The organism is Rhodococcus sp. NCIMB 12038 (assembly GCF_002165735.1).
Classification (GTDB): domain Bacteria; phylum Actinomycetota; class Actinomycetes; order Mycobacteriales; family Mycobacteriaceae; genus Rhodococcus_F.
The window spans coordinates 57,672-115,342 of the sequence record NZ_NHML01000023.1 but is presented as its reverse complement, the minus strand read 5'-3'; the positions used below and the strand labels follow the sequence as shown (position 1 = coordinate 115,342).

Sequence of the window (57,671 nt, the reverse complement as noted above, 5' to 3'; positions counted from 1 at the left end):
GGGGGTCGAAGCGGAGCAGGACGAATCCGGGGCCGAATTCGTCGAGGATCGATCGTGACGCGTCCAACCAGACGTGCGGCGCCCGGGATCCCGGCCGGGCGGAGGGCGCATAGCTGGACACCTGCATCGCCGGGAGCGGTGTTCCGTCCGGGACGATCACCGGGGACCCGTCGTACACGTAGCCGAGATGGATGCCGATGCTGTGCCACTCGCGTTTCATCATCTCGGTGTAGTGGTCGCCGAAGGCCTTTCGCGCCGCCCGCGTCTCCGGGGTGTCGTCGGGCGCGAAGATCCTCTGGTCGGGTGTCGTCAGACGCGGTTCGAGCATCCTCTTCAGGTTGTCGCCGGCCTCCGTGATGTTGCGGACTGCGACCGGACGCTGTTCGAGTTCGTAGCTGTCGAGCAACTCCTCGCCGCCCCAGCCCTGCAGTCGAGCAGCGAGTTTCCATGACAGATTGACGGCGTCGAGGATCCCGGTGTTCATGCCGAACCCCCCGGTCGGGGATGTGAGGTGGGCGGCGTCGCCGGCGATGAACACGCGTCCCTTGCGGTAGTTGTCCGCGACCAGTTGCCGCCGGACCCACGGAAGCATCGACAGGATCTCGAAGTCGAACTCGCGGCCGACGGCACGGACGATCGCAGTGCGCATCTCCTCTTCGCTGATCTCGCGCTGCGTGCCGTCACCGATCAGGGAGAAGCGCCACTGATCGCGCCCGTCGATCGCGACGAGGGTGGCCCACGTGCCCTCCGGTCCGATGAAAATGTAGCGGTACGCCGGCGCCGTCGTGTGCAGGCTCGGAAGACCGGTGCACCTGATGATCGCATTGGACGTGTACGTCAGCGCGCCGTCGCCGCTCATCGCGATGTCGAGCGCAGTGCGTACGGTGCTGTCGCCACCGTCGGTACCCACGAGGTAGTCGGCGTCGATGTCGTAGACCTCGCCGGTCTCGCGCGCTTCGACCGTTGCGGTGACGTGGTCACCGTGATCGACGAACGAGAGCAACCGGGTGCGGTACCGGATGTCCGCATACCCGGTGCTGTTCGCGAAGCGGGTGAGGACCGGATCGAAGAAGTTTTGTGGACAGCGCTCCCGGTGCTGGGGGCTCTGAGCAGGGGAGCGTTCGTCCTGTGGCGCGGCAAACGCCTCGCGGCCGAACTCGAACCCGTTGAGGTTCGTCACCCACGCGCAGTCCTGCACCTGGGCGCGGTTGTACCCGGCGGACTCCACATCGTCCACGATGCCCCAGCGTCGGCAGAACTCCATGGTGCGAATACCGACCATGTCCATCTTGGGCTGGAAAACGGAACCGTCGCGGGCCTCGACCAGCACGGTGTCGATACCCCGCCAGCCGAGATCGCCTGCGAGGGACAACCCCACGGGGCCGCCTCCGATAATCAACACGGGAACTCGTTTCGCCATGTGTCAACCCTTTCTTGTTAAGTGCGCGTCGTGAATTCGCTTGCGTAGCGAAAGATCGGCGACTGAGTCCGAGTATGGTAGAACCATTTGGTCACGTCAAGAGAGCTGTTGTGAAACGACGTCGACCGAACTACCATCCAAAATGGTTCTACCAATACGGGCCGATGTCGCGAGGAGACACCATGACGCACTCCCACACTGCCGTCGCCGGCGACGCCGACGAACGTCGTCGCCTGCGCGCCACCCTGGCCGAAGCCGGACTCCGGATCCAGCAGCCCGACGACCCGCCGCTCTTCACCCCGGCGCCCCAGTCGTCGATGCAGCCGATGCACTGGCGGTGGGCGGATCTGCTCGGCTATCTCGAGGAACTCGGCCGCGTGCTCGACCTGCGACCGGGAGGTGACCGCCGGACTCTTCGGCTGGCCAATCCCGGCCTCGAATACGGAACGACACCCACCTTCTGGGCGTCGATCCAGTACATCCGCCCCGGTGAGGTCGCCACCGCACACCGTCACACACCGGACGCGTTCCGGTTCGTCATGCACGGGAGCGGGTGCAGCACCACCGTCGACGGTGAGAACTACGAGATGAACGCCGGAGACCTGGTGTTGACGCCCGGGTGGGCGTGGCACGACCACGTGCACGCCGGTGACGAACCGATGATCTGGCTCGACGTCCTCGATGTGTCCCTCATGCGGAACCTGCACAACATCTTCTTCCAGCCCTACCCGGAAGAGACGCAGCCCGTCAGCCGTCAGCCGCAGAAGTCGTGGCAGGAGTACGGCTCCGGCATCCTCCGGCCGGTCGGACCGGCACCGAGACCGGCTGTCAACCCTCTGCTCGTATACCCGAAAGACCAAACCGATATCGCGCTCGGCCGCGCCCGGGGCCTCGACCCCGATCCTGCCGACGACGTCATCCTCGAATACCAGAATCCCACCGACGGTGGAGCGGCCTTGCCGTCGATGTCGATGAAGATTCAGATACTGCGCCCGGGCTTCTCCGGCGTGACCCACCGGCACAGCGGGAGCAAGGTCTACTGGGTGGTGGAGGGCGCCGGGACCACCGTCGTCGACGGCAGGCAGTTCGACTGGAACGCAGGCGACTTCCTGGCGATCCCGCCGTGGGCGGCGGTCCGGCACCTGAACGCACACTCCACCGAGGCGCGACTCTTCCGCGTCGACGACAGCCCGGTCCTCCGATATCTCAATGCGTACCACGAAGAGACGGTGCCGGAAACACAGGAGACACGATGAAACTGGCGAGCTTCGACGACTACCGCATCGGAATCGTCGCGGGGGACGACCTCCGCGACATCACCTCCCTGATCCCCGCGGAGTTCGACACCTGGCCGGAGCAGCGGATGAACTGGGTGATCCGGAACTGGCCCACGATCGCCGATAGACTGGCGGACGCAGATGCGCTACCGACCGTGTCGATCGCGACCGTCACACTGCGGGGGGCCAACCCCGCTCCGCCGCAGGTGTTCGCGATCCCGGCCAACTATCACGCGCACATCGGAGAGATCGGGGAACGTGCGATCACCAAGGGCGGACGCACGGCCCGCGAGACCGGATTCTTTCTCAAGGCCGCCGGTTCGGTGAGCGGCGCCGGCGAGCCGATCGCGTTGCCGCCCGGCTCCACCAGGCGCTTCGACCACGAATGCGAACTGGGCGTCATCATCGGCCGGCACGGACGCAACGTGCCACGGGAGGAGGCCATGAAATACGTCTTCGGGTACGCGTGTCTGATCGACCTGACGATGCGAATCGAACCGGGCCAGTTCGAGGAGGACCGGTCTTTGCGGAAGTCGTTCCGCAGCTTCACCCCGCTCGGTCCCTATCTGGTCACCGCGGACGAAGTGCCACCCCTCGACACACTGGGTTCCAGGCTGTCCGTCAACGGGGAACTGCGGCAGCAGGCAAGGCTGAAGGACATGATCATGCCGGTCGCCGAATCGATCGAATTCATCTCGTCCGTCGTCGACCTGCAGCCCGGCGACGTCATCGCGAGCGGCACCCCCAAGGGCGTCGGCCCGGTCGCCGCCGGAGACGTCGTCACGATCGCGATCGATTCCGTCGGTGAAATGTCGATCGCCGTGGGGGAGTCCGAGCGCGCCCCCCGGCCGTTCTGAGCGAGGGGCCACCTGGATGTACACCGATTACCGCGCCGCCTTCATACGCGGCGGCACCAGCAAGGCACTGGTCTTCCACGAGCGCGACCTACCGGCGGATCGGGCACAGCGTGATGCCCTCTTCCTTCGCGCAATGGGGAGCCCCGACCCCCACGGACGCCAACTCGACGGAATGGGTGGCGGATTGTCGTCGCTGTCGAAGGTGTGCATCGTCGGGCCGCCGTCGGTCGCGGGGGCGGACGTCGACTACACGTTCGCGCAAGTTCAGATCGACCGGCGGGCGGTCGATTACGTCGGCAACTGCGGGAACATGGCATCGGCGATCGGCCCGTTCGCCGTGGACGAGGGACTCGTGGCCGCCGAGGACGGCAACGCCACCGTTCGGATACACAACGTCAACACCGGCAAGGTCATTGCCTCGTCGTTCGATGTGAAGGCGGGCCGGGCGATCGAGCAGGGCGACTACACGATCCACGGTGTGGCGGGGACCGGGGCGCCCATCCGATTGGACTTCCTCGACCCCGGCGGTGCGGGTACCGGTTCGCTCCTCCCGACCGGGCACTCGACCGACGACCTGGTCGTGGACGGCGCGCCGGCGGTGTCGGCGAGTCTGGTCGACGCGGGCAACCCGGTGGTGTTCGTCGACGCGGCCGCGGTGGGACTGAACGGCACGGAACTGCCCGAGACGATCGACGTCGATGATCTGCTCATGACCCGGTTGGAGGCGATCCGTCGCGCCGGATCGGTGCGCATGGGCTTGGCGGCCGACGAGCGGTCGGCCGCGCAGAACCGGATGACCCCGTTCATCGCCCTGGTCGCCGCGCCCCGGTCGTACACGACGCTCGCCGGCGACCGAGTTGACGAGAGCGACGTCGATCTGACCGTGCGCTTCCTGTCCAACGGGAAAGCTCATCGGGCGTTACCGCTGACAGGGGCGCTGTGTGCGGCGGTCGCGGCGCAACTGCCCGATTCGGTGGTTCACCGCCACGCGCGGACACCGCAGGACGGAGCGCCGATCCGGCTGGGCTCGCCTTCCGGACTCCTCGAGGTGAATGCCTCGGTTGCCGACAAGGGCCCGAACGCCCCGGTGTGGTGTGAGTTCGGGACGATCTATCGGACAACCCGGCGACTGTTCACGGGATGGGTGCGCGCCTAGCGGGCGCTCCGATCTCACCCGTGACCGACACGAAAAGGCCGCGGTGTCAGAGAATGTCGCTGCACACCGCGGCCTTTGGGGCTACACCGCCGGTTCGCGCAGACGGGCGGACGTGCGGAGGAAATCGAGCGTCTGCGGCCACGACATCGCCCATGCATCGGCGTTGACCTGTTCGTTGTGCCGCCGGGAATCGCTGAACCCGTGCTTGGCTCGCGGATACAGATGGATGATCGTCGGAGCGTCGGTGTCCCTGCCCTGCAACGCCGCCTGCAGGCCCAGGAAGTTCTCGCGGGGGACCAGCGAATCCTTGCCCGGGTAGTGCACCATCACCGGCCCTGGGATGTCCGCTGCCGCCGCGACGGCGTCGACGCTGTGATGAGGCTGAATCTCGCCCGGCAGGGTGGGATGGTAGGCGACCACGCTGTCGATTCGCGGATCGCGGGCGCCGAGAATCAGCGCGAATCGGCCACCGAGGCACCACCCGATCACTCCCACGGACGCGACGCCGTGTTCGGTCGTCAGGTAGTCGACGAGCCGCTGCTGTTCGTCGAGCACCGTCGCATCGTCGAGCTGTGCGTGCAGCTCGTGCAGTTCCTCGAAGGGAGTGTCGTCGGAACTCTTCCCGTGCCACGGATCCCACGTGAGAGCGATCGCCCCCGTTTCGCCGGCGATCAGTTCCGCGAATTCCCGGACCTGTTCGCCGATCCCGGTGATCATCGGCAGCAGGAGCACGGCCGGGGAATTTCCGGAGGTTGCGTCTGCCGGTGTCACGAAATGTGCCCGAAGTCCGTCGACCGTGACGAATCGACTGTCGAAGTGGTGTGCCACGAATGTCTCCTCTCGCCCGCTGGCTGGCGCAGGCTGCGTGCGGTGTGGGTCGTGCGGTGAGGCCGCCCGGAAACTGCTGGTTGACAGACCTCGCGGAGTCGCCTCTAATGGTTCTACCATATTTCGCGCCTCGCTGTTGCGCATTCTCACCCGCGACCGGCGGCGCTTCCTCAATGATCTGTAGGGGTATCGATGACCATTTCGTCAGACCGCGACCACAACCCGCTCGGCGGACGAAACGAACGATCCGAAGGCCGGCTTCCACTGTCCGGAGTACGAATTGTCGATCTGTCACAAATCGGGGCCGGCCCGTACGGCACTTCGCTTCTCGGTGATCTCGGCGCCGACGTCGTGAAGGTCGAGCCGCTCCAGGGAGACAGCTTCCGGTACGTCGACAGCGCCTTCGATCACGGCGAGAGCGCGTACTTCTTCGGCGTCAACCGCAGCAAGCGATCCATCGCCCTCGACCTGAAGAGCCGCGAGGGGCTCGAAGTACTCGAACGGTTGGTCCGCGACGCCGACGTGTTCGTCGTGGCCTTCCGCCCGGACGCGGTGAAGCGGATGGGAATCGACTACGACACGCTACGGAAGATCAACGATCGTCTGATCTACTGTTCCATCACCGCATTCGGCGAAAGCGGCCCACGCGCGGATCAGCCGGGCATGGACATTCTCGCCCAGGCTCTGAGCGGCATGATGGGTGTGACCGGTGAGGTGGGCGGCGGCCCGGTGAAGGTGGGCGTCCCCATCGCCGACTTCGTCGGATCGTTTTTCGTCGGATTCGGCGTGTGCGCGGCGTTGCGGCTGCGCGATCAGACCGGCGTGGGCGACAAGATCAGCATCAATCTCCTCGATGGCCAGGTGGCGGCGTTCGCGAACTACATCACCGCCTACGACAAGACGCGCGTGCCGTTCAGGCCGCAGGGTGGCGGGCACCCCCAGTTGGTGCCCTACCAGCCCTTCCTCGGTTCGGATGACAAGCACTTCATCCTGGCGGTGCTCAACGACAAGTTCTGGAACAAGCTGGTCCCGATGCTCGACGAGTACGACGATTTCCGAGACACCTCCTACACCACCAACACCCAGCGGATCGAGAACAGGGACGAGCTGTGCGGGCGGCTCCAGACGATCTTCAGCAAACATCCGGCCGAGTACTGGCTGCGAAAGCTCGAGGAGGCGGGGGTGCCCTGCGGCCCGATCCATCGGCTCGAGGACGCCCTCGAAGACCCGCAGGTGCTTGCCAACCAGGCGGTCACGGAGCTGACACACCCCGAGTACGGAACCTACAAGGTCCCGAACAATCCCATCCGGTTCGAGAATGCCGCCACCGGTCCGTGGGGATACGCACCGCGGCTCGGCGAGCACACCGACGAGATCCTCGGAGAAGTGGGCTACCACGAGAACGAGATTCAGGCACTGCGTGACAACGGAATTCTGACCTCGTAGACCGAGAAACGGAGAAGCACGTGAGCGTTGAGACGACACCGGCAACGACAGATGCCAAACGAATCCGAGCGCGTGCGACGCGTGCGGGAGCGGTCGGCAATTTCATCGAGTTCTACGACTTCACCCTCTACGGGTTCTTTGCGATCATCATCTCGCAGCAGTTCTTTCCCGACTACAGCAGCCAGGCGGCCCTCCTCGCGACATTCGGTGTATACGGTGGTGCCTTCGTCATGCGGCCGGTCGGCGCCATCGTCTTCGGCCATGTCGGGGATCGGTGGGGTCGCAAGCGGGCGCTGCTGATCGCCGTCGTGCTGATGAGTGCGTCGACCGCCATGATCGGCCTCCTCCCGTCGTACGCAATGATCGGCGTCGCTGCACCGGCCCTGCTGCTCGCCTGCCGACTGACGCAGGCCTTCTCGGCCGGCGGCGAGCAGAGCGGAGCGTACGTCCTCGTCATCGAGCACTCACCCGTCGCCGAACGGGGCCGGAACGGATCGTGGCTGGTCGTCTCGGTCATGGCCGGCGTCGCGAGCGGCGCGATCGTCGCCCTCGTCATGAACTTCGTGACGACGGCCGATCAAATGCAGTCGTGGGGGTGGCGGATCCCGTTCCTGATCGGCGCGCCACTCGGCGTCCTCGGCCTGGTCCTTCGGCTGAAGCTGCAGGAATCCGAGGCCTTCACCGCGGCGTCCGCGGAGGTCGCCAAGCAGGTCGGCCGACACGTTCCCCTCGTCCAGGCCTTTCGTACGGTCAAGAAGGAGATGCTGACGCTGTTCGCGTGGGTGGGACTGGTCTCGCTCGCCGGCTACATGCTGATCGGCTTCATGACCACCCTCATGGTCAAATTCGAGGGGTACTCGATGACCACCGCTCTGCTCGTCATGGTGCTCGGGTTCCTGATCGCCGCGCCCTTCGTGATGGTCCTGTGCCGGTGGTCGGACACCGTGACACGGAAGCGGTTCGCGATCAGCCTCGCCGCCGGACTCGCCGTCTGGACCGTTCCCGCCTTCGCCCTGATCGGCCACGGACCGGTATTCGCCACCATCGCAATAGCCGGGTACACGACGCTCCTGTACCCGATGAACCTCGCCGCGGGCTTCGCGGTCGTCGAACTGTTCCCCGTCGACGTCCGCGCATCGGCCAGCGCCCTGCCCTACCAAGTCGGTTTTGCCCTGTTCGGTGGTACCGCGTCCCTCATCGCCACCTGGCTGGTCACGAACTTCTCGGCCCTCGCACCCGCCTATTACGTGACGGCGGTCGCGGTCATCGAAATATTTGTGGCGTGGTTCTGGCTCCCCAACGCGCGGGAGATGACGGTGGTCACCGAGTCCGATGCAGGAGTGCGGTCACTGCCCACGACCTCCCCCGATCTCAGGAGTGACAATGCGTAGTACATCAGTGCCGATCGCACATCCCGACAGCTTGTTCGTCGACGGGAAATGGGTCCGCCCCGAAAGCGGCGGAGGCATCGACGTCATCGATCCGTCGACGGAGAAGGTCTACGTGCGCGTGGCGGATGCGACCGAGGCCGACATCGACCGTGCGGTCGCCGCGGCGCGGACCGCCTTCGACGACGGTCCGTGGCCACGACTGACCCACGCCGAGCGGGCGGAGTACCTGCGAGCGATGGGCGCCTCGCTACGCGCTCGGGTCGACGACATCGCGCAGATCTGGCCGAGCGAAATGGGCAGCACTCACGCGGTCGCCCACGCCTTCGCCGGCACCATCGGCGATGTCTACGACTACTACGCCGACCTCGCCGGCACCTTCTCCTTCGAGGAGCGGTTCGACGATCCGCCGGGAGGTGGTCGTCTCGCGCTGCTGGTCCGGGAGCCGGTGGGTGTCGTGGGTGCGATCGTCCCGTGGAACGCGGCGATCAACATCATGGCGTACAAGATCGCACCCGCCCTGTTGGCCGGCTGCACGGTGGTCCTGAAGTCGTCGCCGGAGGCACCCGGCGCGGGGTACGTCATGGCCGAGATCGCCGAACAGGTCGGATTGCCGCCGGGCGTCCTCAACGTCGTCACCGCCGACCGCGGGCCCTCGGAGCGGCTGGTGCGTCACCCGGGCGTCGACAAGATCACGTTCACGGGTTCGCTGGCGGCCGGACGGCGAATCGCCGGGATCGCCGCCGACCGGATCGCGCGAATCACCCTGGAACTCGGCGGAAAGTCGGCCGCTGTCGTGCTCGACGACTACGACGTCGCGACCGCAGCCGCCGATATCGCCGCGTACGCCTGCTTCCTGACCGGTCAGGTCTGCTCGGCGTTGTCGAGAATCATCGTGACCCGTGGCCGGCACGACGAACTCGTCGACGCACTGGCCGCGGAGTTCGCGGGAGTGACCGTCGGTGACCCGTTCGATGCGGCCACCGGAATGGGACCGATCGCCACTCGGCGTCAGCTCGAGAAGGTGGAACGGTACGTCCACACCGGCGTCGCAGAAGGAGCGCGACTGGCGTTCGGCGGCGGTCGGCCCGCCGGTCTCACGCGGGGCTGGTTCTTCGAACCCACGGTCCTGGCGGAGGTGGACAACGCCGCGACGGTCGCCCGCGAGGAAATCTTCGGGCCCGTTCTCAGCGTCATCGCGGCCGACAACGAGGACCACGCGCTCGAGCTTGCCAACGACACGGATTTCGGCCTCAACAACTCGGTCTTCACCCACGACCCGGATCGGGCCTATGCCGTTGCGCGACGCCTTCGATCGGGCACTGTCGGGCACAACGTGTTTCGCAGCGACATGCGGATCGGCTTCGGAGGTTTCAAACAGTCGGGAATCGGTCGCGAAGGCGGCGTCGACGGATTGCGGCCCTTCCTGGAGAACAAGACCGTCGTCCTCGACGCGGTTCCGACGCACATTGCGACACTCGCCCCAGCTGACGACGGGAGTACCAGATGACCACGGTAGTGAACGGTGTGACCCTCGCATCGGAGCCCCTCGCGCGAAACGATCGCGCGCGCAGCAATATCGACGTCGTCATCGAGTTCTTCTCGCTCTATCTCAGGGACAAGGAACGGTTCTACGCCCTGTGGGTCGACGATGAGCCCGAGGTACTGACGCCGTATGTGGCGAACGATGTGGCGACATGCCAGATCGGGTCGCACCGTGGATGGGCGGCGGTCAGGGCGTTCTGGGATCCGATTCACGACGATATGCAGGGACGCTTCGATTGGTACATCGACGGCGTCATCCCGGGTGAGGATCCGGACGTCGTCGTGGTGCGCTCGCACAGCGACGTCGATGTGCGGACTCGCGGAGTCTGGGGCGACAAGCACCTCAGCTACCAGGGGAGATACGTTCAGATCTTTCGCTTCGAGGACGGCAGGGTGAAGTCGTTCGAGGAGTACTACGACACCGCGCAACTGAACGCTGTCTACGGGGCGTAGGCGCCCGGAGCGCCTCGTCCGAAATGCCCGGCCGTGCATTGACAAGGAATGCCCGCCGCGGTAGTAATTGGTAGAACCATTTTAGAGCCCGTGCTCGGGTCACTGGACGTGACGCACTCGCATGGATGTGCGGCTCGCGTCGAATCCCCAAATCGGGCTTGCCAGGGCCCGGATCTTCGGAAGGAATCATCAATGAGTCTGGATACGGATCAGGCGACCAACGTCACGTGGAGCCGCGAGGTGGTCCGGGGCACGGTGCACGGCAGGCCGTCCCTGATGTACAAGGACAGGCCACGTCGTGTCCGCGACCTCCTCATCGAAGCGCGCCGCTGGGGTGACAGGGAACTACTTGTCCAGGGTGCACGGCGGCTGACCTTCCGAGACCACGAGCGCGCCGTCGCTGCGGTGGCGAACCGCCTGTCCGCATACGGAGTCGGCAAGGGCGATCGCGTGTTGCTGCTGGGCTTCAACAGTATCGAGTGGGTCGTGACGTTCTGGGCAATTCAGTCACTCGGAGCGGTTGCAGCCCTGGGTAATTCGTGGTGGAGCGACAACGAAGTGGATGCGCTCGTTCGCAAGAGCGAATCGAAGCTGGTCATTTCCGATCGCGAAATCCACTCCGCGCCGCGCATCGCCTTCACCGAGCTTCGCACCATCGTCGATGCCGGGGACCCGGCGGTACTCCCCGAGGTGCACGTCAGCGAGGAGGACCCGGCCGTCATCATGTTCAGCTCGGGAACGACCGGTGCCCCCAAGGGCATCCTCAAGTCCCAGCGCTCGATCATCGGAAACCTGCACAACCTGCTGGCCATGACGCGGCGACTCCCGAGCGAACTCACCGACGACCATCCCGGGACGACCAGTCTGCAGACGGTTCCCCTCTTCCATCTCGCGGGTGTCCAGGTGAGCTGCGGAACCCTCCTCCAGGGCGGAAAACTCGTACTGCTCGACGGTAAGTTCGACCCCGCCGATGTACTGCGCCTCATCGAGACCGAAAAGGTGAAGTCCTGGGGCAGCATCCCGACGATGGTGTCCCGGGTCCTCGACCATCCCGCCCTCGGCGATTACGACACCTCGACCCTCAGCTCGATCCCACTGGGAGGCTCGCCCGTCCCGGCCACGATGCGGTCGCGGATCGAAGAGGCGTTCCCCAACGTCAAGAAGCGGGTGGGGAGTCTCTACGGACTCACCGAGACGGGTGGGCTGCTCGCCGCGGGTGCCGGCGCGGAGATCGGCAGTCACGCCGGCCGGGTCGGAAAGGCCCTCCCGGTTGTCGAACTTCGTATCGCCGATCCCGACGAGAACGGCGTCGGCGAGATCCTCGGGCGCACACCCAACGTGCCCGAGGGATATCTCGGTGAGGGGCCGATCGAGGACACCGACGGGTGGATCCGCACGGGTGACCTGGGGCGGATAGACGACGAGGGCTACCTCTACGTCACCGGCCGTGTGAAAGAAGTGATCATCCGCGGCGGCGAGAACATCGCGTCCGCCAACATCGAGAACACCCTCCTGAAGCATCCGGCCGTGGCGGAGGCAGGCGTGCTCGGCCTACCGGACGACGACCTCGGCGAAATTGTCGGCGCAGTGGTCGTACCGCACGCCGACGCCGACCTGCCCACCATCGCGGCGCTCACGGACCACTGCAAGCAGCTACTTGCGCGTTACGAAATCCCGGAGCGGTGGTGGATCCGGCGCGAGCAGCTTCCGATGAGCGGAATCGGGAAGATGGCGAAACGCGATCTGGGACAGCAGTGGATCGATCTCGGCGCCGCCGACCTCGTCGACGAGCTCAGCGCAACCTGACTTCGGGCAACCCGTAATCACACCATGGCACCGCACACACCGGTGACGGAGGAAGAGAGGTCGAAGTGACCGGAACGCTGACGGGAGTGCGGGTCGTCGAAATGGGCGGCCAGGGCCCGGCACCGTTTTGCGCGATGCTGCTGGCGGACATGGGAGCGGACGTGATTCGCGTGGAACGCCCGACCTCCGATCCGGAGAAGACGCGGAAGCTGGACAGCTTCGGCCGCGGCAGGCGGTCGATCGTCGTGGATGTGAAAGAAGCCGCCGGTCGAGACCTCGTCCGGGAGCTCATCGACACCTCCGACGTGCTCATCGAGGGGAATCGCCCGGGGGTCATGGAACGACTCGGCCTCGGCCCCGACGACTGCCTGTCGACGAACCCCGGTCTCGTCTACGGCCGGATGACCGGGTGGGGGCAGAACGGTCCGCTGGCACAGGTGGCCGGGCACGACATCAACTACATCGCGGTCGCCGGCGCATTGGAGCCGATCGGGCGGTCCGGCGACGCGCCGGTCCCACCCCTGGCCCTCGTCGGAGATTTCGGTGGTGGCGGGATGCTGCTCGCAGTCGGTATCTGTGGCGCACTCGTCGAGCGCTCGGCGTCCGGCCGCGGGCAGGTCGTGGACGCCGCCTGCGTCGACGGCGCTTCGCTGCTGATGACCGTCGTGCACCACCTTCGGTCGGTGGGGCGGTGGGCGGATGACCGGGGCACGAACCTCTTCGACAGCGGCGCACCGTTCTACGAGGTCTACGAAACCCGCGACGGCGGATACGTATCCGTCGGCGCGGTGGAACCGAAGTTCTATGAGCAGTTGGTCGACGTTCTGCGGCTCGACCGGGACCAGATGTTCCCGCAATTCGATCGCAGCCAGTGGCATAGCCGCAAGAAGCTGCTCGCGGCGGCGTTCGCCGAACGCACCCGGGACGACTGGTGTGCGGTGATGGCAGAGGCAGAAGCATGCTTCGCGCCGGTGCTGTCGCCGGGCGAGGCCGCGACGCACCCCCATCACCGGGAACGCGATGCATTCGTCGACGTCGACGGATTCCTCGAACCCGCACCGGCACCGCGCTTCGGCCGGACGCCGTCACACGCTCATCCGCGCCCGAAACCCGGGCAGGACACCGACAGCATCTTGTCCGAGCTCGGCTGGGCCAAGGACAGAATTTCAACACTTCGAACAGCAGGGGTGATCGGATGACCATCGAAGCAGACGCACAGAGCACAACGGCCACTCTCTCGCCGGCGGAGTTCGAACGCGAGGTCCTCGCGTTCCTGGAACGCAACGCACGGAGACGCGGTGGTGCGCGCGAGAAACTGACCTGGGGCGTGGGCGAAGACACGGGTGTGGACCTGTGGGAAGAGCCGGATTCGGAGGAAGAGCGGGCTCGACTCGCCGAGGCCCGGGACTGGCGCCGCACGCGGTTCGATGCGGGGTTCGGTTGGCTGGACGGGCCGGTGGAGTTCGGGGGCCGTGGTCTCCCGTCGAAGTATTCACGGCTGTACCGCCGACTCGAACGCCAATTCGACGTACCCGCCGACAACTACTTCAAGCTCGACAACGTCGTCGGCCCCGTCATCTTGAAGTACGCGAACGACCCCACGAAGCGGGAGGTGCCCCGCGCTCTGCACCGCGGAGACCTGATGGCGTGCGAACTGTTCAGTGAACCCGAGGCCGGATCAGATCTGTTCTCCGCGCGCACCAAGGCGACCCGAGACGGCACCGGCTGGCGGATCAACGGGCAGAAGGTGTGGACCTCGGATGCACACCTCGCCGATGTCGGAGTGGTGTTCTGCCGTACCGGAACCGAGGCCGGAAAGTCCGGGTTCTCCGCTTTTCTCATCAATATGCACCAACCCGGGGTCAAGGTACTTCCCCTGAAGCAGATGACGGGCGGGGCAGCCTTCAACGAGGTCTATTTCGACGACGCTCATGTTCCGGCCTCGGGCCTGCTCGGCGAGATCGGCCAGGGATGGGACATCGTCCGCGAGATCCTCGCGCGCGAGCGCGCCGGAATCGGCGGCGGAATGGGGAAATCGGGCTCCGGCATCGCAAACGGTGAGCGGCTGGTCGAAATGATCCGCGGTGTGGGCGTTTCGGAAGACCCCCTCGTCCGACAGGACCTCGTCAAAGCCATGACCGGCTTCTGGGCGGCCCGGCAACTCGGTGCCCAGGGGACGGACATGGTCGCCGCTCCGTTCCTGCGCAGCGATCCCGCCCCACTGGTGAGCAAGCTCGCACTCAGCATCAATCTCCGCAGAGTCGCGGATTTCGTGAGCACGGTACTCGGTCCCAAGCTCGCCGCCGACACCGGCGAATGGGGCACCTTCTCGTGGAACTCCTTCGTCCTGGGAGAGCCCGGCGTGCACATCTTCGCCGGCACCGACGAGATCGTCCGGAATTCGATCGCGGAGAAGTCCCTGGGGATGCCCCGTGACTGATACCGCGCGGTGCCGGCCACTCCTGTACAACGCGACGCGGCCGAACGGCCACACGGTTCCCGCATCGGCACGCGTCGTCATCGTGCACGGATCGATGGACTCGTCGGCGAGCTTCGCACGCCTCGAGGATCGGCTACCGGACATGAATGTCACGCGATACGACCGGCGCGGGTACGGACGGTCGAGGCACCCGGGCGACGGCGCTCTCGATGTCGCCGGGCACGTCGACGACCTTCTCTCCGTGCTGGGCGACGACCCCGCTGTCGTGCTGGGGCACAGCTTCGGTGGCGTCATCGCGCTCGCTGCGGCCGCGACGGCACCGGATCTGGTGCGCGGTGTCGTGGCCTACGAAGCACCCATGCCGTGGGCGCGGTGGTGGCCGGAAGTCCCGCTGCCGGAGAGTCTCGATTGCGATCGTGGGGAACTCGACCGGGCTGCAGAGACATTCATGCGCAGGGCCATGGGCACGCAGCGATGGGACGAACTCCCGTCGGACAAGAAGGGGTCGTTTCTCGCCAGCGCACCGGCCTGGGCAACCGAACTGTGGTCAGCCGTTCACGGCACTCCCGCACCGTACGACCCAGCGCGGATACGTGTTCCGGTCGTATCGGCCTACGGCACCGCGACAGACCCACGGCACACGCGTGCCGCCCGCGTCCTGGCCGCGGAAGTCTCCGGCGCGAAACTAATGCAGATCGACGGCGCCGACCACGTGGTGCACCGACGCCGACCCGACGCACTGGCGGATCTCATCCGACAACTCGATGCCGAATGTGCAGCCTGAGCACATCCGAACCCGCGCGACAAGCTACAGCTGAGGAAAGAAGAAACGCGATGCAACTGCGAAACAAGCGCATCATCGTCACCGGAGCCGCACAAGGTGTCGGTGAGTCCACGGCGCGAGCCCTCGCTCGCGAAGGAGCCAGCGTCGTGGCGATGGACGTCGACGAGGATCGCGTCCGCGCGACGGCGCATTCGATTGCCGCAGAAACCAGTGGAGACACGACTTTTCAGGTCGTGGACGTCTCCGATCGCGGCCAGGTCTTCGACGCCGTCGCCGCGGCGGCGGATCACCTCGGTGGATTGGATGTGCTGGTGAATGTCGCCGGTGTGCAACGAGCCAAGCCCGCGGAAGAACTCGCGCCGGAAGACTTCGACTTTCTCCTGAACGTCAATGTGCGCGGCACCTTCTACACCAACCAGGCCGCTTTCACGGCAATGAAGGCCTCCGGTGGGGGACACATCATCAACTTCGGTTCCGATGCCGGCATGACTGCGATCCGCCAACTCGGCGGGTACGCGGCGACCAAGGGGGCGGTACATGCGTGGACCCGAACCATCGCCCTGGAGTTCGCACAGCACGGGGTCCGCGCGAACATCGTCGTTCCGGCGATGAAGACCGCGATGACCCGCGCAGGAGCGAAGGAGGGACGTGCGGGCGTCTACGCCAAGGTTCCGCTGGGTGGCGATCTCGGAGATCCCGATCGCGATCTGGCTCCCGTCATGGTGTTCCTCGCCGGCGACGGATCCCGCTTCATGACCGGTCAGACGATCTGTGTGAACGGAGGAATCGGCATGGCGAGATAGCGCTTCCCACAAGGACACACCATTGCTGATTTCGCACCACGAACAGGAGAAGAAGAATATGGGCATTCTCGATGGGAAGGTCGCCCTGGTTACGGGCGCCAGTCGAGGTATCGGAGCCGCCATCGCCGAGGAGTTCGCACGGGAAGGCGCCTCGGTGATCGTGACCGCGCGTTCGAGTTCCGAGCAACCGGGCAAGCTCCCCGGAACACTGGAGGAGACCGCCGAAGCCATCCACGCGGCGGGGGGTGACTCGTTGTCGATCGTCGCAGACTTGACGAATCCGGAAGACCGGGAGCGCATCATGCGCGACAGCGTGCGCCGATTCGGCAAGGTGGACATCCTGGTCAACAACGCCGCCGTCACGTTCTTCCAGCCCGGCGCCGACCTCGCGTTGCGCCGACTCCAGTTGATGTTCGACATCCAGGTTCAGGCCCCCATGCACCTGAGTCAACTCGCACTCCCCGGGATGCGCGAGAGAGGTGAGGGCTGGATGCTCAACATCACCTCGAGCGAGTCACGCCATCCCGAGGTTCCCCCGTCGCGATTCAACGCCAAGGGAACAACTACCGGCTACGGGATGGTCAAGGCCGCCCTCGAGAGGATGACGACGGGCTTCGCCGCCGAGAATCTCCAGCACGGCATCACCGTCAACGCCCTGCGGCCGTCCAGGTTGGTGGCGACGCCCGGACCGGTGTTCCACGGCGTCCTCGAGGCGGACGACCCCGAAGCCGAGAGCCCCGATGTGATGGCACGGGCCGCTGTCATCCTCTGTTCGGCGAGTCCGCACCGCATCACGGGCGAGATCGTCGAATCCGAGCACGTCCTGGAGCAGTGGCAGCCCGAACCTCTCGACTAGTCGAGGACCGGCTCCTCGAACAACCTCCCGCACACGGCAAGAGAAGGCAAACGATGGAACTCAAAGTCACGAAATACGAGATCGACGACCACGGGATCGCAACAGTGTGGTTCCACCGTCCCGGACGCGGCAACTCCTGGACGAACCTCATGAATACCGAGTACCGCTGGATCATGGACACGCTCGACAACGACCCCAAGGTGCGAGTCGTCGTGCTGACCGGCAGTGGCAACCAGTTCTGCGTCGGGGCAGACACCAAGGCCCTCAACTTCTACACCACGAGCACGGACGACTACGCGGATACCGTCGACGCGAGCGCGGCCGCGCAACCGGGGACCGGGGTGAACCCGGAGTTCGAGACCGACGTCATCTGGCAGTGGGGCCTGCGCGTACCGGTGATTGCCGCCATCAACGGTGCATGCGCGGGCATCGCAGCGGCCATCGCCAGTTTCTGCGACCTCAGGTTCGCGGCCGAAGGAATCAAATTCACGACGTCGACGCCTCGTCTCGGTCTTCCCGCGGAGTACGGACTGTCGTGGATCCTTCCGCGCATCGTCGGCCTCACACACGCCGCTGACATTCTGTACACCGGACGAATCGTCTACTCGGAAGAACTCGACAAGATGGGCTTCCTCAACGGGTTGTACCCGCGTGAAAACTTCATGGACGAGGTCTACAAGGTGGCGCGAATGGTTGCGACCCAGGTTTCTCCCGCCTCGGTCACCTCCGCGAAGCGGCAGATGTACGCGGATCTTCTGCACCTCACACCCCGACAGTCGATCGACGGCTCGAAGGATCTCATCGGCCACTTCATGCGTCAGGGCGATTTCAAAGAGGGCATCGCCGCGTACAACGAGGGGCGAGCGCCGCGGTTCGGCGACCCCGCAATCGGCGAAAAGGTCTAGGCCCTCCGGGCCCGTGCGCCTTTCTGGTTGTTCCCGCTACCAGAAAGGCGCACGAGTGGCGGAGCCGCGACCACAACATGCTACGAATTATTTGCGCATCGCAACCGTACTGTTGACCATTTCACTTTCCGGGCCTACTGTGACTCACGCAACCAGCGGAGTCCGGTTCGACAGTCCCGAAAGGATCAGCGCCGTGAAAAGTGATACCTCCCTAGGCACGACTGAACGATTGGCCGTAGCTTCACCGGCGATCTCGCGGTATCGGTGGGTCGTCCTCGGTCTGTGCTGGCTGGCCCTGGTCCTGACGTCCGTCGACCGTTCGACGTGGGGGCCGGCCTCGGTGTTCGTCGGCGAGGACCTCGGAGTGCCGCTGGCCAGCCTTGGATCTTTCGCAACGGCGTACTACATCGGGTACGTCCTGTCGAACGCCGGCAACGGCTTCCTGAGCGACCGGCTGGGTGGGCGCACGATCGTCACAACGTCTCTGGTCGGCGCCGGAATCTTCATGATGATCTTCGGGTCGACCACCTCGGCAACCGTCGGCATCGCGGTACAGGCGGTTGTCGGACTGTTCGCCGGCGCCGACTACGCGGCGGGCGTCAAACTCATCACCAGCTGGTTCCGCCCCGACGAGCTCGGGAAGGCAATGGGCATCTTCCTGTCCGCGACGTCGATCGGCGTCGTGGTAGCGAACTCGACCGTCCCCATGCTGATCGAACACTTCGCCTGGACAACCTCCTACCACCTCTTCGGCGCCCTCTCCGTCGTTGCCGGTGCGGTGTGCTGGTTCCTGCTCCGATCCGGCCCCGTGGCCGTACGGGCCGCCGCAACCGATTCCGGGTCCACCCGCGCGGTGATCATGACGATCCTGCGCAACCGCAATCTCATGCTCGTCGCAGTCGCCGGTTTCGGCGGATGCTGGGGAACCTACGGATTCATCACCTGGTCGAACACTCTGATGATCAAGGGCCACTCGGTGACTCCCTCGACCGCGGGTTTCATCGTGGCACTCTTCGCCGCGCTCGGTGTTTTCGGCAAACCGCTCATCGGGATCATCTCCGACCGCTTCAACGGTGCCCGGCGGGTTCCCGCCATGATCGTCCTCGGTTGCTTCGCCATCACACTGCTCGTCTTCGGAATGCTCAGCACACCAATCGGATTCCTGATCGCCGCTCCCTTCCTCGGGCTGTCCGCGTACTGCTACCTGCCCTTGCTCGTGGCACTGATCCCGCGACTCGTCTCCAGTCACGTCGTCGGCTCGTCAGCGGGCGTCACCAACGCATTCTGGAACATCGGCAGCGTCCTCGTTCCCATCACGGTCGGCGCCGTATTCGCAGCATCCGGAAAGTCATTTCTGGCGGCGTTCGCGACACTCGCGGCCGGGCCTGTCGTGGCACTGATCGCGTTGTACTTCGTCGACGAACGACCGAGCTCGGTGTCCGTCGTCGTCGATAACAAGAACTGACTGCACCCGTGCAGCAAGAAGGGGACGAGGCCACAATGCCCTACGTCGTGACCGTGAAGTGGACCGCCAAGCCCGGTGAGGCCTCTGCTGTCGCCGCGGCGATCGGCAAACTGATCCCGCCGACCCGGGCCGAAGAGGGGGTCATCCTGTATCAAGCGCACCGCGACCCTCACGACGACCACACGTTCTTCTTCTACGAGCAGTACGTCGACGAGGACGCGTTCCGCCGCCACGTCGAGTCCGAGCACGCGAAGACTTTCGGCGTGAACGACGCTCTTCCGCGCTTGGCGGACCGCGAGTTCACGACCTATCGAACGTGGGAGGACGGGTAGGTCGAGCCGCTATGTCGTGGTCCGGCAAGTCCGGGATGCGTGAGAAGGTGAGAGCATGACCGAAGCCGACGTCCAGTATTCGCAATCGAATGCGGCAGACCCCGCGGGTGCTGGCGCGTTCGGCATCGGATCGGCCAGTGCGAGGTCCGCTCTCCTCACCATTCTCGGTGAGTTCGTCCGCCCCCGTGGGCAGGCGGTGTGGACCTCGACGTTACTGCGGGCGCTTGCGGAAATCGGCGTGGAACAGAAGGCCGCGCGTCAGGCGATCTCCCGGATGGCGCAGGAGGGTCTGCTCGTGTCCGAGCGTTCGGGCCGGCGGGTGCGATGGTCCCTGACCGAGGCGGGCACCACGTTGCTTCGCGACGGCGCCGACAGAATCTACGGGTTTCTCCGTGCAGACCGCGAATGGGACGAGCGCTGGCTGGTCGTCACGGTAGCCGTTCCGGAGGCTCAGCGCAGTTTGCGGCATCGCCTTCGGACGCAGCTCACGTGGCTCGGAATGGGATCGCCGTCGCCGGGTCTCTGGGTAATTCCCGATGCGGGCAAGGAAGCCGCCGTCCTGGCGGTCCTCGACGAACTGGATTTGCGGGCCAAGGCGTTTGCCTGGGTCGGCACGTGGGTTCCGGTCGATGATGTCCGGACCCTCATATCTGCGGCGTGGGATCTCGACGAGCTGGCGGACAAGTACCGTCACTTCACCGCTTGGACCACGGGGATGGCACCGCTGACGTCGGCCGAGACCTTCGTCGCTCAGGTGGAGCTCGTGCACGAGTGGCGTCGCTTCCCGTTTCTGGACCCGGACCTGCCTGCGTCGCTCCTGCCCTCCGATTGGCCTGCGGTGCGCGCGGTGGACGCGTTCGACGCGAGCCACGAGCGCTGGCACGACACCGCGCAGGCCCAGTGGGACGTGTGGGCCGGGCAGGAGGGCGGCTGATTCGCGCGCTCCCCGAGAGTAAGGCTCGGTACTCAGGAAAAGTCTACAGAAGATTTGACTATCGCTAGAAATGTGTTGACTATGAGGGGTGCCCTGGAGAGCGCGTCGTGTGGCGGGTCGAACTTGTCGAGTCTCAGCACCTGAAAGGAGCCGGAAGTGGCACCGTTGTCCGTGAGTGCGCCTGATTTCGAAATCGGTCGACACCGCGCTCGCCACCCGGCCGAGGTACTCACCGGTTGCCGTGTGACGGCCCGCGGCGACGACTGGGCCACGGCCGCGATGATCCTTCCCCGCTTCGCTACGGGACCGGAGGTTCCGCTCGGCTGGTTGGGTGTGGCGGCCGACTCCGCGGCAGCCCAGTCGCTCGGCGGCCTGTTCGCGCAGGGGCTCGACGTGCGCACGGTCGACCTGCGCCTCGACGCCGTCGGCCCGGTGCCCTCGCCCGGAACCGTGGTGACGGCGCGAGGCGATCTGATCTCGTCGAATCACCGAACTGGGTTGAGCCGTATCCGGATTCACGGGCCCGACGTCGCCGACGTCGCCGTGGGAACCGCACGCTTCCTCGTCGTCCCCGGATCGCCACCCTCGCCACTCTCGCCGCCCTCGACCCCGACGTCGACGGTCTCGGAATCCGCTACGGGTGGTGTCCCGCTGCTCCCGTCGCTGGACGAGATCTTCGGCATCACGGACACGGCCCGGAACGGAAATTCCTCGGTGCTGACCGCCGAACTCGACCCGGCGCTGTGCAACAGGCACGGGGTCGTGCACGGCGGACTGCACGTCAGCCTGATCGACCACGCGATGCGCGCGCTGGTCGGTCATTCCGGAACGCACGAAGACCAGGGGGCTCCGGAGCTACTCGACCTCACGCTGGCATACCAGCGTCCCCTTGCGCCGGAAGTCGACGGCACGGTTCTGCTGTGTGCCACGGTCGAACGCCGGGGCCGACGGATCACCACAGTGAACGCCACACTGCAGACCTCGACGGGCCGGGTCCTGACCTCGGCGCAAGGCACCTTCCTGTCCACTACGGAGGATCGCCCATGACTCACGACACCGATACGCAGTTCCCGCCACGATCGGCGACGATGTCCGCTCTGGTGGAATGGTCCGACACCGATGCGGCGGGGCATCACCACAATTCATCGATCCTGCGGTGGGTGGAAGCGTGCGAGGTGCGGTTGTACCGCCAGTTGGGCCTGCTGGAGCATTTTCCGAGCATGCCCAGAGTCCAGCAAGTGGTGAACTACACGTCGAAGCTCTGGTTCGGCCAGGAGGTCACCACCACGGTCCGCATACAGGCGGTCGGGCGAACCTCGATCACCTTCGAATTCGACGTCTACGGAGAAGAATTCGACGGCGCGACCCGAGTCCGGGCAGCGCACGGGGCGTTCACCTCCGTGCACGTTCTCCCCGCCGACACCCGTGCGACGCCCTGGCCGGACGACATTCTGAAGCTGGTGGACCCACATCGGGTCGCGCCCGTCGCCGTATGACCAACACCGGTCGAAGCCGAAGGGGCACGCACTAGACTGCACGTGTATCGGTCGGAGAGGTGTTGCGATCATGCCGGACAGCGGTGGAGACTCGGTGATCGGACGTGTGGTGCGTTTGCTCAGTGCATTCGACCGCAAATCGCGCTCACTACCGCTCACAACGCTCGCGAATCGGGCCGACCTTCCCCTCACGACAACGCACCGGTTGGTGAACGAGCTGGTCAAACACGGTCTACTCGAACGCGCTCCCAACAAGGAGATCAGCATCGGGTTGCGGCTGTGGGAAATTTCCGCGCGCGGCTCGCACACGATGACGTTGCGTGAGGCGGCGCTGCCGTTCATGGAGGACCTCCAGACGATCCTGCGCCAGCACGTCAGTCTGGCGGTCTTGGACGCCGGATCGGTGTTGTTTCTCGAACGCCTGGCGAGTCCGGACTCGACACTCGATGCCGGCCGGATGGCCGAGCGGTATCCCTTGCACGGATGTTCGACCGGGCTTGTGCTGCTGGCATTTTCGTCACCGGAGTACCAGGCCAAGGTTCTGTCCGGGCCATTGGACAAGCTCACCGACCGCACCGTCACCGACCCGGTCCTGCTCCGTCGGATCCTGGCCGAGGTGCGCCAGCAACGCTTCTTCTACGCGGCAGGGTTCGGAATCGAGCGGTGGTCCGGAATTGCAGTGCCCATCATGGGCGAGCACGGCGCGGTGATCGCAGCGCTGACCGTAATCTACCCACGGGGTGAGGAGAACGTGTTGACGGCAGTCCCCGCCATGCAGACTGTCGCCACCAGTATCGCGCGCGCCGTCGCGGGCACCCCGGTTGCACGCGACGGTAACCGCAGCTCATAACGCATTTTTGTACAAATTCTTCCGCCTACCGGAAGTGCTATTTGTGGCCTGCTTCACTCCTGGGAGCCTTGATGCAGCAGAGCACAGAAGCCGGAGCGAGAACAGGATCCTCTCTCCCGACGGCCACCTCGGTCGAGTGCTCACACACAGACCGGACGACGGGCGCTCTCTTCGATCGGTGCCCCCGTGTCCAACACCAGCTTCCACGAAAGGACGCCGATGTCTACCGTCACCGAGTCCACCGCGATCTCGCCCCCCTACTCTCACGAGTTGGAGTGGCCGACAGACCTTCCCGCGTTCAAGGTGATCGACGAGGACGGCAGTCAAGGTGTGCCGTATGCGCACTACGCGTGGATGCGGGAGCATGCGCCGGTGCTCCGCGCGCAGACACCCGGCGAGGACGTCTGGTTCGTCAGCCGGTACCAGGACGTGCGCAAAGCTCTGCGCGCACCCAAGGTCTTCTCCTCCCAGGTGACCGAACCGGTGCCGCTGACGTTCCTGACCCTGTTCGATGCGCCCAACCACACCCGCCTCCGGCAGGTGGTCGCACGCGCCTTCACCCCCAAATCGGTGGCGATGGTCGAAGACCGCGTCCGCGAGAATGCCGCCCGGTACCTCGACGAGATGATCGCGGCCGGCGGCGGCGAGGTGGCGACGGCGTACTCGATGCCGCTGAGCATGTCGACCATCAGTGCCATCCTCGACGTTCCGGCTGCGGACATCGACAAGATGAAGTTCTGGTCGGACGAGATGTTCACGTACTTCGCGCGCGTCGCGCGGAATGCGCCGGGATCGGGCGAGGACGAGAAGAACACCATGGAGTTCTTCGACTATCTCCAAGAGAACCTCGAGCGTCTCTACCGCGAGAACAGCGAGGCTGTCGGCGGACACATCGCGCGGATGTGGAAGGAAGGACTGCTCTCCGACAAGGAGGCCCGCGAACTGTGCGGGTTCATGTTCGTCGCAGGCCACGACACCACCACGCTGTTGATGACGATGGCATTCCAGGAATTCGCACACCATCCGGATCTCCTGGGGCGGATCCGGACCAACCCGGACGAGGCCGAGAAATTCGTCGAGGAACTTGCCCGTTTCCGCGGTTCGGTTCACCGCACCGTGCGACGCACCAAGGACGACGTCGAGATCGCCGGAACCGTCATTCCGAAGGGTGCGGTCGTTCGGCTACTCATCGCATCGGCCAACCGCGACGAAACGAAGTTCCCCGGCGCGCACGAGTTCGACATGGACCGGGACACCGAAGGGCACTTCGGGTTCGGATACGGCATCCACAGCTGCATCGGTTCGCCCCTCGCCCGCCTCGAGCTGCGGGTGACGACCAAACTCCTGTCCTCTCGGCTCGAGTCGATCGCGATCGATCCCGACCACGCGATCGAGTACATGCACGGCAACAATCTCACCGTCGGACCCGAGCGCATGCACGTTCTGCTGCATGCCGTGGGTGCCTGACCGGACCGCACGGAAGGCAGGACAATGTCCACACCCATCGTTGTCGTCGGCGCCGGGCACGCCGGTGTCCACACCGCGTCGCGTCTGGTCGAACTCGGATACCGTGGTGAGCTGATCCTGATCGACGAGGAAGACGGGCTCCCCTACGAGCGGCCGCCCCTCTCGAAGGACGTGCTCGCCAGCGCGGAATCGCACGAGCCCCCCGCGCTCCGGAAACAGGACTACTACGAGGACAAGGGAATCCGGCGGATCGCGGGGTCCGCGGTGACCGCTGTCGACCGATCCGCGCGGGAGGTCTGCCTGGCCGACGGCTCCACGATTCCCTACCACCGTCTCATCCTGGCCACCGGGTCGCGGGCACGGACACTCGACGTTCCCGGCGCAGCGCTGCCCGGCGTGCAGGTTTTGAAGACCCGCGCAGACGGCCACAACCTGAAGGCGATGCTGCGCCCCGGCGTGCGGTTCGTGATCGTCGGTGCCGGGTACATCGGGATGGAGGTCGCAGCCGCGGCGGTCAAATCCGGCTGCAGCGCAACCGTACTCGAATACCAGGACCGATCGATGAGTCGTGTCACGTCGGAAGATGTGAGTCGCTACTTCGAGAACCTCCATGTTGGGGAGGGAGTGCGGTTCGCCTTCGGTAGCTCCCTCGAAAGGATCGAGGGGTCGGACCGAGTCGAAGGCATCGTCACCAGCGACGGAGAGACGATCCCCGCAGACGTCGTCGTGGTGGGAGTCGGTGTGCTACCCAACCAGGACCTCGCCGAGGCGGCCGGACTCGACTGTTCCGACGGAATCGTCGTCGACGAGCACGCCCGCACCTCCGACCCCGAGATCTACGCCGTCGGCGACGTCACCCGTTTCACCTGCCCCCGCGAAGGTGTCAGCATGCGCCTCGAATGCGTTCAGAATGCAATGGCACAGGCAGACAGCGCAGCTCGCCACATACTGGGTCTCGACGCCGCGGTCGCGGAAGTGCCGTGGTTCTGGACCGTTCAGCACGGTGTCCGACTGCAAACCGCCGGGGTGCGCTCGCCGGAAGACCAGGTAGTTCGGCGCGGCGATCCTGCGGACGGCAAGTTCGCGGTTCTCTACCTCCGCGACGGTCGCCTGGCCGCACTGGACACGATCAATGCGCTCGGCGACTTCGCCGCGGGAAAGAAGCTCATCGCCGCCGGTGCCCGGCTCGATCCCGTACTCGCGGCAGACCGAGCGGTGAAGCTGGCGACCACCCGAACCGACGCTCTCGCTACATCACGTTAGGAAATCACCACATGTCCAACAACATCACCGTCATCGACCGTGCGGGATCGCCCAGCCAGGTGGAGTGGGAACCCGAACAGACCCTCATGGAAGCTCTGCGGGACAATGATTTTCCACTCCTGGCTTCGTGCGGCGGAACCGCGTCCTGCGCCACCTGCCACGTGTACCTGGAACCGCAGGTCGTCTCGGGACTCGGCGAGCGCTCCGAAGACGAGATCGAACTCCTCGAGGAAGCCGAAGGGTTCGACGCGGATACGTCACGTCTGTCCTGCCAAATCGCGCACGCTCAGTCGCTCGACGGAATCACCGTGACGCTTGCGCCGGAGGAATGACCGGATCGGGAAAGGCCGACCGGCCGATCCGTGTCGAACGAACAACCGTGACAGACGAACAACCGGGCCAAACGAACAACTTTGAGGAGATGACGATGAGATTGCAAGGCAAACGCGTGGTGGTGACCGCGGCCGCGTCGGGAATGGGCCAGGCCGGGTGCGAACTGTTCGCGCAGGAAGGCGCTCGGATCGCGGCAGTCGACCGGGACGAAGCCCGGTTGAAGGAGGTGGTCGACGGAATCAACACGGCGGGCGGCAACGCGCAGGGATTCGTCGCCGACCTGTCCGACGCCGACATCGCCGGGACCGTCGCCGACGACGCGATCGCATGGCTCGGCGGAATCGACGTGCTGTGGAGCCACGCGGGAATGCCCGCCCCCGGCGACGTCGAAACCCTCGACCTCGACGAATTCCGAACCGCCACAGACGTGAACCTCACGCAGTCGACGGTGATCGCGGCACGCGCGATCACGCACATGCGACAGCAGGGGAGCGGCTCGATCATCTTCACTGCATCGACCTCCGGACTCGTCGGGTCCGCACTGAGCCCGGTCTACTCCGCACTGAAGGCGAGCGTCATCGGTCTGGCCAAGGGATTGGCCGTGCGCTACGCGACCGACGGTGTCCGTGTGAACGCACTGTGCCCGGGACCGGTGGCTACCCCAATGCTGTACAACGACTTCATGAAGGTCGATGCACGGTTCTCCCAGGAAGAGAACGAGAAGCGTGTCGTCGCCGGTGTCCCACTCGGCCGTGCCGGTCAGCCCCGTGAGATCGCGGACGCCGCGTTGTGGCTCGCCTCGGACGAGTCGTCCTTCGTCACGGGGATCGCGCTGCCCGTCGACGGCGGCCTGACCGCACGATAGTCCGGCTGCGCCGTTCACTCCCTTCATTTCCCACTCCGATCGGACGATGTATGAGCACACTCGACGTTTCCGCGCACACGAGCGCTCCGGACAAGATCACCAAGGTCACCCGGGCCGGCGCGATCGGCAACTTCATCGAGTTCTACGACTTCACCCTGTACGGGTTCTTCGCAGTCACCATCGCCACACTGTTCTTCCCACAGTTCGACAGCGTGGCGGCTCTGCTCTCGACGTTTGCCCTGTTCGGCGTCGCGTTCGTGATTCGTCCGATCGGGGCGGTGGTCTTCGGGCACGTCGGTGACCGCTGGGGACGCAAGCGCGCGTTGATGATCGCGGTTCTTCTGATGAGCGCCGCCACCGCGGCTATCGGCGTGCTGCCGACCTATGCGGCGGTCGGCGTGGCAGCACCGACACTCTTGCTCGTGTGCCGACTGTTGCAGGGCTTCTCCGCGGGCGGGGAGCAGAGCGGAGCGTTCGTCCTCGTGGTCGAGCAGTCCGCGATCGGCGAACGCGGCAGAAACGCCTCCAAACTCGTCGTGTCGATCGTTGCGGGGGTGTGCTGCGCCGCCCTGGTCGTCCTGGTCGTCTCGGCCCTGACGACCGACCAGCAGATGGCCCAGTGGGGCTGGCGTCTGCCGTTCCTCCTGTCGGCCCCGCTCGGCGTCCTCGGCTTCTACCTCCGCATGAGCATCGAGGATTCCCACGACTTCACCGCCGCCCGAGCGAACTCCGAGCCGGGAACGCCCGCGCCACTCGCGCAGGCCTTCCGCACGGTTCGCCGCCAGATGTGCACCCTCCTCGGCTGGGTCGCCATGCAATCCGTCGCCGGTTACATCCTGGTCGGATTCATGATGTCCTACCTCGTGAAGTTTCAGAACTACTTGATGTCGACGGCCCTGACGATCGTGGTCGTCGGTCACCTCGTGGGGATCGGGCTGATTGTCGGCATCGGTCGGTGGGCGGACCGAATCCAGCGCAAGACACTGGCGGTGTCGCTCGCCGCGGCCCTGGCGATCGCGGTGGTGCCGGCCTTCATTCTCCTGCGGCACGGCGTCGTCGCCGCGACGATCGGAATCTCCCTGTACGCCACCACCGCGTACTCCCTGCTGATCGTGTCGGCACTGGCAGTCGTCGAACTCTTTCCCGTCGAGGTGCGGTACTCGGCCAGCGCACTCCCGTTCCAGATCAGCTACGCCGTGTTCGGCGGTGCCGCACCATTCGTCTCCACCTGGCTGGTCGCGGAGGTCTCCACCATCGCACCCGCATACGCACTCGTGCTCTTCGGGATTCTCGGAATCGTCGTCGCGGCGATCGCGATTCCGAACCTGCCCCGGCCGACCGACGGCACCGACGGAACTGTGGCCGACTGCGAACCCGGCGCGGGCACAACCATTCACGCCAACTAGAGGAACCATTGATGAACGACTTCGCACTGCTGATCGACGGCGTTCTCGTGCCGGGCTCCACGGAGCTTCCGGTCATCGACCCGGCCACCGAGCAGACCTTCAGCACGGTCCCTGCCGCCTCGCCCGAGCAGCTGGACCGGGCCGTTGCCGCGGCCGGAGCCGCACACCCGAGCTGGGCAGCTACCCCGGTCGACGAGCGGCGGCGGATCGTGTCGCAGATCGCCGACACCATCGCGCAGCACCGTCAGGAACTCGCCGGCATCCTCGTCCGCGAACAGGGAAAACCTCTCGCCGCCGCGTTCGGGGAGGTCGACACAGCGGTCGAGTACATCCGCTACTTCGCCGGCCTCGCCCTCGAACCGGAAGTGATCGACGACAGCGAGCTGCGCCGGGTCGAGATCCACCGCGTTCCGGTGGGCGTGATCGGCATCATCGTGCCGTGGAATTTCCCCCTGCTCCTCCTGGCGTTCAAGCTCCCCGCCGCGCTGCTGGCCGGCAACACGATGGTCGTGAAACCCGCCCCGACGACCCCCGCGGCCACCCTCCACCTCGGTAGGCTCATCGCAGACATCGTCCCCGCAGGTGTGGTGAACATCGTCTCGGGTGTCCCCGAGCTCGGCCCGCACCTCTCGGCGCATCCGGGACTGCAGAAGGTCAGCCTGACCGGTTCGACGGAAACGGGCAAGAAGGTGATGGCTGCGGCGGCGGAGTGCCTGACCCGGGTGACCCTCGAGCTCGGCGGCAACGACCCGGCGATCGTCCTGCCGGATGCCGACGTCGACGAGGTCGCCGAGAAGGTCTTCAACGCCGCCTTCGGCAACAGTGGGCAGATCTGTCGCGCGATCAAGCGAATCTACGTGCACGCGGATCTCTACGACCGATTCTGCGACGCACTTGCTGCCCGTGCGGCGAACGCGGTCGTCGGCAACGGCATGGAACCGGGAACACAGTTCGGACCGGTCCAGAACCAGGCCCAGTTCGACCGCATCAAGGAAATCCTCGCGGACGCGGAGTCCGCCGGAAAGGTCATGCCCGGCGGAGGAGTCGTCGACGGTCCCGGCTATTTCGTGCGACCGACGATCGTCCGGGATATCGACGAGTCGTCACGCCTGGTCGTCGAGGAACAATTCGGCCCCGTGGTCCCGGTGATGCCCTACACCGACATCGACGACGTCGTGGCCCGCGCCAACGACAGCGAGTTCGGCTTGGCCGCGTCGGTCTGGTCGACGGACATCGACGCCGCCACCGCGATCGCTCACAAAATCTCGGCGGGAACCGTGTGGGTGAACAAGCACAGCGATCGGACGCCGGACGTACCCATCGCCGGCGCCAAGCAGTCCGGCATCGGTACCGAACTCGGTGTCCTCGGGTTGCTCGAGTACACCCAGATCAAGGTGATCAACGTAGCGCGCCGGTAGTGATTCGGCGCTTTCAATGACTCAACCGATTAAATCGGAGGTAGCCCTGCCGAGCACATTCGACGTCGCGACGCCGCCGTGGCCGAGCTCGCTCACACCAGGGCCCCGAATCGACCACTTCCACCCACGAGAGGGAATTACCATGGACCTGAAGGTCACCCGCTACGAAATCCGCGACAACGGCGTCGCCACGGTGTGGCTCGACCGCCCCGGCCGCGGCAACTCCTGGACCTCCCGCATGAATGCGGAACTGCGCTGGACGATGGCCACCCTCGACGCCGATCCCACCGTTCGGGTCGTGGTCCTCACCGGCGGCGGCGACCAGTTCTGCGTCGGCGCCGACACCAAGGCACTCGACTTCTACACCGAGACCGACGAAAAGTATTCCGACACCGTCAACAAGCCCGACTTCGCCCGCCCCGGCCACGGGGTCAACCCCGAGTTCGACCACGACCTGGTGTGGATGTGGGGCCTGCGCGTCCCGCTGATCGCCGCCATCAACGGACCGTGCGCCGGTATCGCGGTCGCCCTGGCCGGGTACTGCGACCTCCGCTACGCGGTGGAGGGCGCCAAGTTCACCACCGCGACCCCACGCCTGGGACTGCCCGCCGAGTACGGCCTGGCCTGGCTGCTGCCCCGCATCGTCGGATTGGCGAACGCCGCCGACATCCTCATCACCGGACGCATCCTGCGCTCCGAAGAACTCCTGCGGATGGGTTTCCTCAACGGCGTGCACCCGCGGGACGAGCACTTCCTGGGCACGGTCTACGAGGTCGCCGACTACATCGCCATCCAGGTGTCCCCCGCCTCCGCGACCGGCGCCAAACGCCAGATCTACGCCGAGCTCCTCCACTCGAACGTCGGTACCGCCGTGGAAGATTCGAAAGATCTCATCGAGCAGTTCATGCAGCAGCCCGATTTCAAGGAAGGCGTCGCCGCCATGGCCGAACGCCGTGCCCCGCAGTTCGCGGCACCCGCCCCCGACACGCTGCCCGCACCTCCCGCCTGAGCCTCCCGCCCCCTGCGCAACCGCACGAAACGGACCACACCTGATGAACACACCCTCGACCACAGTGGACGACCACACCGACCCCGCCGCCGACGGCTTCCGGTGGAGCCGGGAGACCACCGACGACATCGTGCACGGCCGCCCGTGCCGGGTCTACCGCCACCGGCGCACCGCCGTCGCGCAACTGTTGCTCGACGCCCGCCACTGGGGCGACCGGACCCACGTCGTGCAGGGTGAGCGCCGGCTGAGCTTCACCGAACACGAGCGCGCGGTGGCCCGGATCGCCGAACACTTCCGGACCCTCGGCGTCGGCGCGGGCGATCACGTCGCCCTGTTCGCCCGCAACCACGCCGAATGCACGATGGCGTTCTGGGCCGCGCACTGCCTCGGCGCCGTGGTGGACCTGTGCAACGCCTGGTGGAGCGCGGCGGAACTGCACGGGGCCCTCGACACCGTCCGCCCGGTGGTGATCGTCCACGACGAGGACACCGCGGACCGTGTTCCCGCCGGCATCACCGGAGTCGGCGTCGCCGAGCTCGGTGAGTTGCTGCACGGCGACACTGCACCTGACCTGCCGCTGCCCGACGTCGCCGAGGACGACCCCGCGCTGGTGCTGTTCACCTCCGGCAGCACCGGGGCGGCCAAGGGTGTGCTGCTGTCCCAGCGCTCGGTCGTCGGCAACATCCACAACCTGCTGCTGGCCACCCACCGCCTGCCCGGCGAACTCGACCGCCACGGCGCCGGCAGCGTCAACCTGGTGACCGTGCCACTGTTCCACCTCGCCGGCGTGCAGGTGATGACCGCCGCGCTGGTCACCGGGGCACGCATGGTGTACCAGGACGGCCGGTTCGATCCCGCGGAAGTCCTGCGCCTCATCGAACGCGAGCAGGTCACGACCTGGGGTGCCGTGCCCGCCATGGTCACCCGCGTCATGGAACACGACAACTTCGCCGCCGCGGACACCTCCAGTGTCCGGTCGATCCCCCTCGGCGGGTCCGCGTCCACCCCCGCCTTCCGGCGCACCGTTCAGGAACGGTTCCCCCACCTCAAGGGCGGCGGGGCCGGGTCGATGTACGGGCTGACCGAGGCCGGTGGCCTCCTCGCGATGGGCACCTCCCGCGAGATCTCCGAACGCCCGGGCTGCGTCGGGAAGCTGCTCCCGCCGATCGAGGTGACGATCGCCAGCCCCGACGCCGACGGCAACGGCGAAATCCTGGTCCACTGCCCCGGCCTGATGAGCGGGTACGTCGACCCCGAACTGGACTCCCTCGTCGACCCGGACGGGTGGCTGCACACCGGCGACCTCGGCCGCCTCGACGCCGACAACTACCTCTACCTGAGCGGCCGGTCGAAAGACATCATCATCCGGGGCGGGGAAAACATCTCCTGCGCCCACGTGGCCGCGGCCCTGACCACCCACCCCGCGGTCGCCGAGGCGATCGTGGTGGCACTGCCGCACGAGGAACTCGGCGAACAGGTCGCCGCCGCCGTGACCATCCGCCGCGGCATCCCGGTCAGCACCGGCGACCTCCGCGCACACGCAGCGAAAACGCTCGGCCGCTTCCAAATTCCCACCCGCTGGTGGCTGCGCAACGACATGCTTCCCACCAGCGCGTCCGGGAAGGTGATCCGCCGCAACGTCGAAGCGATGTGGCTCGAACGCGGTGCCACCGACCTCATCGAGATCGACAACTGACAACCCACCCAATAGATCGGCGCTCCCCATGACGACCCCTCCCCCAACCGCCGGGTCGACCGGTCCCCTCGCCGGCCTCCGAGTTCTCGAGCTCGGGGGTATGGGACCGGCGCCGTTCGCGGCAATGACTCTCGCCGATCTCGGCGCCGACGTCGTACGCATCGAGCGACCGGCAGCGCGCGATCGCCCGCCGCGGGACGGGTCCCAGATCCTCCACCGCGGGAAACGGTCGATCTGCCTGGATGTGAAGGACGACGCCGATCGTGCGACCGTGAAGGAACTCGCGGGCCGTGTCGATGTGGTGATCGAATCCTCGCGTCCCGGTGCCGCCGAGCGGCTCGGCATCGGCCCCGACGATCTGCACGCCGTCAATCCGCGGCTCGTCTATGCCCGGATGACCGGCTGGGGCCAGGAGGGCCCGAAGGCAGCGACCGCCGGCCACGATGTCGGATACCTCGCGGGGACCGGGCTCCTCCACGCCATCGGCGGTGAGGAACGCCCTCAGATCCCGCTCGCTCTCGTCGGCGACTTCGGCGGTGGTGCACTGTATCTCGTGATCGGCATTCTCGCGGCCGTGCACGAGGCCAGACGCAGCGGCCGGGGACAGGTCGTCGACGGCGCGATCGTCGACGGCGCCGCGCATATGGGCACACTGCTGTACGGGATGCTCGACGCCGGCCGGTGGACGGACCGGCGGCAGTCCAACCTGATGGACGGCGGTACCCCGTTCTATTCGGTCTACGAGACCGCCGACGGCAAGCACATGACTGTCGGTGCGATCGAACCGAAGTTCTACGACGCCTTCGTCGAAATTCTCGCGCCGGATGAGGAACTGCCTTCTCGGCGCGACAGGTCGGCGTGGCCCGAACTCCGCGACCGCATCGCGGCACGGTTCCGGACTCGTACCCGAGACGAATGGACAACCCTGTTCCAGGGCACCGACGCCTGCGTCGAGCCCGTTCTGTCTCTCACCGAATCCCTCGACGACGATCACCTCCGCGAGCGCGGAACCTATGTCGACGTCGCCGGGATCCGCCAGCCCGCTCCCGCGCCGCGGTTTTCGCGAACGCCCGCGGCCGCCGTCCCACCACCGTGCACTCCCGGCGACCACGATTCCCGCAGCGTGCTCGCGTCGTGGGACGTGCGGTAGCCACGCCGAAACGAGCTCGTCCGGCCAGGACATCAGTCACGGGACAATCTCGAAACCCCATCGCTGCTTTCTGCTCCAGTTGTACCTGAATTGAATCAATGGCCCTACCACTGAGGGACCGGAACTTCTCGCGATGCTCCGCAGCGCACCCGCTCCCCACGGATCGAAGGACTTCACATGCCGCACGATGACAACCTCCAGATGCCCGGTGATCGCCTTCCCCTGTCGGGCGTTCGTGTCGTCGACCTTTCGCAGGTCGGCGCAGGCCCGTATGCAGCGTCTCTGCTCGGTGACCTGGGCGCCGATGTGATCAAGATCGAGCCCCCGACGGGGGAGAGCTTCCGATACATCGACAATCTGTTCGGCGTCGGCGACAGCGCCTACTTCTACGGAGTCAACCGCAGCAAACGGTCACTGACACTCGACCTGCACGAGTCCGAGGGGATGGATGTGCTGCGGCGTCTGGTCGCCGACGCAGACGTCATGATCGTCGGATTCCGGCCGGATGCCGTCACCCGCCTCGGGATCGATTACGAGTCGATGGGCAAGCTCAACGACCAGCTGGTGTATTGCCAGCTGACCGCGTTCGGCGAGGACGGGCCTCGTGCCCACCAACCCGGCATGGACCTGTTGGGACAGGCCATCGGCGGGATCATGGGCCTGACCGGTGAGACCGACGGCCCCCCGATCAAGGCCGGTGTCCCGATGGCCGACTTCGTCGGCTCCTTCCTGCTCGGATTCTCGATCGTCTCCGCGCTGCGTGCCCGCGATCTCAACGGTCACGGCCAGAAGGTCAGCGTGAATCTGCTGGACGGCCAGATCGCGATGCTCGCCAACATCCTGACGCACTACGACCGCACGAAGGTCCCTGTGCGACCGCAGGGGGGAGGTCATCCGCAGATCGCTCCGTACCAGCCCTACCAGGGCGGCGACGGCAAGGATTTCATCGTCGCGTGCCTCAACGACCGGTTCTGGCTGCGCTTGACCAAGGTCATCGACCGCCCCGAACTGGCCGACGACCCGCGCTTCGTCACCAATGCAGACCGCGTCGCGAACCGTGGGGCGCTCAACGACATTCTCATCCCGATCTTCGCGGAGCACACCGCCGCGAGCTGGCTCGAACGCCTCGACCAGGTCGCGGTGCCGTGCGGACCCGTTCACCGGCTCGAGGACGTCTTCACCGAACCGCAGGTGGTGCACAACCATTCCATCACCGAACTCGAGCACCCCGTCCACGGCCGGTACCCGGTCCCCAACACACCGTTCCGGCTCCACGGAACGCCCGCCCAGCCCCGGGGCTACGCACCGCTTCTCGGTGAGCACTCGGTCGAGATCCTGGGGGAGGCCGGCTTCACCCACGACGAAATCCGCGCACTGCTCGACAAGAGCGTGGTCACGACATCCACCGTCACCGAGCCGGCATAGACGGTGCTCCGATGACCACCACGACTGCGGACTACACCTGGCCCAGCGAACTCGCCGAACTGCGCGACGTCGTCGCGGCATTCCGTGAGCGCCACGCCGGCGAGGCGGCGGTGCGCACGCTCGCCGAGACGAATACACCACTCGATTCGCGAACCTGGCAGATCATGGCCGAACAACTCGGATTGGCCGGACTGACCGTCCCCGAGGAACTGGGCGGCGCCGGGGCGGGCTACGAATTCCTCGCGGTCGCGATGGAGGAACTCGGCAAGTCGCTCCTGCCGTCGCCGCTCCTGGCCACGACGGCACTCGCGATCGGCACGCTGATGCAGGCGGGCGACGCGTCAGCGCGTGAGCGTCTGGTTCCGGCCCTCGCGGCGGGGCAGATCACCGGCACGCTCGGTTACACCGGCGCCGACGGTCATTGGGACCCCGCGCGGAAACCACAGGTGCGGGCGACACGGAACGGGGACGGTTGGCGGCTGGACGGCACCGTTCACCACGTCCTCGACGGTGCCTCGGCCGATCTCGTTCTCGTGGTCGCCGACACCGACGAGGGTCCGTCGGTGTTCGCCGCCGAAGGTCCGCTACCCGGCCTCGTCCGCTCGCCGATGGCGACTCTCGACGGCACCCGGAGCCAGGCCCGGCCCGACTTCCACGACGTTCCGGCGGCCGCGGTCGGAGTGCTCGGTGCCGCGGCGCCGACGGTCGAGGCCGTCCTCACCCGTGCGGCCGTGCTGCTGGCGGCCGAACAGGTCGGGGGAGCGCAGTACTGCCTCGACACCGCGGTGGCCTATGCCGGGACCCGCACCCAGTTCGGCCGGGCAATCGGTTCGTATCAGGCGATCAAGCACAAGTGTGTCGACATGTATCTCGAAATCGAATCAGCGCGTGCGGCAGTATATTACGCTGCATCCTGCCTGACGGTTAACTCGGCCGACGCCGAGCCGGCCGCGTCGATTGCCAAGACGCTCGCGTCGGCGGCATTCGACCGCGCCTCCGCCGACAGCATCCAGATCCACGGCGGAATCGGATTCACGTGGGAACACCCGGCGCACTTGTACTTCCGGCGGGCGATCTCCACCCGCGCGCTCTTCGGAGACCCGCGCAGGCACCACGAAGTCGTCGCCGCCTCTCTACTGGACCGCACAACACGCAGCGACGCCTCGACGTCGCCTCCCGAATCCCGGAGGGTGCAATGAAGGTCGACGATGAACGTGTCGTCGTCTCGGACGACGGACTCGAGAACAGAGCCTTGTCGTTTCTGGCCGATCGCCGCCGACGCAGTCGCACGCAGGGTGCACTCGTGTGGGGCGAGGGGGATGACGGTGCGGTAGCGATCTGGGACGACCCCGATCCCGACGTCGAGCGTGCCGAACTCGACGTCGCGCGCACCTACCGCCGCACGCGCTTCGATGCCGGTTTGGGCTGGCTCGACGGACCCGTCGAGCACGGAGGCGCGGGGCTGGACGCCGCATCCCAGCGCCGTTTCGCGGCGCTCGAGGTGCAGTTCGACACTCCCTCACAGGCATTCTTCAAGCTCGACCGGGTGCTGACGCCGATCTTGCTCCGCTACGCGGATCCGGAGATCGCCCGGCAACACGTCCGAGGCCTGTTTCGCGGCGACGTCATCGGATGCGAGTTGTTCAGCGAACCCGGTGCCGGCTCCGACCTCGCGAGCCTCACGACGAAGGCCGTACAGGACGGCGACACCTGGATCGTCGACGGCCAGAAGGTCTGGACGTCGGACGCCCACTACGCCGATATCGGGCTCGCGCTGTGCCGCACCGAATCCCAGGTGCCCGGGCGCAAAGGTCTGACCGCGTTCCTGGTGGACATGCGGCAACCCGGCGTCGAAGTGCGGCCGTTGCGGCAGATCACCGGGGGCTCCTCCTTCAACGAGGTGTTCCTCACCGGTGTCCGCGTCCCCGATTCCCACCGAATCGGCGCCCGCGGACAGGGGTGGGAGGTGGCGCAGGAAACGTTGAAGATCGAACGCACCGCGATCGGTGTGGGGATGGGGCGGGGCGGTGCCGGTGTGGCCAACGGGGAGCGTCTGGTCGCGCTGGTCCGGTCCCTCGGCCTGGAGAACGACCCCATCGTCCGGCAGCGATTGGCAGAGGTAGTCACGGCGTTCCGGGCGGCGAAGCATCTCCAGCACGTCACCACCGCACGGCGCCGGGCAGGGGACAACCCGACGGCGTCTCCACTACTCGCGAAGCTGACACTGTCGAACAACCTGCGTATGGCATCGCGCTTCGTCACCGATCTGCTCGGTCCACGGCTCGCTGCCGACACCGGCGAATGGGGCACGTTCGCGTGGAACCAGTTCGTCCTCGGAGAGCCGGGCATGCACATCATGGCGGGCACCGACGAGGTAGTCCACAACATGATCGGTGAACAGGTCCTCGGGCTGCCACGAGAACCGCGACCGCAGCCGTGAGTTCCGAGACGGTCCCGGCAATGGTTCCGGCGCATCTGCCCGCGCTCTGTGTGGCCGACGTCGACGGGGCGGCGGAGCGGATCTCGACGGTCGTGCCGCCGACGCCGCTCGAATACTGCGAGCGTCTGTCGGATCTCACCGGTGCCGACGTCTACCTCAAACGTGAGGATCTCACCCGCGTCCGTTCGTACAAGCTGCGCGGTGCATACAACGTCATGGCACAGCTTTCCCCTCGCGAACGGGAGGCAGGCGTCGTCACAGCGAGTGCGGGCAACCATGCCCAGGGCGTGGCGTATGCGTGCCGGGCAATGGGGGTGGCGGGGCGGATCTACGTACCCACCCGAACTCCGAAGCAGAAGCGGGACCGTATCCATGCTCACGGCGGAGCGTTCGTCGAGCTCATTGCGGTCGGTGACACGTTCGACGCGGCGGCAGAGGCCGCGGCTGACGACGTCACTCGCACCGGGGCCACGATGGTTGCGCCGTTCGACGACACCCGTACCGCGGCGGGGCAGGGCACCATCGCCCGCGAGCTACTCGCGCAGTTGCCCTCGGTGCCGGACCTGGTCCTGGTTCCGGTGGGCGGTGGTGGTTGCCTTGCCGGAATCGGCGCCTACCTGCAGACCACGTCGCCGTGCACGTCGATCGTCGGGGTGGAACCGTCCGGCGCGGCATCGATGGCCGCCGCACTCGCCGCGGGCGGTCCGGTGACGCTGCCGGATGTGGATCCGTTCGTCGACGGGACGGCCGTCAAGCGCGTCGGTGACATCCCGTACGCGGTGGTATCCCGCCTCGACCGGATCACGATGACTCGGGTCGACGAGGGTGCCGTGTGCACGGCGATGCTCGACCTGTATCAGAACGAGGGCATCATCGCCGAGCCGGCCGCCGCGCTGTCCGTCGCGGCCCTCGCGGGACTGCCGATCGCACCGGGAACGACTGTCGTGTGCGTGATTTCGGGTGGCAACAACGATGTTTCGCGCTACAACGAGGTCATCGAGCGATCACTCGTGCACCGAGGTCTCAAGCACTACTTCCTGGTGGACTTCCCGCAACAGCCCGGCGCGCTACGCCGGTTCCTCGATCAGGTGCTCGGTCCCGACGACGACATCACCATGTTCGAGTACATAAAGCGCAACAACCGCGAGTTCGGTGCCGCACTCGTGGGGATCGAACTGCACGCGGCCGACACTCTGCCGTTGATCCTTGCGCGGCTGGACGCCTCACCACTCGAGGTGCAGCGCATTGCGCCGGGCACACCGGAGTTTCGGTACCTCATCTGACTGATGCAGTTCTTTCACCGAACCGCCGGGTGGTGTCAGCTGCAAGATTCGCAGTCCCGGCCGGTGTACCAGGCGGGTAGTAGTTCCATGATGTGTTCGACGAGTTCCTGAGGGGTGGCGTCGAAGTCGTCCTCGAGCCATTCGTCGAGGAACCCGACCACTGCGCTCGCGATCATGCTGGCCGCGAGGTGGGGTCGAAGCCCCGGCGGCCGTCGGGGGTTGTCGACGATTCCGGGTTCGATGTCGGCCGCCATCGAGCGGACCGCTCTCGTGTGCACTTTCCGGGAGAGGGGGAGCGCGAGAACGGCGACATAGAGGGAGCGGTGCTCGACGTAGTGGCCGACGAGCTGCTCATGTGATTCGCGCACCTGCGCGGGCCATTCGAGAGTGGAATCGGAGCGCACAGCTTCGTTGATCTCGGCCAGTTGCAGGTACGCCCGCTCGACGATCTGGAGGGCGAGTTCGTCGAAGCTCGCGAAATGGGAATAGAACGACGTCTTCGAGATCCCCGCTTCGCGCACGATCGCGGGGACCGAGATCGGCTCCTCATTGCGTGCGACGAGGGTCTCCACTGCCTCGAAGATCTTCGCTCGGGTCCGAGGCACGCGGGGGTCCCGCGATTCGCCGTGAGTCTTGCGCACGATCTGGATCGGCGACATATCGGCGGACTCCATCTCCATGCCATCAGAGTACGACCCGCCGGCGATGCGACCGGCGGGCCGGGCTCTCGAATGAGCACCCCACCGAATGGCTGTCTCTAGAACTTCGTGATCACCACGCGCGTGATCGACGGATCTGCGAGCGAGGCGTACCCCTCCGCGACCTCGTCCAGTGAGATCTCCTTGGAGACGAGGCCGTCGAGTTGGATCCTGCCCGACAGATACATGTCGACGTACCGGGGGACGTCACGCTGCAACACGCCCGAACCCATGTAGATCCCGGTGATCGTCTTCTGTCCCTGGAGCAGGTCGTATCCGTCGACGGTCATGGTCTGTCCGGGCGTGACGCCGACGACGTACAGTCCGCCGCCCTTTGCCAGCATCGCGATTCCCTGCTCCTGCACGGCCCCGATGCCGACGAAGTCGAACACGTAGTCGGCACCTGTTCCGGTGATCTCCTTCACCGCCGCGACGGGATCCGTCCGGGTGGAGTTGATCAAGTGCGTCGCCCCGAACTGCTTCGCCTTGTCGAGCTTGGTGTCGTTGACGTCGATCACGATGATCGGAGAGGCGCCGGCGATGACCGCGCCATTGACGGCGTGCAGGCCGACTCCTCCGGCCCCGACGATGACGACGCTCTCGCCCGCCTGGACGTCGGCAGTGTTCAGGACCGCTCCCGTGCCGGTGAGTCCGCCGCAGCCGAGCAGTGCAGCTTGGGGGAAGGGCATCTCGGGCGAGATCTTGGCGAGTTGGTTCGAGTGGACGAGCGCTTGCTGTGCGAATCCGCCGAGCCCGAACCCCTGGGTGACGTCTGCCCCGGGGCGAGTGAGCCGCGGCGCCTGCCCTGCGGCGCGGAGCGTGGCTTCGGGACGCAGGCACTGGTGGCTGCGGCCGCCCAGACAATTGGTGCAGTGACCGCAGTACTGGATGAGGGAGCCGACCACGTGGTCACCGACCGAGAAGTCGGTCACGTCGGGCCCGATCTTGGTTACCACACCGGCGACCTCGTGGCCGAAGACGGCGGGAACGGGGTAGCCAAGGTCGTAATTGGCCACACTCATGTCGCTGTGGCACAGCCCCGACGCCTTGACGTCGAGCAGGACCTCCATCCCGATCGGATCGTCGATGGTCACCTCCTCGGTGTGGAATCCACCGCCGAACTCGTTGACGACAACAGCTTTCATACCTGAAACTCCTTGTAACGCGGAAGGGCTCGCCGAAAGCGTAGGGGGCGAACGGGGGGGTGACCGTTGGGATGCGCCCACTGTACAACTTCTGAACCGCAGTTCGGAATCTTTTGAACTGAAGTCCGGAAAGTCTGGCGCAAACGGGGTGTGCCGGGATACTGTCGTGACGGAAATCGAATGTGGCGCAGACCACGTCTGTCGGAGTCGAGGGCATCGACGTCGGTCGGCGACACGTGTGTCGCACCACGACGCGAACTCATAGTGCATCCGTTCGAGCATCGAAGCTCGTGCGGTGAAATGGAGACGAAAATGACCGTAGAAGCTCCCACCCAGCATGTCGCGAAGGAAGAGTTGGAGCGGATTCTCCGAATCCAGCGCGACGCCTTCCTTCGAGAAGGGCACGTCAGCGCCGAGGTTCGGCGCGACCGGGTCAGCCGGGTGGCAGTGACGATCCTCGACAACATCGACGCGATCTCCGAAACCCTCAGCCTGGACTACGGATTTCGGCCACCGGAGCTGACGAAAGCGTTCGAGGCCACATCCTGGATCTCCGATGTGCAGGCCACCCTGGCGTCGCTCGAGGAGTGGATGGAGCCGACCGACGTTCCCGGCGGCTTCGTTCAGCAGAAGCCCAAGGGCGTGGTCGGCGTGATCGGCGCGTGGAACTTCCCGATCATCCTTGCTTTCGAGCCGGCCATGGCCGCTCTCGCCGCAGGCAATCGCGTGATGCTGAACTTCTCCGAATTCCATTCTCGAACAGGGCAGCTCATCAAGAATCTCTTCTCCGAGAGCCTCGACGAGACCGAGTTCGCGGTGATCAGTGGCGATCTCGCCACCGCCCAGGCGTTCGCAGAACTCGAGCTGGACCATCTGTTCTTCACCGGATCGCCGGGCGTCGGTGGCCTCGTCGCCCAATCGGCGGCAAAGAACCTGGTTCCCGTCACCCTGGAACTGGGTGGAAAGAACCCGGTCGTCGTCGCGCGAGACGCCGATCTGGAACTCGCGGCGCACCGCATCGCGGGCACCCGCGCCCTCAACAGCGGACAGATCTGTCTGTGCCCCGACTACGTTTTCGTTCCTCGGGAACGCAGGGACGACCTCGTCGCGGCACTCCGCCAGGAATTCGAGGCGCTGTTCCCCGACTTCCTCCACAATCCCGGCGTGGTCTCGATCGTCAACGACCGAAATTACGACCGCGTGGTCGGCCTCGTCGAGGACGCGGTGGCAAAGGGCGCGACCAAGATCGTCGTCGCCCCCGAGACCGAACTGGGCAACCTGCCCGACCGGGCATCACGACGCATTCCACCGACGATCCTGCTCGACGTCCCGGAGACGGCAACGATCTCCCGCGAGGAGATCTTCGGACCGATTCTCCCCATCTATATCTACGACACCATCCAAGAAGTCGTCGACTACCTGCAGGAACGGCCCACCCCGCTGGGGTCCTACTGGTACGGGGAGGACACGGAGGAGTTTCGCACTTTCCTCGACCACACGAACAGCGGCGGAGTCACTCGCAACGACGGCATCTACCACGCCTTCCTGCCGGGCGCCCCGTTCGGCGGGCTCGGCAACTCAGGCTCCGGGGCCTACCACGGCAGAAACGGCTTCGACACCTTCACCCACCGACGCACCGTGGCGAACGTGACCCAGGAACGCGGGATCTCCGACGGACTCAACGGACGAGCCCTGCTCGACGAGGAATTCCAATTCGCGATCGACCAGGCAGTCGCCGGAGCTGCCAAAGCCTTTCGCCACTACCTGAAGTAGCGGGGTCGGGGGTGCCCATGCGCCGCAACGGCGGGTCGGACGGTCGATGCTTATCGGACCATGCCGAGTCCACCGTTGACAGCGAGCGCTTGGCCGGTGATGAAACGTGCTCCGTCACCGGCCAGGAAAACCATGACGGGGGCGAAGTCCAGTTCAGGGTCACCGAGTTTCCCGCCGAGAGGAACGCTGGAATAGATGTTGTCTCGTTCGGAAGCGCCTGAGGTGGTCATCGGCGTTTGGATCGCCGGAATCACTGAATTCGCGCGGATTCCGAGTGGTCCCCACTCTGCTGCGATGGTGCGTGTCCAGGCCATGACCGCGCCCTTTGTCGCGGAGTATGCTGCCAGTCCCGGCATCGCCGTGAGGCCGGCGTCGGATCCGAAATTCAGTATCGTTCCGGATCGGCTGTCGCGCATCGAGGAGAATGCTGCCTGGTTGGTAAAAACGGTTCCGCGAAGGTTGATACCGAGTAGGAAGTCGAGGTCTTCGTCGGTGAAGGTTTCTGCGGGCCGCGCTCGTTGCACACCCGCCACGTTGACCAAGACGTCGAGTCCGCCAAGGAGATGGACTGCTTCGTCGAACGCGGCGTTCACCTGCGCGCGGTCGGAAACGTCGGCGTGGAGGTATGAGGCGGTCCCCGGACCTGTCGAGGTCGCTTCGGATGCGGTTTGCCGACCGAGTTCGTCTTTTACGTCGATAGCGGCCACGGTTGCGCCTTCTCGGACGTAGGCGCGCACGCATGTGGCGCCCATGCCCTGTGCTGCTCCGGTCACGATGATGCGTTTTCCTTCGAGTTGCATGACTAGCTCGCTTTCTTCGGCTTCATCTCGATACTCAATTTCTCGGACAGTGCTTCCAGTGACTCGTGTAGTCGACAGCGCAGGTCGGCACATTCTCCAAGCGCTCCCACCCCGTGCTCAGGAAGCGAGCTCACCACTCGACGGGTGTGTATGCAGTATTCGTCGTATTTACGGAGTGCTACACGAATGTCGATCGCCGACCGCCCCCTGCGAAACACTCTCAGAGGCGCGGCGACAACGGCTAGCTGGCGCGTGTGTTCTTCGACCAACTTGCCCATTCTCAGCAGTTCGTGGCGGTCGACCGGCCGTTGGTCGTGGATATGGTCTGCGGCGGTGTTCAGAAGTTCACGGATCGATCGGAAGAGCTGTTGTCGCGCATGGGTGATCGCGTCGGTGGTGCTGATTGGGACGACGAGGGTGGCCACGAGTACCGCGACGATCGACCCGACCAGGACCTCGGCGATGCGAATCGCAGCGAAATCCGAATTGAACTGTCCCATAATGTTGTACATCTCGGAGACCGCCAGGCTGGTGCAGAGCATCAAGTAGACGTAGGACACCGACATCAGATAGTAGCCGACTGCACAGCACAGCAGCGCGATGCCGATCACCACGATGGGGTGGGCGCCAGTCGCAAGTACAATCGGAATGGCAAGCACCATGCCTGTCAACGTTCCGATGGCTCGATAGATGGCCTTCGCGGCGATGTCGCCGCGGGTCGAGGGGCCGAGGAAGATGATGAACGCCGTGAGGGCCGCCCAGGTGTAATGCTCAACGGACAGGAGGAGTCCCGCGGCCGCCGCGATGGCGACGGCGAGGGAGGCCTGTACTGCCTGACGTGTTGCGAGATGCCAACTCGCGGTGCGTGGACCCCCTCGTGGTCTCACCATCGGCGCGATGCTCGCGGAACCGCCGAGTGATCCGTCGGGGGCCATGGATGCTGCCGGAACGAATTCCACGAGCAGGTGCTCGTCCGATGTTGGGTCGTCTCTGCGAAGTGTGGCCAACGCGATGGCGTCGGTGGCAAAGCGAGCCAGATCTACGGACTCGCGGCCGTCGAGGAGTTGGTTCGACCGGGTGATGGCAAGGTCGGAATCATGGCGAGCCAGTGCGGACACGATGCCGTGGACGGCACGGGCGCGTAAGTCGTCGAGGCGGTCGGCTGCGTCGCACGCAGTGCGAACGACGGTATCGACAGCCGTGTGCATCCGGAACAGATGGCTGCGAATGCTGTGCGGTGTGGTCTTCGGGAATGAGGCGGCCTGTCCGAGCCAGCCATCGGCGAGCAGGGAGATCTCGGTGAGGTGCCGACTCCGGTTGAGGATCCGTTGGGCTGCGCGGCGTCTTCGGGTCATGTTCGTCTGGCGCAGTATTGCCTCGGCGTCAGCGAGAATTGCGTCGGTCTGCGCAGTCCACGCTCGAAGCACGTGGGCCAGTGCGTTCTGTGGACGGTGCGGCCGGAGCAGAATCGAGACTGCAAACGTGACGCATGCGGCGATGGGCAACCCTCCGAGGAGTATTACAGTCTCGGCGAGCGACGGGGCCGCGAAGGCGCTGATGAAGAAGCCCGTCCATCCGGTGAGTCCGAGAACGCTGAAGTCGGGACCGAAGCGGCGGACACTCACTGCGATGAAGGTCATCAAAGCGAAGGCTACGATCTCCACCGCAATCCCGCCCAAAGCGGTTGCAACGCTGTGGATCAGTAGTCCGCTACCGAAGAACAGCGGTGCCCATAGTGCGACGCGTAGACGCGTCGCCCACACTGGATGTGCCATCGCAGACGAAGTCTGCATGGCCATGACGCCGCTGGTGATCATCGGCAACGCTGCCCCATGCGCGGGCGCGATGAGGGTTGAGTATCCGTACCCGGCGACCAGGGCAGCGCCGAGACTTGCGGTCGCTGTCACGGCCCTGCGCCAGGCGGCCCTGCCCGGGTCCAGTCGCGCGACCCGATCGAGCACCCTCGATGTGACTGTGGATGTGGGCACTGGCGACTCCAATTGGGGTGACGAGCTAAGCAAGAATATACCGGTATCGTACCGGTATTTTTAGATAGCGGTATGATACCGATAAATGGGCTCAAAGCTAAATTGAGAGTGGTGAGTGATGTCCGAACCGATCGATGAGGCACTCGAGAAGACTCGCGTACTGGGTGCAATCGAATTTCAATCCGCGGTGCTCGTACGGAACCTGGAGATGATCCGCCGGCGCGGTGACCTCTACGTCGAGGTCGATCGCGCGGGCTATCTTCTCCTGCGGATGCTCGATGCCCGAGGTCCGATGGATATCAGCGCGCTTGCCGGCGCGCTCGGGTTGGATCCGTCGACTACTGGACGTCAGGTCAATGCGGTCCAGAAGGCCGGTTTCGTCAAGCGGACGACGGCAACAACTGATCGTCGACGCAGTGTCATCGCTCTGACTGATCGTGGAATCGGCGCGATGGACGCGGTGCGACGCCGCCGCCTCGACGGGACTGCGGACATGCTCGACGAGTGGAGCGAGGCGGATCTCCAGCAATTGGCGACGGTGTTCTCGCGGTACAACGAGGCGATCGTTCAGCTCTACCTGTCGTCGGAGCGGGAGCATTCCGCGGACAGGGGGGCCCACGGCGACAGAGAAGGCGCGGTTTCCGACAGCTGAGCGCGGAACGGTCCGCTGCCGAACGGGGTGCCTCGAGGTCGGCAAGTCGCCTTTCGTCGATGCGCTGAACGTCATGGGAAGCCCGGGCGGCCCGGACACCATGAACGAGGTGGTCCTGGTTGCGGTGCTGTCCTGTCTGAATTCGAGTCTGTACACCGCCTCGCGCATGATGTTCGTGCTGGCCAATCAGAGCAACGCACCCCGTTCGGTCGCTCGGGTGGACAAGAACGGAGTTCCCCGCGGGGCGCTGCTGGCCGCGCTGTGCGTTGGGCTGGGCTGGGTTGCGCTCGACTACTTCTCGCCGACGACGGCGTTCGCATTCACCCGTCAACGCGTCGGGCGCCACGATCCTGATGGTCTACTTGATGATCGCGCTCTCCCAGATCAAACTCCGGTCGATGCTCGGCCCGGAGGCATGCGCTACGTGGCTCCGCCTAGTCTGCCGCGTCCCCGGAACGCTGTTGCCGTCCGGGCCTCGGGTGGCGGGAGGAGACGGTCAGGCGTCGTGCGGCGCTTCCGCTTGCGGTGTTCGTTCCGGGCTGCTGCCGCGACCTGCGGGCGGTCGAGAATCGACGATCGGCCTCGGTGGCACCGCCCCAGATCCCGTACGGCTCACGAACTGTCTGGGCGTAGGTGTGGCACTCGGTCACGACCGGGCAGGAATGACAGAACCGTCGGTGACCTCTCTCCGGCGACCTCGCCACAACTCGGAGGTCCTTATGGGCAGGCCGAATACTCTCGTTCTGCGAGAGATGAAAACGACTCCACTGCAGACTTCTTCGCCAAACCTGCTCGCGGACCGGGTATACGAGACGCTGCGCGGACACATCGCGCAGGGTCACTGGACGCCGGGGACGCAACTGCGGATCCGGGAGTCGCCGCTCTCGTGGGCACCAGCGTGATGCCGGTCCGGGAGGCGTTCCGGCGCCTCGAGCAAGCAGGTCTGATCGTCACGGAGCCCTACCGTGGAGCGTCGGTGCGGGAGTTGAGCATCGACGAACTCGAATACGTGTATGACGCGACGCCGTCGGGCACGGACTGTCCCGGTGGAGCTATCTCGCCGACCTCGTCGCTGCGGTCGAAACCCGCGACGGCGACAGCGCATTCCGCATTCTCGAACATGTGTGCCGGACTTCTCGGTCTACCGTGCGGGGAATTCTGGATCCACGGTCAGCCTGAACCTTCGAGCACATCGTCGGACCATCACAGGATTTCACCGCTCGAACCGGGATCCCGGAAAAGAGCGTGCCGCCCACACGATTGCCCGTGTGGGCGGCACACTTTGGGCAGGACTCGATCGGCACCGTTGACGTCGGTTCGTGGTGCCGATCGAATCAGCGGCTGTGGTTGTGCATGACGTGCTTGGTGCGGGAGTAGTCGTCGAGGGCGTAGATCGACAGGTCGCGGCCGTAACCGGAACCCTTGAATCCACCCCACGGGACCTCGTTGGCCAACACCAGGTGTGAATTGACCCAGACTGTACCGGAATCCAGCCGCGCAGCGATGTCGTGGCTGCGGCGCGCGTTCTCGGTCCAGACCGAAGCGGACAGGCCGACGGGGACGTCGTTGGCGCGGCGCACGGCGTCGTCCTCGTCGGTGAAGGTTTCGACGGTGACGACGGGCCCGAAGATCTCCTCACGGGAGCACTCGGCGCCGTCCGGGACGTCGACGAGCACCGTCGGTGCCACGAAGTAGCCGGTCCCGGCCAGTGCCGTTCCGCCGATGGCGACCCGGATGCCCTGCTGGGCGGCGCGATCGAGGTATCCGACGACGCGATCGAAATGGGCCTTGGAGACCAGGGGGCCGATCTCGATGTCGTCCCCGGAGCCGGGTTCGCCGATGGCGAGTTCGCGGACCTGCGCGACGAAGAGTTCGACGAACGTGTCGGCGACCGACTCGTGGACCAGGACCCGGCACGCTGCGCCGCATTCCTGCCCGGAGTTCCAGAAGCTCGCAACCCGCAGCGATTCAGCTGCCTCCTCGACGTTGGCGTCGGCGAAGATCACGACCGGCGCCTTGCCACCGAGTTCGAGGTGGACCCGCTTGAGGGTCTCGGCGGCGCCGCGGGCGACAGCGCGGCCACTGCCCACCGACCCGGTGAGGGCGATCATGTCCACGTCCGGGTGCTCGGCGAGCCGGGCGCCGACGACCGAGCCGCGGCCGGTGACCACGTTCAGCACTCCGGCGGGCAGCAGGTCGGCGACGAGTTCGGCGAACTTCAGGGTCGTCAGCGGGGTCTGCTCGGACGGCTTGATCACCAGGGTGTTGCCTGCGGCGAGGATGGGCGCGATCTTCCAGGCGGCCATCAGTAGGGGGTAGTTCCACGGGGTGATCACCCCGACCACTCCGAGGGGTTCGCGCAGGATCACCGACAGGTGGTTCTCGACGTAGTCGCCGGCGGCCATGGACGTGGTCGCGCGCAGGGCGCCGGCCATGAAGCGGAAGGTGTCGATGGTGCCGTCGACATCGTCACGGGAGACGGCGAGGGGCTTTCCGGCGTTCGCCGATTCGAGGCGGGCGAGCAGGTCGGCGTTCGCTGCGAGCCGGTCGGCGATCTTGTGCAGAATCTCCGACCGCTCCTTGGGGACCACGCGTGCCCAGGCTTCCGCGGCCGCTGCGGCGGCGCTCACCGCACGGTCGACGTCCGCGACGCTGCCCTGCGGGATCTGCGCGATGACGCTCTCCGAGCTGGGGTCGATCACATCGAACACGTCGCCGGGAGCAGCTTCGTCGAACGCGCCGTCGACGAAATGCGTGGTCGGGGGAAGATCGGCCGCAGTGATCAGCGGCGCCGAGCTGGGTGCACGGCGTACCGTCACGTCCTCGACGGGAGTAGAGATGGACATCGGTGGAACCTCCATGATCGTGGAACTCGAGCTGCAGCCCCGGTCCGTTGTGGATCCCGAGCCGATTACGGCTGGCGTGCACAGTGCGGGCGGAACGGCGTGTGTTTGCGGATCGCCCGAGGTGGGCGGGCTGCTGCGGTGCCTGCGTCTCACCTCAGCCTAAAATGTAATCACAGATCACACAAGAGGAGATCTGATCGCCGGTTAATATGCGATCTGTGGTCATGTCCAAGCGCGCCGAGCCGACACTTCTGACCGATCAGGTCTACTCGATGATTCACGAGTCGATCATGAACGGGGATCTGCCTGCCGGTGCCCGCCTGCGGGTGCGCGATCTCGCGGAGCAGGTGGGAACCAGCGTGATGCCGGTGCGTGAGGCGATCCGCCGACTCGAGGAAGCCGGTCTGGCCGAACGCGTGCCCCACCGGGGGGCGGTGGTGAAGGGCCTGACCCTCGCCGAGTTGGTGCAGGTGTACGACGTGCGCCGCTTGCTCGAGGTGGAGGCCGCCAGGCTCGGCGCGCAGCGGATCAGCGTCGAGGACTGCGACCGGATGCAGGCAGAGTTCACGCTGATGCGCGCCGCCGTCGACGAGGGACGCGTGGTCGCCCTCCTCGACCACGACGAGGCCCTGCTGTCGATCCTGTACGAGGCCGCCGCGAATCCTGTTCTTCTGCAGACGATCCGCAACCTGTGGAACCACTGCCGGGCCTACAAGATCGTGGGCGCGCAGGGAAGCCTGGACTCCGGGGGAGACGACCCGCTGTGGCGCTTCCAGGAGCGCCTCGTTGCTGCTGCCCGGGACCGCTCGGGTGAATCCGCCGCAGCGGTCAATGAGGAATCGCTCCTCGACGCGACCGACCGCATCAAAACGCTCCTGGCGACCGAGCAGGCTGCGTCGGCAGACGCCGGATAGTACGAAACACAATCCCTACGCCGTCGGCACCAGAATGTTCAGGCGTGGCCATCACGGGAAAGCCGCGTGGCCCGCTCGGGGAGCGGGCCACGCGGAACACCTTTCGAGAACATGAGCACGTCAGCGGAGCGTCCCCGGCGACGGAGGCGCCACCGCTGCGACCGGGGTGTCGGGAGTGGTGTCGCGCCACTGAACCGGGACGCGGTCCTGCACCAGGCGTCGATAGACGAACAGGAGCACACCGACCGAGAGCAATCCGACCCCGAGTAGCACCTCCTTCCAGCCGCCGGCGTGGGAGAGGTCGGGGTTGAGGACGCCGACGACGAGGATGAAGGCGTTGAACGCGGTGATGACGGCCGCGACCGGGATCCACGCGCGCGACAACCGGATCGGGCGGGGCCAGTGCGGACGATCCTTGCGCAGCAGGAGGAAGCCACTGACGGCGAGGGTGATCGCCAGAATGTAGCCGAGATTGCTGGCGATGAGGATGGCGACCGGGTTGCCGACGACAATCAGGATCAGCAGGTTGACGGCCATCGTGATCCACAGTGCCCGGCTGGGGACACCGGCGCGGTTGAGCTGATCGAGTTGGCGGATGGACATCTTTTCGGCCGCGATGCCGTAGAGGGCGCGGCCGGCATCGGCGGACGAGGAGACCATGCTCAGGAACAACGCACCGCACAAGATTGCGGTGATGACTCCGGACAGACCGCCGGACATCGCCTGCACACTGGCCACCCCGTAGGTGATGGGATTGTCGGTGATCACAGCCTCGCCGAGTTGGCCGGTGGTCGCGATCGGCACGATCGTGTACGCACCGACCATGAACAGTGCGATCGACGTCAGCGCCTTCGAGGTGTCGCGACTGGTGTCCTTGTACTCGGGTGCGAAGACGGCGCACAACTCCGAGCCGTAGATCGCCCAGGCGGTGACATACAGCCAGACGACGAACGTCTTCCAGCCGCCGTCGATGTGGGAGGTCAGATTCGCCGACTGCCATTGGCCTGTGACGAACGGGCCGATCGCGAGAACGGCAAGGACGAAGATGAATGCGGCACCGATGATCTGGTTGAACCTGACGGCAACCTTGATGCCTGCGACGTTGAGCACCGTGCACGCGACGATCGTGATCGCCGAGACCAGGTGCGGGAATCCGAACGCGACGCCGGCCACGGTGAACAGCGTCCACGTCGCGTCCGGGAACCACTGGGCCTGCACCAGCGACCCGATGGTCAACCCGACCAGTGAGAGCACCAACGCCCACCCGCACCAGTAGCCGAAAGCGGCGAGCGGCCCGAGTGGGGCGAAGTACCGCTTCCACGCCTCGGTCGCGAACATGGCGATGCCGCCGGGTTTGTCGGGGAACATTGCCGCCACTTCGGAGAAGATCTCGTTCTGCAGGAGGGCGACGGCCGAGAGGATCACGCAGATTGCCGCGGCGGGAATCGCGCCGAGCGCGCCGATGACGTATCCGACCGAGACGAACAACCCGGCGGCGATCGGCAGCGCGAGCATGAAACCGTGATACCAGCGCAGTGTTTTGTGCAATTGGTGTTGTGTTCCGGAAGGGTTCTCGCTCATGGCTTTTCCTCGCAGTGGGTGGGCGGTGGTGTCAGGCGAGCGGACTGACGGCAGACTCGGGGTATTCGGTGACTTCGATTTCGACGCCGTCGATGACGGCGAACATCTTCATGAACTCGGGGAGGTTGGCGGCGTCGGCGTTGGCGGCGTCGGCGGCCTCCTCGCTCTCGTAGATCCACAGATCGACCCAGCTGCCGTCGGCGCGTTTGGCGCAGAAGGGGACCGACAGCAATTTCGGGTGGGCGGCTTTGACTTCGGTGATCGCTGCCTTGCGGAGCGCGAAAAATTCTTCGTCGCTCGTCGTCAGGGTGAAGGTGACCAGTTCGGCGCAGTACGACATGAGGGGTCCTTTGGGTTTGTTGAGGAGAGTAGGGGTGGTGTGGGTCAGGCCAGTTCGGGCAGAATGCGGGCTGCGGCGGTCTTGGCGCTCTCGATCGCGCCGTCGATGAACCCGGCCCAGCCTTCGGCGTAATCGCTGCCGGCAAGGCGGATGTGGCCGTGTTCGGTGACGGCGGCGTCCTGGACGGCGGCGAGTTGGTTGGGTCGCAGCATCGGCCAGGTCTGTCCGGACAGCTCGTCGGCGACCCAGTCGTGTCCGTCGACGGCGACCACGTCCAGGTCGGGGATCCATTCGCGCAGAGCGGCTTCGATGGCGTCACGGTCGGTGACATCGATGCGCGTGGAGTCGGAGCCGAACGCCACGATGAGGCTGTCGCCGTCGATGTCGTACTCGTACTGGAAGAAGTTCAGAGGGCAGGAGCTGGGGCCGAGTCCGGCGATCTTGTCGAGGTCACCCTTGACGCGGACCCATACCTTCACCCCGGTCGAGGCCTGACCCTCGGTGGCGACCGAGACCAGGTCGCCGGGCAGCGCCGGGCTGAATTCGATGGTGTTCAGCACGTTCAGGGGGAGGGTGACGATCGCCTTGCGTGCCTTCAGGGTCCGGCCGTCGTCGACGGTGACGGTGACGCCGTCGTCATCCTGCTCGATCCGGGTGACTCGCGAGTTGAACTGCACGTCGGCGGTGGACTGGGCGGCGATTGCGTCCAGGAGCGACTTGGTTCCGTTCTTCAGCTTGTACGTGGCGCATGCTTCGAACATCAGCTGCCAGTTTCCGCCGGTCAGCGCGCACCAGCGCAGCGCCTGGGTGTAGGCGCCGACCTCGGGCAGGCCGCTGAAGGACAGGCCCCAGAAGCCTTCGACCAGGTCGTGCTGTTCCTCATCGAGGTTCAGCGCGGCAATCTTGTCCGCGATGGTGAAGTGATCGAGTGCCTCGAGCTCGTCACCGACGGGCCGGAATCGGTACGGGTTGGGCAGCAGTTCCGCCGAGCCGGCCAGAACCCCGGTCATGCCGGGATCCAGGAGGGCGAACAGTTGCTCGGCGGTGCCGGTGCGGACCTCACCCTCGGCCCGCCACAGCGCGCGCTCGGCGGCTGGGCTCGCCACCAGAGGAAGGTCGTAGCGGCCGATCTCCGCCCACACGTGGGGCTGGGTCCAGTGCACCCAGGTGCCGCCGATGTCCAGTTTCCGGCCCAGGGCGCTGTCGCGGGTCCAGGTGCGCCCGCCGAGCCGGTCGCGGCCCTCGAGGATCGTGGCGGTGATTCCGCGTTGGGTGAGTTCACGGGCGGCGGTGATTCCGGCGAAGCCGCCGCCGACGATGATCACATCGGTGTCATAGTTCATGGTGTTTCTCCTGGAAGCGAATGAGCAGGGCGAAAGGCACACGAGGAGGTGTCAGGGACAGCGGTGCAAGAAACATGTCCAAGTGGACAAGTGTGAGCGGTGGCACAAATATGCCCCATCGCGCCAAGTTGGTCAAGTGGACAACTATGGTTTCTTCCGGATGGATACCTGCCGTAACCTTCATGACACGCAGACCGCAGCCGTCACAGCTGGGCGTCCCGGATCTGCCGGGCGGTGCGAGACACCGGCGTCATGGCTCTCGATGCTCATGGAAAGGAGCGGCATGTCTGCCGTCGAATCGGCCGACTCGCGCCCGGCGCTGCGCTATGGCGAGAGGCGGACGGCGCTTCTCGCAGCTGCGGTGCGCGTGGGTGCCGAACAGGGCTTGCGCAATCTCACCTACCGCGCGGTCGCCCGCGAGGCCGGAGTAGCGCACGGTCTCGTCGCGCACCATTTCGGTACCCGCGATGTTCTGCTCGAGGAGGCGCTGCAGTACTCGCTCGCCAAGAGCGTGCCGGCGATCAGCGCACGGCCGGGAAGCGGGGACCTCGATGCGCTCTTCGACGGGATCGTGGAGATGGTGCAGACGCTTCCCCACGATCTCGCGTTCCAGTACGAACTGATTCTCGAATCACGGCGGCGGCCGGAGCTGCGGCCACACGTTCAGTCGCTGTACCGGACCTTCGAGCAGGCCCTCGCCGACGAGCTGGCATGCGGGGAAATGGACTTCGACCAGAACTTCGTGCACCTCGTCTTCGCCGCCCTGGACGGCTTGGTCTTCCAGCAGTTGTCGATCGCCGACCCGGAACGGACCGACGCTGCGCTGGCGCACCTGCGTACCCTGCTCGCGCTCGCCGGCCACCGCTCGACCTGACGCCGTTCGTCGACCAGTACCGGGCTCGGCGGAGAGGGGAGCCTGGCGGTGGCCGAGGGGGTCGCCACCGCGCGCCGACGAGGCTCACCGACGTCACGGTGGCTATCGCTCACAGCGAATGGAAGCCGATGCCGTGGTGTACGCGTTTCGGGATCGATGCCAAGAACGCGAACACCCGCTTCGAACTCAGGCTTGCGTTTGTTGGCGTTGATCGAAACGCGTCGTGAATCCGATCAGCCGGAGGACGGTCCGGTGGCAGCAGAGTAGGTGAGTCCGGGTCAGCTGTTGGACAGTGACTCCGGAGCCGTCTGGGTATCGAGGTCTGCGGCGGTGAGTACTCCGGACGCAATTTCCTGCTGCACACGGAATTTCTGGATCTTCCCGGACGGTGTCATGGGGAGTGCGTCGGTGAAGTACCACAGCGACGGCGTCTTGTGGGCCGCGATTCGGTCGCGGCACCAGGCTTTCAATTCGGTCGGCTTCGGTGGGTTCGCGGGGTCCGCCGGTCGCACGACGGCGCCGATCTGCTCGCCCCATCGGGTGTCGGGAACCCCGACGATCGCAACCTCGGCAACGTCGTCGTGGCGGAACAGCAGTTCTTCGATCTCACGGGGATAGATGTTCATGCCGCCTCGAATGATCATGTCTTTGAGACGGCCGGTGATGCGGAGGAAGCCTCGTTCGTCCATCGTTGCGAGATCACCCATGTACAGCCATCCGTCGGCGTCGATGGTGGCGGCGGTCTCGTCGGGCATCTCGGAATAACCGAGCATCGTCTGGTAGCCGCGACAGCATATTTCGCCCTGCTCACCGATCGGGACAATCTCCTGGGAGACGGGGTCGATGATCTTCACTTCCAGTTCCGGCAGTGGCTGTCCGACGGTGGTGGCCTGATCGGCAGGATCGTCGGTGACTCGGGTCTGGCTGATGACGCCGTGCATCTCGCTCTGCCCGAACAGGATCGTGACTTGGCAGGCGAGTTCGTCGAGCACCCGTTCGACGAGTGCCTGGGGAACTGCTGACGCGCCGGACAGCACAGTGTGGAGGCTCGACAGGTCGCGTGTTCCGCGGTCCGGGTGCTCGAGAAGCGCGATGAGCATCGTCGGAACCATCAGTGAGTGTGTTCCGCGGTAGGTTTCGAGCATCTCGAGCATGAGTGCGGCGTCGAAGCCGGGTAGTACCACAAAGGTCCCGTGCGCCGCGAACGTCCCGAGTTCGGTTACAGCACCGCCCCCGATGTGGTACATCGGCATTGCGTTGACGCAGACGACGTGGTCCACCAGCCCGGCACGCTCGAACACGAACGTGGCTTCGTTGACGATTCCTTTGTGGTGCAGCAGTGCGCCTTTGGGGAAACCGGTGGTTCCGGAGGTGTATTGAATCTGCACCGGCGCGGTAGGTGCGACAGTGGGTAACTCACTTGCCGGGTCGCCGGTCGCGATGAAGGACTGCCACTCGCTCGGTGTGACGACCATGCGGAGTTCGGGGAGTGACGGCCGTACTTCCGCCAGGACCGCCGTGAGGTCCGCGCCGCGATAGCTTTCCCGGTAGAAGAGCCCGACCGAGCGGGACTGGCGAAGGATGTACTCGAGTTCGTGGGCGCGGTAAGCGGGGTTCACGCCCACCACCACCATCCCGGCCATCGCGATCGCTTGCTGGAGGATTACCCACTCCGCACTGTTGGGCGCCCAGATCGCGATCCGGTCTCCGGGCGCGAAGTGGGCCAGCAGTGCCCTGGCTACCTTCTCGGTGTCGGCGAGGAGTTGACGGTACGTCCACTCTCGCCGGTCGGCCGGATCGGGAGATCCGTCGACCAGGGCGAGGCGGTCGGGTACCGCCGACGTGGCCTCTCGCAGCAGGTCGCCGACGGTGATGTCGCGGACGCCTGAGCTCGGTGTCGCCGGCCAGAGAGACTTTTCGAGGGGCATGATGCAATCCTGCCTTCGGGCTGTGCGGGGTGGGGGAAGTTGGTGGAGCGTGAGGTGCTCGTGACGAGGAAGCCGGAGTCGGCTGCGAAGTGGTGTCTCAGTCATCACGCAATGTAATACACATGTGGAGCTGATCGCTATGAATTCGTCAAAATAGTGTGGGCGAGCTGAGGAGCCCTCACCCCGCCGAGATGCCGCCATTCGGGCTGACCGCTTGACCGGTGATCCGACGGGCCTGAGGGCTGCACAGGAACAACACGAGGTCGGCCACGTCGACCGGCTCGGCGACCCCCAGTGACGCCAGCCCTGCGGCCTTCGCGAAGAGCTTGGCGCTGAACGGCTCGGCCATGACACGGTCGTAGGCGCCGGTGTCGCGGATGAGCGACGGCGTCACCGCGTTGACGCGGATGCCGTCGCGCTTGGCCTCCATCGCAAGGGTTTTGGAGAACATCACGATGGCCGCCATGGCCGCGCCGATGACGGATTCTCCCGGGGTCGGATGCTTCGCCGCGTCGGAGGCGATGTTCACGATCGCGCCGCCGTGCTTCGCCCGCATGTGTGGAAGTACGGCCCGGCACATGTTGATCGGGCCGAGCGCCTGCTGCACCAGGATCGACGGAACATCGTCGGGGGGCGTGTCGTGAAACAGTCGAGGCGTGAACGAACTCACCGTGCTGTTTATCAGGATGTCGGCCGGCCCCAGCGAGGCCGACAGTTCCTCGGTCACCCGCGCGGCCTCGGTGGGGTCGTTCACATCGCCCGCGGCGAAGAAGGCCCAGACACCCGAAGCGAGTGATCGAACCTCCGCCGCCGCCTTCTCGCCGCGCTCGGTGTTGCGGCCGACCAGACCGATGCGCTGGGTGCCCGCCCGGACCAACTGACGGGCGACCTGCAGGCCTACTCCGCTCGTCCCACCCACGATGTAGACGGTGGCCTCGGACAGGTCTGGTACCCAGACTTCGGGTGTGTCTGTGGTCATCGGATGTTCCTCTGCAGTTCGAGGGGCACCGGTTCGCCGGTGCCCGGATGGGAATGGCCGGGCCTGCCGTCGCAGTCCTGGCAGTGCGGCGTCCCGCTCGACAGGCTCGCCCGGAATTGTTCTTCGGTGGCGGCGTCGGACGACGTCGGCGCCGCAGCGGTGCCCGCGTAGTCGTCGCGGGCCAGCAGTCCGGCGCCGTACGCGCCCGCGATCTGTGGTTGATCGAGTAGTTCCACCGGGTGGCCCAGCGCCCGCGAGACGTGAAGACGGGCGGCCGGGTTCTTCGCCACTCCGCCCGTCATCACGGTCGGTGTCGCCTTGCCGACCTGTGCCACCAGTCCGAGTGTGCGCGCCGCGACCGCTTTGTGCACCGACGCGGCGATGTCCGCCTTCTCGCGGCCCTGCGCGAGTAGTGAAATCACCTCGGTCTCCGCGAACGTGGCACACATACTGCTGACCTCGAGGCTCTCGGAACCGGCGAGCGCGAGTTCGCCGACCGCGCCGATGTCGACTTCCAGTGCCCGCGCGAGCACGTCGAAGAAGCGGCCGGTCCCGCTCGCACACCGGTCGTTCATGGCGAACCGTTCGACGAGGCCGTCGTCGTCGACGATGATGGCCTTGCTGTCCTGTCCGCCGATGTCGATCACCAGCCGCACACCCGGGTGCAGGGCGGCGGCGCCACGTGCGTGGCAGGTGATTTCGGTGAACGTCCGGTTCGCCCCGGGGACCAGCTTGCGCCCGTAGCCGGTGCTGATGGTCCGCCGGATGTCGGATTGCGCGACACCGGCGGCCGCCATCGCCCCGTCCATTGCGCGCGCGACCGCTTCGCGGCTCACGGCTCCCATCTGCACGACACTCGATCCGCGCAGGGCGCCGTCCTGGTCCACGACGGCCGCCTTCGCCGTGGTGGACCCGAGATCGACGCCCATGACGAACCAACCCGGCGTCGTCTTGTCTGCGGAGGTGGCAGCCATCTAGATCACGGACTTCATCCGCTGCACGTCAATGGCCTCG

General features: G+C 65.7%; 53 protein-coding genes and 1 pseudogene (2 of these 54 cut by a window edge). 38 read left to right on the top strand and 16 right to left on the bottom strand.

The genetic code is table 11. From position 1 onward, the window contains the following. A protein-coding gene (locus tag CA951_RS30230) for an FAD-dependent oxidoreductase (RefSeq protein ID WP_218780534.1) crosses the window boundary here: on the bottom strand, nt 1-1,402 show its 5' portion. 224 nt of this gene lie to the left of the window's left edge; only the first 1,402 of its 1,626 coding nucleotides appear in the window; the start codon lies at nt 1,400-1,402; its stop codon lies beyond the left edge, outside the window. 200 nt (nt 1,403-1,602) lie between these two features. Here CA951_RS30230 and CA951_RS30225 point away from each other — a divergent pair, with 200 nt between their 5' ends. From CA951_RS30225 to CA951_RS30215, 3 genes are read left to right on the top strand one after another with little or no spacing between them, the layout of a single operon-like run. Then, nucleotides 1,603-2,676, top strand: coding sequence for a cupin domain-containing protein (locus tag CA951_RS30225; RefSeq protein ID WP_087560350.1), 1,074 nt, complete (start codon nt 1,603-1,605; stop codon nt 2,674-2,676). Further along, the gene (locus CA951_RS30220) at nt 2,673-3,554 is read left to right on the top strand and encodes a fumarylacetoacetate hydrolase family protein (protein WP_087560349.1); all 882 of its coding nucleotides are present in this window, start codon (nt 2,673-2,675) and stop codon (nt 3,552-3,554) included. The genes CA951_RS30225 and CA951_RS30220 overlap by 4 nt, the downstream gene beginning before the upstream one ends. A gap of 16 nt (nt 3,555-3,570) precedes the next feature. Then, nucleotides 3,571-4,710 (top strand): 2-methylaconitate cis-trans isomerase PrpF family protein, encoded by a 1,140-nt coding sequence (locus tag CA951_RS30215; protein ID WP_087560348.1) that lies wholly within the window; start codon nt 3,571-3,573, stop codon nt 4,708-4,710. An 81-nt stretch (nt 4,711-4,791) separates the two neighbouring features. Here the strand turns inward: CA951_RS30215 and CA951_RS30210 are convergent, their stop codons facing one another. After that, nucleotides 4,792-5,538, bottom strand: a complete 747-nt coding sequence (locus CA951_RS30210; protein ID WP_218780533.1) for a dienelactone hydrolase family protein — start codon at nt 5,536-5,538, stop codon at nt 4,792-4,794. A 192-nt stretch (nt 5,539-5,730) separates the two neighbouring features. On the opposite strand from CA951_RS30210, the gene CA951_RS30205 reads away from it, so the two are divergent. From CA951_RS30205 to ilvA, 30 genes are all read left to right on the top strand, one after another. Beyond that, a complete protein-coding gene (locus tag CA951_RS30205; RefSeq protein WP_087560347.1) occupies nt 5,731-6,984 on the top strand; it encodes a CaiB/BaiF CoA-transferase family protein in 1,254 nt (417 codons plus the stop codon). Nucleotides 6,985-7,004: 20 nt separating this feature from the next. Beyond that, on the top strand, nt 7,005-8,375 hold the full coding sequence (locus CA951_RS30200; protein WP_087560346.1) for an MFS transporter: 1,371 nt from the start codon (nt 7,005-7,007) through the stop codon (nt 8,373-8,375). Continuing rightward, nucleotides 8,368-9,882 (top strand): aldehyde dehydrogenase, encoded by a 1,515-nt coding sequence (locus tag CA951_RS30195; protein WP_087560345.1) that lies wholly within the window; start codon nt 8,368-8,370, stop codon nt 9,880-9,882. The genes CA951_RS30200 and CA951_RS30195 overlap by 8 nt, the downstream gene beginning before the upstream one ends. Then, nucleotides 9,879-10,370: a nuclear transport factor 2 family protein gene (locus CA951_RS30190; RefSeq protein WP_087560344.1), complete on the top strand. Its 492-nt coding sequence runs from the start codon at nt 9,879-9,881 to the stop codon at nt 10,368-10,370. The genes CA951_RS30195 and CA951_RS30190 overlap by 4 nt, the downstream gene beginning before the upstream one ends. A gap of 192 nt (nt 10,371-10,562) precedes the next feature. Beyond that, nucleotides 10,563-12,176 carry a class I adenylate-forming enzyme family protein gene (locus tag CA951_RS30185; protein WP_087560343.1) on the top strand — a complete coding sequence of 538 codons (1,614 nt, stop codon included), beginning with the start codon at nt 10,563-10,565 and terminating at the stop codon, nt 12,174-12,176. Between the two features lie 65 nt (nt 12,177-12,241). Beyond that, a complete protein-coding gene (locus CA951_RS30180; protein WP_087560342.1) occupies nt 12,242-13,375 on the top strand; it encodes a CaiB/BaiF CoA-transferase family protein in 1,134 nt (377 codons plus the stop codon). After that, nucleotides 13,372-14,616 (top strand): acyl-CoA dehydrogenase family protein, encoded by a 1,245-nt coding sequence (locus CA951_RS30175; protein ID WP_087560341.1) that lies wholly within the window; start codon nt 13,372-13,374, stop codon nt 14,614-14,616. Before CA951_RS30180 ends, CA951_RS30175 begins: the two co-directional genes overlap by 4 nt. Beyond that, nucleotides 14,609-15,400, top strand: coding sequence for an alpha/beta fold hydrolase (locus CA951_RS30170; protein ID WP_087560340.1), 792 nt, complete (start codon nt 14,609-14,611; stop codon nt 15,398-15,400). The genes CA951_RS30175 and CA951_RS30170 overlap by 8 nt, the downstream gene beginning before the upstream one ends. A gap of 50 nt (nt 15,401-15,450) precedes the next feature. After that, nucleotides 15,451-16,203, top strand: a complete 753-nt coding sequence (locus CA951_RS30165; RefSeq protein WP_087560339.1) for an SDR family NAD(P)-dependent oxidoreductase — start codon at nt 15,451-15,453, stop codon at nt 16,201-16,203. A gap of 58 nt (nt 16,204-16,261) precedes the next feature. Continuing rightward, a complete protein-coding gene (locus CA951_RS30160) occupies nt 16,262-17,059 on the top strand; it encodes an SDR family NAD(P)-dependent oxidoreductase (RefSeq protein WP_087560338.1) in 798 nt (265 codons plus the stop codon). A 53-nt stretch (nt 17,060-17,112) separates the two neighbouring features. Beyond that, entirely contained in the window at nt 17,113-17,964 is an 852-nt protein-coding gene (locus CA951_RS30155; protein ID WP_087560337.1) for an enoyl-CoA hydratase-related protein, read from the top strand. A 229-nt stretch (nt 17,965-18,193) separates the two neighbouring features. Next, nucleotides 18,194-19,429: a nitrate/nitrite transporter gene (locus CA951_RS30150; protein WP_256974150.1), complete on the top strand. Its 1,236-nt coding sequence runs from the start codon at nt 18,194-18,196 to the stop codon at nt 19,427-19,429. 35 nt (nt 19,430-19,464) lie between these two features. Further along, nucleotides 19,465-19,761 carry a putative quinol monooxygenase gene (locus CA951_RS30145; protein ID WP_087560336.1) on the top strand — a complete coding sequence of 99 codons (297 nt, stop codon included), beginning with the start codon at nt 19,465-19,467 and terminating at the stop codon, nt 19,759-19,761. 55 nt (nt 19,762-19,816) lie between these two features. Continuing rightward, nucleotides 19,817-20,695, top strand: coding sequence for a PaaX family transcriptional regulator C-terminal domain-containing protein (locus CA951_RS30140; RefSeq protein WP_087560335.1), 879 nt, complete (start codon nt 19,817-19,819; stop codon nt 20,693-20,695). A gap of 156 nt (nt 20,696-20,851) precedes the next feature. Further along, nucleotides 20,852-21,742: a PaaI family thioesterase gene (locus CA951_RS30135; RefSeq protein WP_087560334.1), complete on the top strand. Its 891-nt coding sequence runs from the start codon at nt 20,852-20,854 to the stop codon at nt 21,740-21,742. Beyond that, entirely contained in the window at nt 21,739-22,191 is a 453-nt protein-coding gene (locus tag CA951_RS30130; protein ID WP_218780532.1) for a thioesterase family protein, read from the top strand. The genes CA951_RS30135 and CA951_RS30130 overlap by 4 nt, the downstream gene beginning before the upstream one ends. A gap of 70 nt (nt 22,192-22,261) precedes the next feature. Then, nucleotides 22,262-23,041, top strand: coding sequence for an IclR family transcriptional regulator (locus CA951_RS30125; protein WP_087560333.1), 780 nt, complete (start codon nt 22,262-22,264; stop codon nt 23,039-23,041). 219 nt (nt 23,042-23,260) lie between these two features. After that, a complete protein-coding gene (locus CA951_RS30120; RefSeq protein WP_087560332.1) occupies nt 23,261-24,508 on the top strand; it encodes a cytochrome P450 in 1,248 nt (415 codons plus the stop codon). A gap of 24 nt (nt 24,509-24,532) precedes the next feature. Next, the gene (locus tag CA951_RS30115; protein WP_087560331.1) at nt 24,533-25,771 is read left to right on the top strand and encodes an NAD(P)/FAD-dependent oxidoreductase; all 1,239 of its coding nucleotides are present in this window, start codon (nt 24,533-24,535) and stop codon (nt 25,769-25,771) included. A gap of 11 nt (nt 25,772-25,782) precedes the next feature. Continuing rightward, nucleotides 25,783-26,103: a 2Fe-2S iron-sulfur cluster-binding protein gene (locus CA951_RS30110; RefSeq protein ID WP_087560330.1), complete on the top strand. Its 321-nt coding sequence runs from the start codon at nt 25,783-25,785 to the stop codon at nt 26,101-26,103. 95 nt (nt 26,104-26,198) lie between these two features. After that, entirely contained in the window at nt 26,199-26,969 is a 771-nt protein-coding gene (locus CA951_RS30105; RefSeq protein WP_087560394.1) for an SDR family NAD(P)-dependent oxidoreductase, read from the top strand. Nucleotides 26,970-27,019: 50 nt separating this feature from the next. Next, nucleotides 27,020-28,375, top strand: coding sequence for an MFS transporter (locus tag CA951_RS30100; RefSeq protein ID WP_087560329.1), 1,356 nt, complete (start codon nt 27,020-27,022; stop codon nt 28,373-28,375). A gap of 11 nt (nt 28,376-28,386) precedes the next feature. Further along, nucleotides 28,387-29,793, top strand: a complete 1,407-nt coding sequence (locus CA951_RS30095; protein WP_087560328.1) for an aldehyde dehydrogenase family protein — start codon at nt 28,387-28,389, stop codon at nt 29,791-29,793. A 142-nt stretch (nt 29,794-29,935) separates the two neighbouring features. Further along, entirely contained in the window at nt 29,936-30,802 is an 867-nt protein-coding gene (locus CA951_RS30090) for an enoyl-CoA hydratase-related protein (protein WP_087560327.1), read from the top strand. 43 nt (nt 30,803-30,845) lie between these two features. Further along, on the top strand, nt 30,846-32,498 hold the full coding sequence (locus CA951_RS30085; protein WP_087560326.1) for a class I adenylate-forming enzyme family protein: 1,653 nt from the start codon (nt 30,846-30,848) through the stop codon (nt 32,496-32,498). Nucleotides 32,499-32,526: 28 nt separating this feature from the next. Next, nucleotides 32,527-33,648, top strand: a complete 1,122-nt coding sequence (locus tag CA951_RS30080) for a CaiB/BaiF CoA-transferase family protein (protein ID WP_087560325.1) — start codon at nt 32,527-32,529, stop codon at nt 33,646-33,648. A 177-nt stretch (nt 33,649-33,825) separates the two neighbouring features. Then, the gene (locus tag CA951_RS30075; RefSeq protein WP_087560324.1) at nt 33,826-35,073 is read left to right on the top strand and encodes a CaiB/BaiF CoA-transferase family protein; all 1,248 of its coding nucleotides are present in this window, start codon (nt 33,826-33,828) and stop codon (nt 35,071-35,073) included. Between the two features lie 11 nt (nt 35,074-35,084). Then, entirely contained in the window at nt 35,085-36,272 is a 1,188-nt protein-coding gene (locus CA951_RS30070) for an acyl-CoA dehydrogenase family protein (RefSeq protein ID WP_087560323.1), read from the top strand. After that, complete coding sequence (locus CA951_RS30065) at nt 36,269-37,513, top strand: acyl-CoA dehydrogenase family protein (protein WP_087560322.1); 1,245 nt, start codon at nt 36,269-36,271, stop codon at nt 37,511-37,513. Before CA951_RS30070 ends, CA951_RS30065 begins: the two co-directional genes overlap by 4 nt. A gap of 20 nt (nt 37,514-37,533) precedes the next feature. After that, nucleotides 37,534-38,796: a threonine ammonia-lyase IlvA gene (gene ilvA, locus CA951_RS30060; RefSeq protein ID WP_087560393.1), complete on the top strand. Its 1,263-nt coding sequence runs from the start codon at nt 37,534-37,536 to the stop codon at nt 38,794-38,796. A 35-nt stretch (nt 38,797-38,831) separates the two neighbouring features. Here ilvA and CA951_RS30055 read toward each other — a convergent pair whose 3' ends face one another. Both CA951_RS30055 and CA951_RS30050 read right to left on the bottom strand, forming a co-directional pair. Further along, nucleotides 38,832-39,476 carry a TetR/AcrR family transcriptional regulator gene (locus CA951_RS30055; protein WP_087560321.1) on the bottom strand — a complete coding sequence of 215 codons (645 nt, stop codon included), beginning with the start codon at nt 39,474-39,476 and terminating at the stop codon, nt 38,832-38,834. A gap of 77 nt (nt 39,477-39,553) precedes the next feature. Then, complete coding sequence (locus tag CA951_RS30050; RefSeq protein ID WP_087560320.1) at nt 39,554-40,639, bottom strand: zinc-binding dehydrogenase; 1,086 nt, start codon at nt 40,637-40,639, stop codon at nt 39,554-39,556. Nucleotides 40,640-40,951: 312 nt separating this feature from the next. On the opposite strand from CA951_RS30050, the gene CA951_RS30045 reads away from it, so the two are divergent. Then, the gene (locus CA951_RS30045; RefSeq protein WP_179220363.1) at nt 40,952-42,412 is read left to right on the top strand and encodes an aldehyde dehydrogenase family protein; all 1,461 of its coding nucleotides are present in this window, start codon (nt 40,952-40,954) and stop codon (nt 42,410-42,412) included. Between the two features lie 50 nt (nt 42,413-42,462). Here the strand turns inward: CA951_RS30045 and CA951_RS30040 are convergent, their stop codons facing one another. Together CA951_RS30040 and CA951_RS43570 are read right to left on the bottom strand one after the other, a co-directional pair. Further along, nucleotides 42,463-43,212 carry an SDR family NAD(P)-dependent oxidoreductase gene (locus CA951_RS30040; RefSeq protein ID WP_087560318.1) on the bottom strand — a complete coding sequence of 250 codons (750 nt, stop codon included), beginning with the start codon at nt 43,210-43,212 and terminating at the stop codon, nt 42,463-42,465. Between the two features lie 2 nt (nt 43,213-43,214). Then, nucleotides 43,215-44,330 (bottom strand): FUSC family protein, encoded by a 1,116-nt coding sequence (locus tag CA951_RS43570; protein WP_179220362.1) that lies wholly within the window; start codon nt 44,328-44,330, stop codon nt 43,215-43,217. Between the two features lie 988 nt (nt 44,331-45,318). Between CA951_RS43570 and CA951_RS30030 the strand changes: the two genes are divergently transcribed. Together CA951_RS30030 and CA951_RS44560 are read left to right on the top strand one after the other, a co-directional pair. After that, the gene (locus CA951_RS30030) at nt 45,319-45,852 is read left to right on the top strand and encodes a MarR family winged helix-turn-helix transcriptional regulator (RefSeq protein WP_087560316.1); all 534 of its coding nucleotides are present in this window, start codon (nt 45,319-45,321) and stop codon (nt 45,850-45,852) included. Between the two features lie 73 nt (nt 45,853-45,925). After that, a pseudogene (locus CA951_RS44560) lies at nt 45,926-46,114 on the top strand (GABA permease); the annotation flags it as partial. A gap of 172 nt (nt 46,115-46,286) precedes the next feature. Here the strand turns inward: CA951_RS44560 and CA951_RS30020 are convergent. The 3 genes from CA951_RS30020 to CA951_RS30010 form a co-directional block, all read right to left on the bottom strand. Beyond that, nucleotides 46,287-46,556 (bottom strand): WhiB family transcriptional regulator, encoded by a 270-nt coding sequence (locus tag CA951_RS30020; RefSeq protein WP_256974149.1) that lies wholly within the window; start codon nt 46,554-46,556, stop codon nt 46,287-46,289. Nucleotides 46,557-46,812: 256 nt separating this feature from the next. Further along, a complete protein-coding gene (locus tag CA951_RS44555) occupies nt 46,813-46,974 on the bottom strand; it encodes a hypothetical protein (protein ID WP_256974148.1) in 162 nt (53 codons plus the stop codon). 212 nt (nt 46,975-47,186) lie between these two features. Beyond that, nucleotides 47,187-48,698 carry an aldehyde dehydrogenase family protein gene (locus tag CA951_RS30010; protein ID WP_179220361.1) on the bottom strand — a complete coding sequence of 504 codons (1,512 nt, stop codon included), beginning with the start codon at nt 48,696-48,698 and terminating at the stop codon, nt 47,187-47,189. A gap of 224 nt (nt 48,699-48,922) precedes the next feature. Here CA951_RS30010 and CA951_RS30005 point away from each other — a divergent pair, with 224 nt between their 5' ends. Further along, complete coding sequence (locus CA951_RS30005; protein ID WP_087560390.1) at nt 48,923-49,612, top strand: GntR family transcriptional regulator; 690 nt, start codon at nt 48,923-48,925, stop codon at nt 49,610-49,612. 120 nt (nt 49,613-49,732) lie between these two features. Here the strand turns inward: CA951_RS30005 and CA951_RS30000 are convergent, their stop codons facing one another. Genes CA951_RS30000 through CA951_RS29990 form a run of 3 tightly spaced genes read right to left on the bottom strand, consistent with a single transcriptional unit; the run spans nt 49,733 to nt 52,876 of the window. Next, nucleotides 49,733-51,193, bottom strand: coding sequence for an APC family permease (locus CA951_RS30000; protein WP_087560314.1), 1,461 nt, complete (start codon nt 51,191-51,193; stop codon nt 49,733-49,735). 31 nt (nt 51,194-51,224) lie between these two features. After that, nucleotides 51,225-51,533, bottom strand: a complete 309-nt coding sequence (locus tag CA951_RS29995; protein WP_087560313.1) for a hypothetical protein — start codon at nt 51,531-51,533, stop codon at nt 51,225-51,227. A gap of 44 nt (nt 51,534-51,577) precedes the next feature. Then, entirely contained in the window at nt 51,578-52,876 is a 1,299-nt protein-coding gene (locus tag CA951_RS29990) for an NAD(P)/FAD-dependent oxidoreductase (protein ID WP_087560312.1), read from the bottom strand. 283 nt (nt 52,877-53,159) lie between these two features. On the opposite strand from CA951_RS29990, the gene CA951_RS29985 reads away from it, so the two are divergent. Beyond that, nucleotides 53,160-53,750 (top strand): TetR/AcrR family transcriptional regulator, encoded by a 591-nt coding sequence (locus tag CA951_RS29985; RefSeq protein ID WP_087560311.1) that lies wholly within the window; start codon nt 53,160-53,162, stop codon nt 53,748-53,750. Nucleotides 53,751-54,028: 278 nt separating this feature from the next. Here CA951_RS29985 and CA951_RS29980 read toward each other — a convergent pair whose 3' ends face one another. From CA951_RS29980 to CA951_RS29965, 4 genes are all read right to left on the bottom strand, one after another. Beyond that, nucleotides 54,029-55,678: an AMP-binding protein gene (locus CA951_RS29980; protein ID WP_087560310.1), complete on the bottom strand. Its 1,650-nt coding sequence runs from the start codon at nt 55,676-55,678 to the stop codon at nt 54,029-54,031. A 178-nt stretch (nt 55,679-55,856) separates the two neighbouring features. Beyond that, a complete protein-coding gene (locus CA951_RS29975; protein WP_087560309.1) occupies nt 55,857-56,657 on the bottom strand; it encodes an SDR family NAD(P)-dependent oxidoreductase in 801 nt (266 codons plus the stop codon). Next, nucleotides 56,654-57,631 (bottom strand): acyl-CoA dehydratase activase, encoded by a 978-nt coding sequence (locus CA951_RS29970; RefSeq protein WP_087560308.1) that lies wholly within the window; start codon nt 57,629-57,631, stop codon nt 56,654-56,656. The genes CA951_RS29975 and CA951_RS29970 overlap by 4 nt, the downstream gene beginning before the upstream one ends. Beyond that, nucleotides 57,632-57,671, bottom strand: the 3' portion of a protein-coding gene (locus tag CA951_RS29965) for a 2-hydroxyacyl-CoA dehydratase subunit D (RefSeq protein WP_087560307.1). 1,301 nt of this gene lie beyond the right edge of the window; the window shows 40 of its 1,341 coding nt (coding positions 1,302-1,341); its start codon lies beyond the right edge, outside the window; the stop codon is at nt 57,632-57,634.

Excerpts from the sequence above, each read along its gene's own strand:
- CA951_RS30000 (WP_087560314.1), bottom strand. The coding sequence starts at position 51,193 with ATGAGCGAGAACCCTTCCGGAACACAACACCAATTGCACAAAACACTG.
- CA951_RS30115 (WP_087560331.1), top strand. The coding sequence starts at position 24,533 with ATGTCCACACCCATCGTTGTCGTCGGCGCCGGGCACGCCGGTGTCCAC.
- CA951_RS30010 (WP_179220361.1), bottom strand. The coding sequence starts at position 48,698 with ATGTCCATCTCTACTCCCGTCGAGGACGTGACGGTACGCCGTGCACCC.
- CA951_RS30045 (WP_179220363.1), top strand. The coding sequence starts at position 40,952 with ATGACCGTAGAAGCTCCCACCCAGCATGTCGCGAAGGAAGAGTTGGAG.
- CA951_RS30165 (WP_087560339.1), top strand. The coding sequence starts at position 15,451 with ATGCAACTGCGAAACAAGCGCATCATCGTCACCGGAGCCGCACAAGGT.
- CA951_RS30225 (WP_087560350.1), top strand. The coding sequence starts at position 1,603 with ATGACGCACTCCCACACTGCCGTCGCCGGCGACGCCGACGAACGTCGT.
- CA951_RS30085 (WP_087560326.1), top strand. The coding sequence starts at position 30,846 with ATGAACACACCCTCGACCACAGTGGACGACCACACCGACCCCGCCGCC.
- CA951_RS29975 (WP_087560309.1), bottom strand. The coding sequence starts at position 56,657 with ATGACCACAGACACACCCGAAGTCTGGGTACCAGACCTGTCCGAGGCC.
- CA951_RS44555 (WP_256974148.1), bottom strand. The coding sequence starts at position 46,974 with ATGTTCGAGAATGCGGAATGCGCTGTCGCCGTCGCGGGTTTCGACCGC.
- CA951_RS30040 (WP_087560318.1), bottom strand. The coding sequence starts at position 43,212 with ATGCAACTCGAAGGAAAACGCATCATCGTGACCGGAGCAGCACAGGGC.
- CA951_RS30215 (WP_087560348.1), top strand. The coding sequence starts at position 3,571 with ATGTACACCGATTACCGCGCCGCCTTCATACGCGGCGGCACCAGCAAG.
- CA951_RS30055 (WP_087560321.1), bottom strand. The coding sequence starts at position 39,476 with ATGGAGATGGAGTCCGCCGATATGTCGCCGATCCAGATCGTGCGCAAG.
- CA951_RS29980 (WP_087560310.1), bottom strand. The coding sequence starts at position 55,678 with ATGCCCCTCGAAAAGTCTCTCTGGCCGGCGACACCGAGCTCAGGCGTC.
- CA951_RS30195 (WP_087560345.1), top strand. The coding sequence starts at position 8,368 with ATGCGTAGTACATCAGTGCCGATCGCACATCCCGACAGCTTGTTCGTC.
- CA951_RS30050 (WP_087560320.1), bottom strand. The coding sequence starts at position 40,639 with ATGAAAGCTGTTGTCGTCAACGAGTTCGGCGGTGGATTCCACACCGAG.
- CA951_RS30005 (WP_087560390.1), top strand. The coding sequence starts at position 48,923 with ATGTCCAAGCGCGCCGAGCCGACACTTCTGACCGATCAGGTCTACTCG.
- CA951_RS30175 (WP_087560341.1), top strand. The coding sequence starts at position 13,372 with ATGACCATCGAAGCAGACGCACAGAGCACAACGGCCACTCTCTCGCCG.
- CA951_RS30110 (WP_087560330.1), top strand. The coding sequence starts at position 25,783 with ATGTCCAACAACATCACCGTCATCGACCGTGCGGGATCGCCCAGCCAG.
- CA951_RS29985 (WP_087560311.1), top strand. The coding sequence starts at position 53,160 with ATGTCTGCCGTCGAATCGGCCGACTCGCGCCCGGCGCTGCGCTATGGC.
- CA951_RS30125 (WP_087560333.1), top strand. The coding sequence starts at position 22,262 with ATGCCGGACAGCGGTGGAGACTCGGTGATCGGACGTGTGGTGCGTTTG.
- CA951_RS30160 (WP_087560338.1), top strand. The coding sequence starts at position 16,262 with ATGGGCATTCTCGATGGGAAGGTCGCCCTGGTTACGGGCGCCAGTCGA.
- CA951_RS30205 (WP_087560347.1), top strand. The coding sequence starts at position 5,731 with ATGACCATTTCGTCAGACCGCGACCACAACCCGCTCGGCGGACGAAAC.
- CA951_RS29990 (WP_087560312.1), bottom strand. The coding sequence starts at position 52,876 with ATGAACTATGACACCGATGTGATCATCGTCGGCGGCGGCTTCGCCGGA.
- CA951_RS30155 (WP_087560337.1), top strand. The coding sequence starts at position 17,113 with ATGGAACTCAAAGTCACGAAATACGAGATCGACGACCACGGGATCGCA.
- CA951_RS30030 (WP_087560316.1), top strand. The coding sequence starts at position 45,319 with ATGTCCGAACCGATCGATGAGGCACTCGAGAAGACTCGCGTACTGGGT.
- CA951_RS30100 (WP_087560329.1), top strand. The coding sequence starts at position 27,020 with ATGAGCACACTCGACGTTTCCGCGCACACGAGCGCTCCGGACAAGATC.
- CA951_RS30080 (WP_087560325.1), top strand. The coding sequence starts at position 32,527 with ATGACGACCCCTCCCCCAACCGCCGGGTCGACCGGTCCCCTCGCCGGC.
- CA951_RS30120 (WP_087560332.1), top strand. The coding sequence starts at position 23,261 with ATGTCTACCGTCACCGAGTCCACCGCGATCTCGCCCCCCTACTCTCAC.
- CA951_RS30075 (WP_087560324.1), top strand. The coding sequence starts at position 33,826 with ATGCCGCACGATGACAACCTCCAGATGCCCGGTGATCGCCTTCCCCTG.
- CA951_RS29970 (WP_087560308.1), bottom strand. The coding sequence starts at position 57,631 with ATGGCTGCCACCTCCGCAGACAAGACGACGCCGGGTTGGTTCGTCATG.
- CA951_RS30095 (WP_087560328.1), top strand. The coding sequence starts at position 28,387 with ATGAACGACTTCGCACTGCTGATCGACGGCGTTCTCGTGCCGGGCTCC.
- CA951_RS30140 (WP_087560335.1), top strand. The coding sequence starts at position 19,817 with ATGACCGAAGCCGACGTCCAGTATTCGCAATCGAATGCGGCAGACCCC.
- CA951_RS30065 (WP_087560322.1), top strand. The coding sequence starts at position 36,269 with ATGAAGGTCGACGATGAACGTGTCGTCGTCTCGGACGACGGACTCGAG.
- CA951_RS30130 (WP_218780532.1), top strand. The coding sequence starts at position 21,739 with ATGACTCACGACACCGATACGCAGTTCCCGCCACGATCGGCGACGATG.
- CA951_RS30090 (WP_087560327.1), top strand. The coding sequence starts at position 29,936 with ATGGACCTGAAGGTCACCCGCTACGAAATCCGCGACAACGGCGTCGCC.
- CA951_RS30145 (WP_087560336.1), top strand. The coding sequence starts at position 19,465 with ATGCCCTACGTCGTGACCGTGAAGTGGACCGCCAAGCCCGGTGAGGCC.
- CA951_RS30220 (WP_087560349.1), top strand. The coding sequence starts at position 2,673 with ATGAAACTGGCGAGCTTCGACGACTACCGCATCGGAATCGTCGCGGGG.
- CA951_RS30070 (WP_087560323.1), top strand. The coding sequence starts at position 35,085 with ATGACCACCACGACTGCGGACTACACCTGGCCCAGCGAACTCGCCGAA.
- ilvA (WP_087560393.1), top strand. The coding sequence starts at position 37,534 with ATGGTTCCGGCGCATCTGCCCGCGCTCTGTGTGGCCGACGTCGACGGG.
- CA951_RS30185 (WP_087560343.1), top strand. The coding sequence starts at position 10,563 with ATGAGTCTGGATACGGATCAGGCGACCAACGTCACGTGGAGCCGCGAG.
- CA951_RS30105 (WP_087560394.1), top strand. The coding sequence starts at position 26,199 with ATGAGATTGCAAGGCAAACGCGTGGTGGTGACCGCGGCCGCGTCGGGA.
- CA951_RS30190 (WP_087560344.1), top strand. The coding sequence starts at position 9,879 with ATGACCACGGTAGTGAACGGTGTGACCCTCGCATCGGAGCCCCTCGCG.
- CA951_RS29995 (WP_087560313.1), bottom strand. The coding sequence starts at position 51,533 with ATGTCGTACTGCGCCGAACTGGTCACCTTCACCCTGACGACGAGCGAC.